Here is a 54,101-nt window from a genome sequence, read left to right on the forward strand (position 1 = left end):
TCCCTTTGCCCAATCCCTCTGCTTCGTCAGCAGAACCCCCAGAAATCCCCGGTGTCCGAGTTATTGATGAAACCATTTTATATTTAAACACTCCATACAATCACACTGAAAAAAGTAAGTCGGCACAATAAAACCAAACTAGGTAAAGAAAGATGAACTAGGCTAAAGAGAAAATTTATTATGATGTCGTTTGACCACAATTGCCCAACAACAACTCTTAGAAAGATTTTTACTTTTTCCTTATGAATTATTTGAGCGAGTCCTTAAAGATTTGCTACCTCAATTCCAAACTGAATTGGCAATAAAACCAAAGTCTTCAAGAAACTTTCTCTCCGCTTTTCTCAAGGGAATATGTATTAACAATTCTGTACTTTATTGCCCTATAAAGATGCATTATAGCTTTGCTAAGTTTAAAGATGATTTTCTCCAGAATAGAGCGTTTAGGATGTGTAATTCTTTCGTGTTCCTCAAAATACGTTGACATTTCATCCATGTTTGACTGTCCCTTTTGAATTTTAATCAGTTCCGTTTTGTTATTGAAAAAGGAAATACCTGTCATCTCACTCCATCTCACTGGCAGCCCTGCTTTATAGGCAGCTAGACCTATGGCATTACCTTCGCCTTCATAAATTCCATTTAGCTCGAAATATTTGGCCAGGATTTCCCATGTTTCTAAAAATTCAATTTCTTTTCCTGTTGACTTAGTGACAGAAAACAAATACTCATGGACAAAGGTAACATTTTGACATTCTGGATCTAAATTTAAAAATTGTGCTGCTTTCTTAATTACTTCAATTTCTCGATGAAATTTCTTGTTAGTTGTTGTCGAAGCTTTGGCAAATTTTTTCGGCATATCCATACAAGCCCTAGCACTTATCCCTGGTTCTAAGAGCCATTCTATATCTTCTGAGATTGGTGCCAAGATTCGCATATCTGAATCGATGAATATACATGAATTAAATAGAGATAAAGCCTTAGCAACAGCAAATCTTTTATCGTGGTAACACTTAACGCCCTGCTGCTGATGCTGAAACGCTAAAACTTGAGAATATTTGCTAAACTCTTGCGGGTTATCTGTGAAAATTATCAAAGCAGTGTTAGGTGCATATAGTTCTAGGTCTTTTGCTAATAAACCAGCTAACGCCCGATACACTTTACCTAATGCTAAAGTGCAAAAGCAGAATTGTTGTTGACTCATATTGTTAGGATCTGAGGGTAATAATTTGAAAATATGTAAGTACTCAATTAGCTAATACAGCTAATTGCAAATTAGTGAGGTACGGTATTTTGGTCTAAAAACCAGATTAAAAACCTTTTTTAACCGAACCCTATTCACTGTCTTCTACTTTCTTCAAGAGTCTGATTTGAAAAAAATCTCATGAGGTAAAAAGAACCGCCAGAGAAAACCAGGAGGAAGTACGGCACTCGATTCAGCATCTATAGGTAAATATTGAGAACGGTAGGTTTCAATAGCCTGCTTTTTTTTAGATTGCACTTGATGAATTGCGATCCGATGAGCGCCTACCAATTCATCAAACTTCAGGCTGCGAAACAATAAAGATTTCCAAAGCAACCAAATAGCATATTGCCACAGTTCTACTGTCACTTCTGCTTTAGTAATGGCAGCTTTAACTAGTTGATAAGTCATTTCATGATCTGTACTGCGATCATGTTTGTGAGTGACGTACACCTCTTGTGGTTGAAAAGTACGCAATAATTCTGCCATTTCTTCAATAGTTTGGTGTTGTTCAGTTTCTGTCATTTTGTATAGTGCGCCGTCACATTTCTCAAGGAAGTGAATATCTTTTGATTCCACCCCTAAAATCTTCAAAGCTGCTAGCGCTTCTTGTCTACGAATTTCGATAATTTCATCCCGGGTAATCTTGGCATTACCTCGATGAGAACCTCCTCCATCTGTAACAAAAACAACTTTAATTGGTATGCCTTGTTCTCGCTTGAGTGCAATCATACCGCCACAACCTAGTGCTTCATCATCTTGGTGAGGAGAAAACACAATTACCGATTTTTGGTTAAGATTTAGTGGTTTACTACCTTGATACAGAAGCCAGTAGAACTGTAGTTTAATCAGTAGTTCTTGAAATCGGTACTTCAACAACCACCACTTATTGTGGAGACCGAACTTCAAGCGGTGGAGAATATATCTTATTTTCATAGCACCAGATATGATTTGAAATTACTATCTGAGGATTTATTACCCAAATAGGATTAATATTTATTTAATCGCAGACATCAACATGGGATTGAGTCTCCATCATTGTCAAACAGAAAACCCAAATCCTTACTATGAAGGAATTTTAGAATTTTTTCGGCTCTCATTCAACTGCACACGGCTATATCTAGCATTTGGAATTTAATGACAAAGATTAATTTGTATTTGATTTAGACCTTTATCTTATTTGGATATTTAATAAACTATATGTCATTAATGATTTGTGTGTCAATTATACAAGAAACTAGAGCTACTGATTTCTAAAACAGTAGTTAGCATTCTGTAGATTGCCTTTGGGAGTTAGAGTTCGATGGATATGACGCACAAATTCATCGAAATCGTAACAAGGTGGAATCAATAATCTTTCCTGTCAATTAAACGTGTTAGCCCTAAGTGTAACTACTGACTTGGCTATATAGAACCCATTTGACATCTTTTAATGTTTTAGGACTTACGCAAGAAACTTGTTAAACTCCTATTCCTCCGTGTACTCTGCGTCGCGCCAGTTGCTTCTCCCAGGTGCGTAGCAGTTCATAACCTACAACACTTGCAATTTTATCGAGTGTAGCCCAAGAGTGAAATACCCCATCCAATTAAAGCGCTACCAAAGACTAGCCATGCAGCATTGATGCGAAAGCCAATGGCTAAAATGGCTGAGACGATCGCGATCGCTAAACCGATAAAATCTACAAATGGGGCTTGTGGTAATATTAAAGTCGCTACTCCCAGTTGCAGGGCAGTAACAACCATTAGCGCCACAGCACTAACATTCACAGCATCCAAAAATGCTCTAGTCCAAGAAGAAGCCCGTAAACGTGGGATTAAGGGATTCAGGGCAGCAACAAAAACAAAAGAAGGTAGAAAAATTCCGATTGTGGCAACAATTGCGCCAGGTATACCAGCAATGATATAACCAATAAAGGTGGCAGTAGACAGTACTGGACCAGGAGTAAATTGACCAATTGCGATCGCATCTAATAACTGCTGTTGTGTCAGCCAGCCATATTCTTGAACTAATCCCCCTTGGAGAAAAGCCACCAAAAGGTAGCCACCACCAAACAAGACACTACCGACTTTCAAAAAAAACCAACCCAACTGCCATAAAGAAACGTTGGTTGCTGTAGATGCAGTAGCTATGGATGCAGCAACAGCTGCTGATGCCTTCAAAGTCGCACCTGTGCTGAGACTAGCAATCAAAAAGTTAGCTTTATCTCCTGGTTTGTCGTTTTTCTCACCAGAATGTAACCAAACCATACCCAGCAATCCCCCAATTAATAGGGCAATTACTTCATTTAATTTTAATAATAATATCAGTAGTACCACAGCCAAGGCAATCACTAGCAATTGGCGACTTTTCACAGCCTTTTTTGCCAAACCCCAAAGGGCATTGATGATGATTGCTAAAACAGCCGGTTTAATGCCATAAAGTAAGGGAGCGACTTGGGGTAGAGTACCGTAGGTAACATAAACCCAAGCAAACCCACCAGTAATTAGAACCGCAGGTAACACAAAACAGACACCTGACACAATCAGCCCTAGCCATCCGGCATAGATGTATCCGATGTGGATAGCCATTTCTGTGGAATTTGGGCCAGGAATTAGGTTAGTTGCGCCCAGCAAATCCATAAAATGCTCCCTTGTCAACCACTGACGGCGCTTAACCACTTCATCTTCAATCATGGCGATATGGGCAACCGGTCCGCCAAAACCGATAACACCCAGTTTAAAAAACAGTTTGGCGAGTTCCCTCAAACGACTTGGTGCTGAGTTAATCATTTTTGCTAGGCAATATTTTTCATCCAGTTCTAGACTATTGTTAAAAGATTAAGGCTAGCCTTTCAAGGTGGGTAAAAATTTGGCTCAAAAAACTCCTCTTTAACTTGAAAACGCTAAAGATTATTGAATCGCAATCTAAAACTTGCATGAATGCTGACAAAACCGAGATTGGAATTTAACTGGTGCGCTCCGGTATCTGGTGACGGATTCTATTTGGGTTTGCCCCTTTGGGAACGTCCTCCCAGTCTGGAGTATACTGTTGAGATTTTTAAAACAGCAGAAAGATTTGGCTTTGGGCAAGTTCTAATTGGTATGGGTTTCAACCACCACGTTATGGAAGCTTGGACTTTAGCAACAGCAGTTTTAGCCCTTACTATTAATGCTGGGGCGATGGTAGCTGTGCGTCCAGGTTTCTATTCAGCCCCAATATTGGCAAAGATGGCTGTTACTTTAGATCACATCAGTAAAGGTCGCCTTTCGCTTAATATTGTCACAGGTGGACGACCAACGGAACAGGCGATGTATGGTGATTATTTAGATCATGATAGCCGCTATCGTCGCACCCGTGAATTTATGCAAATTTGCCGCCAGTTATGGTCAACGACTAATCCCTTTGACTATGAGGGAGAATTTTATCAACTCCATCAAACTCGGTTAGAAACTTTACCTCTGCAACCGTCTGGGCCGCTATTTTATTTCGGTGGTGCGAGTGAAATGGCTCAACAAGTAGGTGCAGAATTTGCAGATGTTTATCTGATGTGGGGGGAAGCACAGCAACAACTTGCTGACCGAATAAACCGGATGCAGCAATTAGTGACTAATTGCGGACGGAAAAAAGCGGTGCGTTTTGGATTAAGGATTAATATTATCGCTCGACCAAGTGAAATCGAAGCCAGGAAAACAGCAAGAGAAATGCTAGCAAAAGTTTCTCCACAAGTATTAGCTAAAGCACGAGCCACCGAATTTCCTAATCCTAAGCGAGAAAGTATCGGTCAAAGCCGACAGTGGGAATTACGGGGAAATGCTGATGAAGATTGGTATATTGAACCACTGCTTTGGGCTGGTATTTCAGTGGTGCGGAGCGGTGCGGGAATGGCAATTGTTGGTAGCTATCAACAAGTAGCGGAGCGTCTTTTAAATTATATAGATTTGGGAATCACAGTTTTTATTTTGTCTGGGTATCCCCATTTAGAAGAGTGCGAAAATGTGGGGCGAAATGTTTTACCATTAGTTAGAGAAGCTTATCTTCAGAGAAGTTGTAAATCACCTTTTGTTTATCTGTGCCAAGGATATTGAACCCAAAGTTTTGCAGCGACACATCCTTACCGCTTATAGGCGTATTTTTACTTAAATTTTCTCTTCAACCGCATATTTCGTGTTGACGCATTAATTAAAATTTTATCAATAAGGAGTCAGGAGTCGAATTATTCTTCAACAACAATAGACATCTCCAGAAATTAATTAAATATGCATCACCCAGAACCCTTGTAGAGACGTAGCAGTGCTACGTCAAAACAATTCTTTTTCGGAGATGTCTAATAATTCAGGAGTTAAACCACGTCTATCTTGAAACCTGTAGTTCTTTTGTGATGAAAAAGATTTGCCCTCATCCCCCAACCCCTTCTCCCAGATATGGGAGAAGGGGAGCTAAACTTTCAAAGTCCCTCTCTCAGATATGGGAGAGGGATTTAGGGTGAGGGCAAAAACTACGGTTCTCAACTTGGATGAGCTTTAGGAAGTTATTTTGCAACTTTTAAAGTTTTGAGGCTAGTGTCATTGCAACCACTGATAAATCCTCCCATTGCTTGGATTTCTTGCAGATAGTCAAGGACGGGTTTGGTGATGACTTCTCCCGGCATTAACACGGGAATTCCTGGGGGATAGGGACAGATGATTTCGGCACAAATGCGATCGCTCGTCTTTGCTAAAGGTAGTATTTCACTAGCCGCAAAAAAAGCTTCACGGGGAGAAAAATCTAAAGTATAACTCCCCATACTCAATTGATTTTCCCAAACTTTGCTCTTAAAAGTCAAGTTGGTTCGACGATATTCTTGGGCAAGGGTGGTAAAACCTTGCACTAATTGCTGAATATCAGCTGGGGTGTTGCCCAAACTAATAATAAAGGTGAGATGTTGCAGTGAGGCGAATTCAGCAGTAACACCTAATTTTTCATCGAGAATTTCCTCTGCCTCAAATCCGGTTAAGCCTAAACCAGAAACAGTGACAGTTAGACGTGTTTCGTCTAAAGCCTGAAAGCTGGGAGATTCCCCCAACCCTACGGATAGTAAAGATAAGCCAGGAATTTGGCTGATTCTGGTTCTAGCTTCATTAGCAAGTTGTAAAGTGCGAGACATCAGCATTTTTCCGTGGAGTGCCATTTGCTGACGGGCTGCATCTAAAGAAGCTAAAAGTAAATAACTAGGACTGGTAGATTGTAGAAGTTGCAAACCTTTACTGATGCGATCGCCATCTATCCTTTTACCTTGAACGTGCAGCATCGATGCTTGTGTCATCGCACCGAGTACTTTGTGGATAGATTGTACAGTTAAATCGGCACCTGCGGCTAAAGCTGGAGTGGGTAATTGTGGATGAAAGGCAAAGTGTGCGCCGTGGGCTTCATCTACAAGTAGAGGGATATTATATTGATGGGTAATGTTGGCGATCGCACTCAAATCTCCACAAACGCCGTAATATGTGGGATAAACTATCAACACTGCTTTGGCATCGGGATGTTGTTGGAGTGCAGATTCTACAGCATTGGGCGTGATGCTGTGGGCAATATCTAAAACTGCGTCATATTCAGGATTGATAAAAATTGGGATTGCACCAGAGAGAATTAAACCTGCGATCGCAGAAGAATGCACATTCCGAGGCAAAATAATTTTATCGCCCATGCCACAGGTAGCGAGAATTGCCGCTTCAATACCGCAGGTAGAACCATTGACAAGGAACCATGTTTGGGAAGCGCCAAACGCTTCAGCCGCTAGTTGTTGTGCTTCTCGAATAACGCCTTGGGGTGCAAAGAGATTATCTAAATCTGCTAATTCAGTTAAATCAGCGCGAAAGACATCTTTGCCAAGTAAATCAGCTAAAGGTTGAGAAATTCCCTCACCTAGTTTATGTCCTGGGGTGTAAAAAGGCGCATGAGGTCTTGCTGCATTGGCTTTTAAGGCATTTAATAGAGGTGTTTGGTTTTGATTTAGCATTCTTGAAAAAACGAACTGTTAACGCTAATAAATCCTCTGCACTTTGATTAATGCATTTTTTAAGTTAAATGAACAAAATTAAACGCTTTTTATTGCACGCTCTCTCACCCATTGTTTTAACAGAGGAATTTCAAAATCATATCCTCCATTAATTTCGTGTAAAATATGATAACGCAACAAGCGGGTTAATACCTTTTCAGTAGTTATAGGTAATAAAATATCTGTCTTGGTAACTTGTAATAATAATTCTTGACCAATTACCCTTTCTTCTGGTGTAGTTCCTGTAAATTCTGTCCAAATATTTGTAAAATAAGGCTGACCAGAAGTAAATGCGTCATTAATAGAAGCTTGCAAGAGTTCAGCAGTAATAAAGTCAGTATGGTTAAAGTTAGCTTGATTCACCATTGATGCGCCCAATAATTGTAGGCAGTAAGGGTGACAATTGGTAAGTTTTAATACTTCCTTTACAATATCTGTAGCGTAACGTAGTGTAAAAGCTGGATCTGGATTAAGCAGTAATTCCTCGGCTTCGTTAGGTTCAAGATAAAGCATTTCTATCGGGACAACGCTGATAAAATAGCTACTCCAATTCGGGCCTAATTCCTCTAAAATTTGCACCCCAGAAAAGAGAAAACCGAGTTGTTCATAATGTTGAATTAAGTGGCGCAGTTCGTCAAATAAACGTATAGTTATCTGACCGTTTTCGATGGCGGTACCGATTTTTTCAAATTCATCAAGGTTGAGAAGGATACGCCGTTCTCCGATTTGGGCAAATGCTTCATCCAACCAATCTTCTAAGGTGGTATAGGGACTAGCTTGAAAATCGGTGCGTTTAGGAATGTTTGGTAATTGAACGCCTTGACTTTTGCAGTCTTTATGAATTGCACGGACTAAGCCAAAGCAAAAGTCAGATTCGCTGGTGGTAATAGCGGAACTTTGCATATCCACAAATACGGCGAGAATATCACTGGGAAGCAGGCGGGGAAAGTTATACAAAAAGGAAGTTTTACCACAGCGACGGGGGCCATGCAGCACAAGGGTAGGTCGGTCACGGTCTAAAACTCGACGGACAATTTCATTGGCAAATCTCTGACGACCTTTAAATAAGTTTTTTTGGTCAAGTCGCACCGGATTTCCATATTGGAACGGGTTGATTAGTTCGCCTTGAGAGAGTTTGCTTTGTTCATTTTGTTCCAGTTCAATAACCCTTTGCCAATGTTCCAGTACAGGTGTCCAGCGTTTGATGGCTTCGTCTTTAAGTCCGAGAGAGGGTAATTGGGATTGCAATCGAACAAGCTTGTCATTGATTTTTTCTAATCCTCGTTCTCGTATGGGTATATTTTGATTTTCGAGTGCAGATTGAATATCTTGAATAATAATTTGCAAGCGAGGAAGAAGGATAAAGAGTTCAAGTTTAACCTTTGGTAAAGGTGTTTCTGGAGTGGGGGTATCGCTGTCAGAATCGAGGTGATAGAAGGGGGAAATCAGGAAGGGTAATATGGGATGGTCTGAGTTGGCAGTAAAAATTAGTTCTGGAATACTTTGAATTTGCTTAAGTTGGTCGGCGACAATTTGTGGTAAGGCATTTTGCAGGGTTATTTTAAATCCTGGGAAGGAAAAAGTTTGGGTATATTGAAAGATTGTTAAGGCTTGTTGAGGATTGTTAGCAAAAGCGGAAATGAGAAGTTGATCGTGATTAGGTAATGCTAAGGGTAGCCAAAGAAGTTCACTGGTATAAGGAGGTAAGCTGTGAAGTAATTGCAATGGTTGAGGACGAAGACGATTAATAATTAATGTGAAAAAACTGAAAGGAGCAAAGAAAAAATAGTCAATAATTCTGTAATAGCTAACTAAGGTTACAGGGATAATTAATACTGAATGCCATCCTAATTTTTGAGCAGAAAGAGCTATTAAAATCACTGTAATGCTGATCAAAACTATGTTATTTGCTGGTGCAAGAGCAAAAGCTATTAAACTTGCAACAATCGAAAACCAAGTAAGCGGTAAAGTAGCAACTCCCGCCACGACTCCCACCACAACTACCAGCACGACTCCCGCCACAACTTCCGCTACGAAGAGCACCACGAAGACCGCCACGAGTCCCGCCACGAAGACCGCCACAAAGTCCATCACGGCGGTCGCCGCGACGACTGCCGCGACGACTGCCGCGACGACTGCCGCGACGACCGCATTATCACTATTTTTTATATTTTCTGTTGTTGCAAATAGGAAAAAGCCTGTGATTCCACTTACTAACAACAGAAACAACCAGTTTTGAGTTGCTAACCATACTTTTAACATCACACTGATTGTTCCTCCCACCACCATCACATTACGAGCAAGGGAAAGAGATTCTTTTTTTAACAGTTGAGCTATTAACCAAACAGTTAATGATATAAATACTCCAAAAATTGCAAGATATATCCACGGTTGAAATAAATTATGGAAAAATTCAATAGCTTCCATTAAGCCCTTTAACCAGCTATCAGGCTGATTTAATACAACTATCAACCACAACAAAGGGATAACTAGTCCTAAAGGTAAAAATAAAACTCCTGTCGTATAAGCAATTAACATTACACAAGGTAACTGTAACCAATCTAATAATTGATTACGCTCAATCAGTCTGAAAATAAGAGGGATATTAAAAATAAATAATAGTAATAAGTACTGACTAAAAAATCGTAAGTTTCCATTGAACAAAATATTAAAAAAACTTGTATCCGGTCTGCGTCCATCTTTTTCTTCTTGAGGCAACCATTCATTCATTCGTTGTTGAAGCCTTGAAGGACAAAACATTGCCCCCCAAAATAGTTCCCAAATTTCTCGCAAAAACAGCAACATTTGTTATATTTAATATCTGATTTTTTGGCTAATTGCTTTATCTTTGACCTTTCACAAACTCTGCAAAAACACTGCTAAATAAACCCCGATTCTTCCGTAATAACCCATGACGGTGAAGCCTATCTACAATTGCCAGATCAGCAATAGGTAAGTTACCCCCTCTCAATTCATAACGTAATGCTAAACGTTCAACTTCAGTTAAATCTTTCCAAAGTTCTTCAAAACGAGGCTTTGCTTGAAAATTAAACTCATTTTTAGCTATTTCTTGATTCCTATTTTGCCACAACATCGCCCCCGCCATCTGCACATAATAGGGCAACCCTCCTGCTAACTCATCCACCCATTGTAATACCGCAGAATTAAGCAGAAATTCTTTCTGTCCTTTCTGGATGATGCTTTGCCAAGCTTCCTCCTCTAATGCCCCTAAAATAGTTGTACTGAAAATATTGGCAAAGGGAGAACCCAGACTCAAAGTTTCGTAAACTTCATTAAGAGGGCGTTTGCTGGCAATTACCATTGTTAATAAACCCGCAGAAGCCTTAGAACGCCAATCTTCTCCCCAATCCTGAAACAATTCCAATCTATCTTTTTTACTAGCAATAGCTTCAAACTCATCCAATAAAATAATTAAACGATACCCTTCATCTACTAACACCTGTAAGCCATCTTCTACTGCAAAGCCATCTTCATTATCTTCCTTTGACCAAGGAAAATTCCCTGTTAGTTTGTGAATCCCTCGCCTTAAGCCTTCAATAATCCCCTCTGGAGTATGAAAATTCCCATTCGTTAAATCTAAGAAAACAACTAAAGGCTTTTGTTCTGGCGAACAAAGTTCGCTGATTTTTTCTCTGATATATCGCAATAGAGAGGTTTTGCCATTGCGCCGCAAGCCTACCAAATTGACACATTGAGGACTAATCGCACCAATGCGGTTTTTAATCTCTAAAATCTCTTTTCTCCGTCCGTAAAAACGTTGTGGAGGAACAGGAAGACCATATTCAAATGGATTATCACCTTTGGGCTTTGGCTGATGAAATTGTTTATTAAGTAAGGCAATTTCGGGAAACTGTTTGACAATAACTTGAGCCGAAACTGCTCGCCCACCTAAATCGTTACTCTCATCACGGGAAAGATGTACAATTCCACAAACTTTACCTGTTAGTAAATTTAGCAAAGGCGATCCACTAAAGCCTGAGATAACTTGCCCTTGCTTTAACTTATAGAGAATAATATCCTGTTTAAAACTTATTCCTTCATATTTAAAACTTGCTGAATCTCCCAGCGAATAATCAACTTCGCTATTCTTGGGATAACCGAAAATATATAAATCATCGTTGGTATTGGGTTTTGTGTCATCCAATTCAACACAGGGATGATTCAAACAATCCTCATACAGTTGTAAAAGGGCTAAATCAAGGGGATATTTGCATAATTGCGTAACTTTAGCTGTGTAATTCTGGTTTTCTGCTTTCCAGAATACTTGCACAGGGTTATCTTTCGCAGATTCGACTACATGGGCGCAGGTGAGAATCCAATTCGGTGCAACAAAAAAACCTGTTCCCTGACTACTGGCAACATTTAAACGCACTGTACAGCGTTGTAAATCGTCTTCGTTACCCATTAATTGCTCTCACGTAGCATCTTTGTAAAAAGATTACCACAACTGTAAGACAATCAACTATTATTTACCCCATTCCATCGTAATTTCCAGGTTAGCTGTGCCTGTTCCTTTCACAATTAAAGCGGTTAGTTGTCCTGACTCAACTCCAATTTGTAAACCTAATTTGACACTAAATTTATCTGGTTTGACTGTCTCGCTAATATCTTTTAATGTAACTGCGACATCTTCAGCAATGGATTTAATAATTTCTGTCGCTTGTTTAAAGACTCTGGTTTCATCAGAAACAGGTTGTTCCCCTATAGGCGTAACCTCTACTTTAATTATTTTGCCGTCAGAAAGTTCAAAGGAAATAATTTTGGTTTTATCTGCCATACTTCATTCTTTTCTGTTAATTTTTCGTGTAAGGAGCTTCCTAAATAATGATAAGAAGGTATATGGTATTCTTACATTTTTCGGGCGCGATTAAATTGAGAAAAATTTGTATTGCACGCAGAGGCGCAAAGGACACAGAGAAAGAAGAGACTCGTTACGCAGAATGCTATGCTTGCGTTAAAATCCTTAAGTCCTGTGTAGCTGAGTAGATGAGACCTTATCATCAAATTCCGATTTTTGAGTGTGGTGAACCCCTGGTGGAGATTCCTTTAGAATTGTTTGCGGTGGAATCTCCCCATCCTTATGAAAAATTAGGTGCTAGTTATGGCGATCGCTCTCCTTATTATCTCCGTCAAAGCGTTATTGAAAGTTTGATCCAAGCGCAAACTTATCTTGATATTCTGCATCCTAACTGGTATATCCAAATCTTTGATGCCTATCGCCCGATCGCAGTTCAGCAGTTTATGGTAGATTACAGCTTTGCCCAAGCAGTAAGGGATAGGGGACTGAGTGAGGTGGAGTTATCACCAAACCAACGCCAAGAGATTTGGGAAGCAGTTTATGCAATTTGGGCTGTACCGAGTTGGGATGAAAAAACTCCCCCTCCTCACAGTACTGGTGCGGCGGTGGATGTGACTCTGGTAGATGATGCTGGGCAAATAGTTAATATGGGTTCGCCCATTGATGAAATGTCAGAGCGATCGCATCCCGATTATTATGCCAATAGCGATCGCGAACAACCACAAAAATATCATGCTCACCGTCAGCTATTGCGAGATGTCATGTTAAAAGCCGGTTTTCAACGCAATCCTAGAGAATGGTGGCATTTTTCGGTTGGCGATCAAATGTGGGCTTGGTTGAATAATCAATCCAATCCAGCCAATATATTCACAGCATGCTATGGCCGTCTTGCATAGATTGTCCCCCCCTGCCCCCTGCTCCCTGCTCCCTGCTCCCTGCTCCCTGCTCCCTGCTCCCTTGCCTCTTCTTCAAGCATCTTGAGGATTTAATTCTCTTAACTCATCGGTAGTGTAAGTACCAATGGGAGTCCAAACTAGATAGGGAAGAAGTAACAGCGCCGCCATTAGAGAAATTGGTAAAACGCAGATTACCAGGACAACGGCTAAAATCAAACCCATTATTCCAAGAATTTCCCCAGTTTTGAGACTGCGAAACCTCAGCATTAGAGGTATGTAGGCGACGGTGATAATTTCCACCAGAATGTACAAAGCCATTATTAGCCAAGTAATGAGGCTTCCGGGATTTTTTTGCCAGACAATAGTAGCTGAAGCCGCACCGGAAATAAAAATCACAGTCCAGATGAACGGAATCAACGGTTCAAAAACTAGCCAGCGAGGGCGACTTAAATGTGCGAACCATTTAACATCACGCGGCGTAATTAAGAAACTACCAAGGGCGATGAAGAAAGTTACAGCCCCAATTATTATCCAAGATGGAATCATAATGCACTCAAATTTTGTGTGTTTTGTCAAGTCATACACTGCAAGTTTGACAATTTAAGACATAGCTCGAATCATTCGCTGGTGCGAATCTTAGACATCTTGAGGATTGAGATTGATCATCTGCCAAGTGGTATAAGTACCAATGGGACTCCAAAGTATATAAGGAACTAGTAACAATGCTGCCCAACCAGAAAAACTTAAGACTGCAAGTATCAATAAAGCACTAATTATCAAACCTGTACCACCAAGGATTGTGCCCACTTTCAGACTACGAAGCCTAAACATTACGGGCGTATAAGCTATGGTGACAATTTCTAAAAGCAAGTATAAACCCATGATTAACCAGGTTGAGGTGCTTCCTGGCTCTTTTTCCCAGACAATATAAGCTGACCAAGCACCGCAAATAAATATTACAGTCCAGATAATTGGAATTGCACCCTCAAAAGTTAGCCATCTCGGTCGTTGTAAGCGCTTGAACCATTGGCGATCGCTAGGCGTAATCAAGTTAGCTGCTAAAGCAACTAAAAAAGCCACCCCCCCAATCACCATCCAAGATTTAATCATGCCCGTTAGTCCTTTGCGATCGCTGTCTATGGCAAAATATCACTATTTATAGTGTGATTTTGCCAATTGTGTTGCTAATTATTCATCATCCCTGAGTTTGAAACCTTCACATCGTTTGGCAGGATTTTAAATTATGGGCATTGGGAATTGGGCACTTGTACTGCCCTTCTCTACGAGACGCTACGCGTAGCTTGCTTCCACGAAGTGGTACGACTACGCTCAGGAACCGCGACTTGTGCCGAGCGAAGCCGAGGTAAGCCGAAGTATTGGGTATTGGGATAAGTCTTTAATACTCATAGGGTGGGCATCCTGCCCGCCCTGAATATGGAACGGGTGCGGACACCCATCTCCCAAGAAAATTTGGGATGTTTTTTTATTTGGAAGTTCGTTATGCGATCGCACATAATTTTAAAAGAATAGTTGCGTCAAAAAACAACCTGTCAAACTTTGCCCGATCGCCTAATTTTATTTCTCAGGCTCTGATTTTTCCGTTGAGCATTTTCATGATTCTATAACTTGCCAAAAGTAGTCTGCAAGAAGGTTTTTAGTGCTTAATTTTTATTAGCAATAATTATAGTTCTTGCAGATATACCGACATCAGTATTTTTACGAGAAATTGGGACTATACTTTCAATTTCACAAAGAAATTAATCAAAACAATCTTTTTAAGAAAACTTCTTAAACCTATCCGTTTTAATATTGCTGATTTCCGAGAACGAACTTAAGGTTGAAGAGTGTTATTCACTCCAGGGAAAAACCATGAACTTATCTCTCAGCACCTTATCAATTAGCGCAGTATTTACTATTCTTTCGGCTGTAGGTATCAGTCAAGCACCAGCTTCTGCTATCGTTAGTTCAACACCAGCTTCCTCAGTTAACTTACTGACTAATGGCAGCTTTGAAGATACAACTTTAGCTGGTACTTCTCAAGCTCAACTAACAAGCGGTTGGGGAACTTATTCTCAGATCAACGGTTGGTCTGCAACTCCAAACGGTAAAATCGAAGTTCAACGTGGTGTTGCTGGTACTCCTTATGCTGGTTCAAACCTAATAGAATTGGATAGTGACAACTATGATAAGACCAAGTTTTCTGCAAATAACCCCTTGGGTTTATACCAAGACGTTGCAACTGTAGCAGGTAAAGCCTACACTCTATCTTTTGCCTACTCTGCTCGTCCGGGTACAGCCGCAGTAGAGAATGTTTTTGATGTTTTGGTTGGTGACACCAGCAATGTTGGCAACATTTTCAAAACGACTATTTATGATGGTGCTGGTGGTGCAGATACTGCTTGGTCAATCTTTACTACGACTTTCACAGCTAACAATGCACTATCACGAATACAGTTTAACTATCAGGGGTCTTTAGATACTTTCGGAGCCTATATTGATGATGTAAAACTGGTAAATGCTAGCGCAGCTGCTGTTCCAGAGCCCAGTGCAATGGCAGGAATATTTGTAGTTGGTTTAGGATTAGTTAGTTTGAAAAAGCGCAAAGCTTTTAAAAAATCACTAGCATCTTAAAAAAGAGTGCATTAAGGAAGGTAGATTAAATAACTTGCAATTCTAACACCAGAGCGATCGCTTACCAACAGCAAAAACCCCACGCTTAGTGCTGGAGCGCTAAAAGTTCTCTTGTGATGGGACAAAAATACTTTGAAAGAGGCAAGAAGAGCAAACCAGGAGGGGATTCGACCCTTCCTGGTTTCTGACTTTTCCCGTTACAGCAGATTTCAGGTAAATAAAGTACATATATAAAACCCAAAACCTTGTAGAGACGTAGCAGTGCTACATCTCTACGTGTATTCGATTAGAGCGCAATCTGTTGTAAGTCTTGAAAAGCTTGCAGATTTTAAACTGAAAAACGAACAGGAAAGCTAGGATACTTGGGAGCAGCGAAATCTGAATCAAATTACTTTCTTACCGATCTCGCTGATATTCTTCTAACAATTGTGGAATGTGATCATACCCATCTACACCGATAACTGCAATGATTTTCGGGCGGTGTTGCTGTAAGAACTTTTGGAAATTTTCTACCCCTATTTGTCCTTGTAAAATTGTCAGTAACCCTGCTGGTTGCCGCCACTCACGAGAAGCAATTTGCTCCAAAAGATACATTCCCAAGGAGCCAGTGTAAACAGTTTTTTCGGAATTTTGCAGATGATAATAAGCTTCTGCCAAATAAGCTAAGTTACGCCCTTGCAAATACAAATCACCGGAAACTTGGGCTGTTTTAAAACCATCTTCAAGATATTTAATTGCCGTTTGGTGTTGTCCAATTACTAGATAGGCAATTCCTAAGCTACTGACACATAAGGCTTTACTTTGAATATCGCCTAATTTTTCTGATAATTTTAAACCTTGTTCCAAATAATTAATTGCAGCTTGGTATGTTTCGGGTTCTAGGTTTTCTAGTTCCTGAGCCTGCATGACTTCGCTGTAACCTAAATTTACTAGCGCGTTTGCTTCTCCTGTTCTATCGCCTGCTTGCCGACTCAGCATTAATGCTCGTTGACTGTAGTTGATTGCTTCAGCATAATTTTGCTGTTGTACGTAGGTGCGGCTGAGGTGGTTGAGATTGGCAATTTCACAGGTGCGATCGCCTGCATTTCTGGCTATCTCTAGCGCCTGCTGATGAAAATCAAGCGATCGCTGGTATTGTCCCAAAGCACGCTGAGAATAGCCTAAAAGTGTTAGAATCCGCGCCTTTTCTTGGGTTCCCTCTCCTCGTCGCAGTGGTTCATCCAGATAATCTAGGGCATCTCGCAAATAAGTACCAGTGAAAGAGGCAAAAATCCCACCGTAAAAGGGAAAATAGGGACGCTGGGCAAAGGTTCGCAAAATCTGGAGCATAATTTGAGAACAGGCATCGCTGTATACTGTCCCGATGCCGCTAAAACCACTTGCTAACTGACTCCAAATTACTGCAAAGGTCAAGAACGTGGAAATAGACAACTTTGGCCCGGCTTTAACATCGTAAGCTTGTTGGTCAAACCAGTTAATTAGTCCCCGTTGCAAGAACTGTAAAATCAATGCCATTTCCACCCAATCTCTGAGGGTGATGCCCCGTTGCTGTTGGGCAAACTCAATTGCCGATTCTTCCCTGGCCAGGGTACGAAGCAGTCCTTTGGGAAACTCACTATTGAGTTGTTTAGCCCAACTTGCCCAAGGGCCACGTTCTCCTGGGACGCCGCCAAATCCCAAAGATTCTTTTTGCTCGTACATCCAACTGAGCAAGTTGTCTTGCAATCGCTGCCAAGAAGCTAAACCACGGGTAATACCTTCAGAAAATTCTTCTAAATCAGAATCTAGTTGAGCAAATTGCTGTAATGCTTTTGACAACTGCTGTAGCTGTTGTGAATTTAGCGGATACTTCTGATTGGGGTCAGTAACCCGGATAAATGCCGCCAGACGCTCGTTAGCAGTGGCTGTGGTAATTTCTGTAACGGCGGAGGCGATCGCAACTGTTGCTTTATTTTGTTCTTGCCAGCGTTGCCATTGACTTTGAATGGTTTTAATAGCTCTCAAACTCCGAGTAGCCTTGGCTTTCTTGAGTTCGTCTTTTTCGCTATCTACTTGGCTTTGGATGGCATTTAGGCGATCGCTCAAAGCTAGCTCAAAGACTTCCCCTGTCCCGGAAGTGATTCCTTTAAGCAGCAGTTGATACACCTGTTCTACAGAGCTAATTTTGCCCTTGAGGGTGGTTTCGACAATTTCATCGATTAAGGCAAGATAGCGATCGCTTAATGGCAGAGAGTCTGGCACTTTGGCTACTAGGAGAATGTCACGTCAATTCTAATTCTAGTCTTCTTAGACATCTGGTGGAATTAAATATGCATTATCCAGAACCGTTGTAGAGACTAAGGCAGCTAGAAAATTTGAAGAAAGTTTTTAATAAATTAAAAAATAAAAAAGGTAAATCCTAGTATTGTTTACCTTTGGGAATTGACCCTTCAATTCCCTCAACATACCAATCCATCGCCAGTTGTTCCCGATCACCCAACACCTTACCCTTTGAGACTCGCACCACCCCTTTTTGGTCTTTCACCGGGCCATTAAAAGGATGTGCAGTACCCTGAATAAACTCATCGCGCTTCCCATTCACCAGCTGTTGTACATCAGCCGGAATCGCCTGATTCATCGGGGAAATATCTACCATCCCTTCACCAATGCCATCCCAAACATCTTGAGACTTCCAAATATTACTCATTACAGCCAAAGCTTTATCTGTATAGAATTTGCCCCATTTGTTAATAGTTGATGTCAGGTGGGCTTTTTGACCAAACTTACTCATATCAGTGTTGTAGCCAAAAGCATAGATCCCTTTTTCCTCAGCCAGTTGAACAACTGCATTAGAGTCAGTATGCTGCGTCAGTACATCCGCACCTAAATTGAGCAAAGCTTGAGCTGCTTCTCTTTCTTTACCTGAATCGTACCAACTTTGTACCCAAAGTACCTTAACTTTTGCTTGGGGATTTGTTAGCCGTACTCCTTGAGTGAATGCATTGATTCCCCGAATTACTTCTGGAATTGGGTATGCGCCGATAAAACCAACTACATTTGTTTTTGTCATCTTGCCAGCAATCATGCCCGTTAAGTAACGCGGTTCTTCAAATCGTCCCAGATAAGTGCCAACATTGGCAGCACGTTTGTATCCTGTACACTGTTCAAAGACAACCTCACTAAAGTCCTTGGCAACTTTAATTGTTGGGTTCATATACCCGAAGGAAGTTGTAAAAATCAACTTATTACCATCTAATGCTAGTTGGCGAATCACCCTTTCAGCATCAGCCCTTTCGTTGACATTTTCGACAAAGGTAGTTTTTACCTTATCTTGAAGATTGGCTTCCATATCTCTGCGGCCTAAATCATGGGCATAAGTCCAGCCAAAATCACCCACAGCACCAACATAAACAAATCCCACCTTTAAAGGTTCATTTACCGCCACGGGGGATGCTGAGGGATACACCTCACCCTGCGATTTGGACTTTTTACCTTGAACACAACTAGTTAAGACAAAGCTAGATCCTGCTAAAGTGACATACTTTAGAAAATTCCGACGATCCATATTTTATCGATGGGGTTTAGTTGGTGAAAAAGATTTTTCTGATTTCTAGCAACGACAGACACACTATTGACTTAATTTTAGCTCTTGTTTTTTGCCGTCAACTTACTTATGAAAGGGAGTGGGGAGTAGGGAGTGGGCAAAGATTAGCTTATATCTTGCACCAGGCGACTAGAAGTCGCGGCTACACAGGCAAAACCCGCCTGCGCGGGTTGAAAACCTTGATTTGACCGAAAACGACTCATGATACAAGCCCCTAAATTTATTTATGGAGAAGCAAAAAAATGTATGTATAACGAGTGGCACAGCGCAAGAAATACGAAGTCCGTTTACAGAGCAACTAAATTTATTTATGGGGATCAAAAATTATTGAATTTTGAATTTTGAATTCGGAGCGTTCGCGGAGCGTCTCGTAGAGAAGCGACGTGACCTTAGGGAACTCCAAGAAATAAATTATCCAATTTCACTCCTTCAAAACGGCTTTTTCTCCCCAGCTAAGAAGCCCCCTGCTCCTCTGCCTTAAAAGCGATGGGATATTTATTTATCTGGAAGTCCCTTGTCCCTTAGTCCGCGTAGGCGGACTTCGTTTGTATCGCCGCGATTTCTAATCGCTAGGGCTAGGTGCAAGATGTGAGTTAGGCTTTTAAGTCGGAAGTTGGCGGTACAGATGTATGCTCCTAGAGCCGATTCATCGGTAATATTATTAGGACTTACGCATTGACAGGAAAGAGTAAATGTGGCTGATTTGAAAAACCACATTTGTCGTCGGGGCAATTCATGAATTGCCCCGACCGTCCGGCTCTACAACAATCAAAGAATGATTCATCAAAACCGGAAACGACGTATTTACATTGATACACAACATAATTCTTTTGTACAGTGCGTAAGTCCTAATTATGTCCAACTTAATTTTTTATTTTTTCTTTGACTTTCCGTAGCGATCGCCCGAATAGTCCTACATCAACCCTTTTTGGGGACTTTTTTGTATTTAGCCTTTAGGATAATACATCAAAAATGATCGTTAGAATACTTTTCTGTTCAAGTAAAAACTATATATTTTGCACATCTAGCACAGTAGGAAACGCCAAGGGGAAGACTAGGCAAAAGGTAAAAGGTACAAGGTAAAAAGTAAAAGTTAAATTTACTTCTTCATGTTTGCTTTCTTTCTATCCTTGTGACACAAGCATTTAGCCTGCTGCCCCTTGGCGTTTTAATTTTTCCTTTCTCCGCCGTAGCAAGTTCACAACAGCTACGACGGAGTTTTGCTTTCTTTGTTTCTTCGGTCTAGACTTGGTTGTTTTAAACTTCCTTGTTATTCAATTTATTAACCTTCATTTAATGATTTGTCAAGATATTTCTGAAAATATTTGAGATGGCTATTAGCTATTCTTGCGCCCCAGCTTTTTGCAGACTCCGCACTACATTTTTATAACCATTAAATTCTGCAATCATCAAAGCAGTATAACCACCCCGATTTTTCAAATTCATATCTGCCCCAGCTTGGAGTAATACCTGCACAATTTCGCTATAACCTGCTGAGGCTGCCCACATTAATGATGTTGCCTTCGCTGAGTCTTGAAAATTCACATCTGCCCCCTTTGTCAGCAGCAAATGTATGATCTCTATGTGCTTGCGTTCGGTTGCCTTGATCAAAGCAGTTTTGCCATCATCTCCCGCAGTGTTGGCATCAGCACCATAGTCTAGCAACACTTTTACAGTTTGGGTGTGTCCTTGTGATCCAGCTAACGTCAAAGGTACTTCACCAAGATTTTTCTCGTTAACATCTCCCCCAGAATGCAGCAATGCCTCGACAATTTGGCTATGTCCCTGCAATGCGGCTACAAGCAGTGGTGTATCACCTAGGCGGTTCCTAATTTGGACATTTGCACCCCTGTTAAGTAATACTTGCACGACATCAATGTAGCCTTCTACAACGGCAAGATGTAGGGCAGTTTCCCCATCTTGATCTTGAAGATTAATTTGGGCACCTCGCTCTAGTAAAGCTGCGACGATCGCACTATGTCCAGATGCAGCAGCTGCCGATAATGCAGTTCCACCATCGGCGTTTTTCACATTCACATCAGCCCCTGCTGCTAGCAATGCTTCCACAACCTCCAGATGTCCCAAGTCTGCCGCTAATGTTAAGAGTGTCTCACCCTCCTCATCTGGGATATTGACATCGACACAAGTTTGGAGAATTGCTTCTATAACTTCTATTTTTCCCTGCTTAACGGCGAGTTTCAATGCAGTATCATCATCTTGATCGGCGATATTAACTTGGGCACCAGCAGCCAATAAAACTCGCACTACATCAATATGACCTTTGAGGACTGCTGCCATTAAAGCTGTGCTGCCATCTTCATTAGTGGCATTGACATCAGCACCTCTGGATAGTAAAAGCTGCACAATGTCAAGTTGTTTGGCACTAGCTGCCAACATCAAAGCCGTCAAACCATAGAGTTTTCTGGGTAAGTTAATATTTGCCCCAGCATCTAGAAGCGATCGCCCAATTTCGGTATAGCCTAAATTAGCAGCAAACATTAACGCTGTGGTACCCTGGCGATCGCACGCGTCCACCTTCGCACCAGCAGCCAGTAGCACACACAGCCCCTTGATATCACCGCTTTTAGCAGCTTTTAGCAGCAAAGTATCGTTGTTTTCAGTCATGGATGAGATCCCACACAGGGGGTTTTGTTCGTCTACCCTTAAAACTCAGTCTGAGATTGTTTATCCACTTTTGCAAGAGGGCAAAGGAAAATAGTCGGGGGATATGGGGAAGTGTCTTTTAATTTGTGCAACTTTAAGCACAGAGAATAGAGTTATGCTAATTTTTATGAAGATTTCATAATTAGGGGAGAACACAATGAGTCTGGAACTTTCTGCGTCGGCAAAATATTGGTTGAGCTTCTTCCATCCGGTGCTAATGTGGGTGCTGTTAGCAGTCTCAATTTATGCTGCCTATTTAGGGCTAAAAGTACAGAGTACCAGAAATGCTCAGGGGGAAGAAAAGAAGGAACTGATTAAAGGTAGATATAACGTCAGACACTACCAAATTGGGTCTATACTCCTAGCTTTGATGGTAGCAGGTGCGATCGGTGGGATGGCTGTCACTTACATCAATAATGGTAAGTTGTTTGTCCAGCCTCACTTGTTAGCAGGACTAGGTATGACAGGTCTAATAGCATTTTCTGCGGCTTTATCCCCTTATATGCAGAAAGGGGCAAATTGGGCGCGTGCAACTCACATTTTGATAAATTTCACCCTTTTGGGACTTTTTGCTTGGCAGGCTGTGACTGGGGTGCAAATTGTCCAAAAAATTCTCACTAAAGCATAATCTGTAGGTTATTTGTCAGTTAACAGTTATCAGCCTGTTAACTGACTATTGACTCACCGCTTTTGCTTAGAATTAGCCGGAAAGGGGATTCCCAAAGATTTATGAAAATCTTGCTGAACTTTGCGAGTTAAGCGGCGGGACACTTGGCGGACGATTTGGTTAAGTACGCGATCGCCTGTAGATTGAACTAGAGATTTGGGTAATCGCTGAATAAACCGGGGAAAGTGAATATAAACGATCAAATCCAATTCCCATTCAACTCTTGTAACCTTGCCAATGCTAGTAGAAACATCGGCTTCTATTAACTGTAGAGATGCCCGATAGTCTACGTCATAACCAGGCGGTTGGTAGTCAGGAATGGGGATTGTACGGATACGGTAAATCCCCTCATCTGGGGGCAACAATTCCAAACCAATTTTCGGTTCTACTTCATAACCAAAGGAACCAAAACGACCAATTGTTAAAGCATAGCCATTTTCCCCAAGTGATTGTACCTTCATGGGTTCAGCGCAGCGCGAAAACCATGAGGCGTGAGCATTGAGATACTCAGCAACCTGATCTACTGGGGCAGCCATTTCCATAAAATCTTGATAACGACCGTAAAATTTTGTCAGCGCCGCTACATCGGTTTCTGTTAACGTGTGTTCAGCTTCTTCTTGGCTGGACGCTACAGGTAAAACTGCTTCTGTTATTTCCCAGGATTTATATTCGCCTTTTCTTGAAAGCATAAATGCATTACTGTATACATTGGCGTTCGTCTATATTAATGATTCCCAACACGCTTGGGTCATTTAGTACTAATATCCGATTTTTACCGAAACCTCATTAATCTACCATTACCTCCATAGAATTACTAAAATAAAGAACTGAACAAGCACACAATAGTTTCCTAGGATAGCATTTCTTATGAAAGCATTTGTAGCAGGGGCAACAGGTGAAACAGGTCGCCGAATTGTGCAAGAATTGATCGCGCGAAATATTCCCGTCATAGCCCTGGTGCGGGATATAGATAAAGCTAAGGGTATTCTGTCTCCTGAAGCCCAATTAGTTGTAGGCGACGTGTTACAACCAGAAAGTTTGACTGCTGCGTTGGGAGATAGCACAGTTTTGTTGGTTGCGACTGGTGCAAAACCTAGCTTTGACCCCACTGGTCCCTATAAAGTGGATTTTGAAGGGACTAAAAATTTAGTAGATGCTGCCAAGGCAAAGGGAATTGAGCATCTTGTCTTAGTTTCTTCTTTGTGTACTTCGCAGCTTTTCCATCCACTCAACTTGTTTTGGCTAATTTTGTTGTGGAAAAAACAAGCTGAAGAGTATATTCAGAAAAGTGGTCTTACTTATACAATTGTGCGGCCTGGTGGGTTGAAGAATGAAGATAACCTCGACGCGATCGTGATGCAGGGTGCAGATACACTATTTGACGGTAGCATCCCCAGGCAGAAAGTCGCCCAAGTTGCTGTTGAGGCGCTGTTTGAAGCAGATGCACGCAATAAAATTGTCGAAATTGTTGCGAAACCCGAAGCAGCCTCAAAAAGCTTTCAGGAGCTATTTCAACAGTGCTGATATCCCATCGGCTCACATTTTCATGGAAAAGCGATGGCTACGCACTTTGTCAAGTAGTTTGCTTCATCTAAATTGACCGCCCTTGATTGCACTCCCGAAAGCGATCGCTCCATCCTACACCCAAAACGTAGGGTAAAGCGCATTGATCATACGGCGCTTTACCCTTACACTGATTCACCAGAGACAAGCGATCGCTCTCTTATTACCTTCATTTTTATAAACAGCGATATAATCGAAAATTATCCATCCGATGACGAGAGGCAAGATCAAAAATAAAATTTAAAGCCAAAAAGCCGCTCGATTTTTTTGTTATGCTTTTTTTTCTGCTTCAACTTCAATCATTACCATAGCTACATGAACATTACCTTCTTCATCTAGTGATACTTTCTCAATGTATTTTGTAGATATTACTTCGATAAATTGTTCCCTTTTTTCTTCTGGTACTCGTTCTATATAAGGCATCCAAGTTGTCCGAATCCATCCCTTAAACATTTCCTTTCCAGCATGAGTCATATCTTTGGGAATAAGTTCTATGCGATTTATTTTAAAGCCAGATTCCAATAACATTACTTCATACTCTTCTACTCCGAGAAAGCCGTAAGGAAACTCAAAATCTTTAAAATATGACTGCCATTCTGGAAATAACAGTATTTCATCTAAAACAGATATATATAAACTGACACCGCCTTTTCCCCCCATTTGAAGGAGTATTTTCCCATCAGGTCTGAGGCTTTTAAATAAACCTTCTACAACTGCTTTATGATTTTTAACCCAATGTAATACTGCATTTGAAAATACAACATCAAAACATTTTTCAAACAATAAATCACGAGGATCCATTACCTTAAATGAAAGGTTTTGATACTTATCTATTGGATACTGATTTGTTGCAAGCGTTATCATCGAACTAGAATTATCAATCCCAATGACTGATCCATTACATACCACATTCGATATTTCAACGGTTACTTTTCCATCACCACAACCTAAGTCAAGAACATCCTCTGATCCGTTAAGAGATAATTTTTCTATAAGTTCTCTCGCCCATTTTTGTTGGGCTTGAGAATGTTTTTCATAGTCTTAAGCATTCCAATTATATGTTTACATGGGTTCCTTTTTTTGAGCATAACGTGTATATACGACATCTACAATCGAAAAATAACAAAAGCTGATTTACAGAAGTATTAGCATAATAAGTAATGAAGAGCCGTAATTAATTTTGTCTGACTACTTACAAAATCACTTTTATTGTGGGAAGTACTCACTATTAAAAATATCTTCGGCAGAAAAAGGGCATTGTTCTGGAAAAATCTCAGGGGATAAACCTGTTTTTTGAATGGCTTGCCTTCTGGCTTTAATATAAACTGCACCTAAGCAGCTAAGAGAATAATTATAAAGTGTTTTTGAACGAAAAGAAAATTCTAGCTCATCACGGAAATTAGTTATTTCTATTTGCCAGCCCCGGTGACAATTTTCTTTTTGAGTTTCCCAATAACGATAAAGTAAAAGATGAATTAATAATTGTTTTAAGTAACTTTCTACTTTTCGTCTTTGTTCAATTCCCAAAGCTTCAATTTCTTCTGCTAAATGTTGCCAATCAATATTTTCAATATCTTTATTTTCTAATTGTTTAAGTGTTGTTTCTACCCATAAATAATGATCTTCTTCATAAAGGGTAGGCTCAACAGACTTTAATATTTCTGTTGTCATAGCTAATTGCTGGTGAAATCAACTATCTTATTATAACTTGGGAGTATCTCGCTTGCTATACTGATTCATGCCCTTTTTTCCTAATTACCAAAAAAATGAGGAAATGGGAATAATAACTAACAACCAGGTGTGAACTTTGTCAGAATGAGTTCGTCGATGATTTTTGTTAGCAAAGAAAGCGAATTTGAAGGAGATTAGATTCTGAAAGGCTTTGAATTCAGAGGTGTTGAAAAACTTATTGGGCCAATAGCCGCGCTTCTCGGCTTCGTGTATTTGTTGCAATGGTATATTGGAGACTTGCGATCGCCTTCCGATCCTGTCTTTACAGATCAACAGCCGCCTTTGGTTATGAAACAGGGCGACCCCTATATCCGCGCTTTAATGCGAACCATCTCGGCGAGTGAGGCTAGTGGCAACCGTCCCTATTCGCTATTATACGGTGGACAGCAAGTTAACGACCTTAGCCGACATCCTGAGATATGCGTCACAATTGTCACCGGTCCCAACACAGGTAATTGTTCCACTGCTGCTGGGAGATATCAAATTATCAACGTTACTTGGTATCGTTTAGCCCCCCGTTATCACCCAAGACCGATGCCGATGATGTTTTGGACTGCTTATAGTTTTGAAGCCAAATATCAAGATGTAGTAGTTTACCGTTGGTTGAGTGATTCTAAAGCTTGGGGAACTGATATTTCTCAACAGTTACGTCAGGGAAAGTTAAATGATGTTTTGCGGCGACTCTCTCCCACCTGGACAAGTCTCGGATATGGTATAGAAACTAATTCTGTTAGTAGCTCTTTAGCTAAGATTTACCAGAAAATGTTGCAAGAGGAATTAAGTGCCGCGAAGCAACCATCAACAGTAAACTTAGCCCCAACTCCCCAGATTCAGCCATCAAAGAAGCAGCAAAATAAGTTAACTAATCATTGAAAAAATCTCTGATATTTTGCACAAATTCTACAGTATTTTGAAAGTGAATATTATGTGCAGTATTCCTAATTACTTTTAGTTGTGCAATTTTACATATATTAGCTATTTCTGTATTTATATCTCTAAACTTTTCGTCATTTTCACCAGCTAGTAAAAGTAGAGGCGTTGTATTATCTTTGAGTTTTACCCACAAAGATGGTTGACTACCAGTGCCCATAAATTGGAGTGATTTTGTTAATTCAATCAGATGATTATGCAAACGATTTTCTAGCAGTCTTTCAAATTCTGGATGATTTTTTATAGAACCAAAAATTGGCTGACTATACCAATTTGACAGAAAAGTAGCAAAATCAGTTTGAATAATACTTCTGCTTAATTTTTTAGCTATCTGAGCATCACGTCTAACTCGTTCTAATCGCTCCGCTTCTGTTGCTAAACCTGGGGAAGCTGATTCTAATACAACTTTAATAAAACGTTCTGGAAAATGTAGAGTTAGGTATAAAGCCAATCTTCCGCCCATTGAATAACCAATTAAGTAGCATTTATCTATTTTTAATTCATCTAATAAATTGATTATTGCTTGGGCGGTTGCTTCTATTTTATAGAATTCATCACTTCCTAAAACTTGGGTTTTACCATGTCCTGGTAAATCAAGGGTGAGATAAGAAAAATCTTCACCTAGTAATTTTATGGCTTCATCAAATTCATTAATGTTTCCCATGAAGCCGTGTAAAAAAAGAATTAGAGGTTTGTTTATATTGAGGTTTAAATAATAGTTAAAATTATATTTTTTTAAATTCATTTTTAGATATATAAAGTCTCAGAGGATGTTTTAAAAGTCCTATTTTTGGGATTAAAACGTTCTAGATCCCCCTAAATCCCCCTTAAAAAGGGGGACTTTGATTCGTTTCCCCCTTTTTAAAGGGGGGTTAGGGGGGATCAATAACTGCCTAAAATTACAGGTAAATACTTTTCAAACAACCTCTAAGTCCAAAGAAAGTTAATTAGTTTCATAGGCTTTAGCATCGTTGGCATAATAAGGAATAATTGCATCATTTTTAGGAAAACTTTTATAAATAAAGTAGATAAGAAAGGGAAGAGATATAGCGATCAGAACAGCTCGTTGACTTAATAAAGGTTGTATTGAAGCTTGATAATCTTTTATCGAAATAAATGCACTTCTTTCGATTTCTGATGTGCTGAAATAGTCGATGGTATTTAAGATTACAACGGTAGTATTATGGAAAAAGTGAAAGAGTATTGATGTTATTAAGCATCGGGTTTTAAAATATAAAATTGATAAGATAATACCCGTGAGAAATAAAGGAATAATATCAAATCGGAAATGAAAAATTGCGAATAGCAAAGATGAAGTTAAAATTCCTACTTTTACTCCCCATTTTATTGACCATTTTGGCAAAATTATTCCCCGAAAAAGGAATTCTTCTATCAGAGGGGCTAAGAACATAACTGAAAAGCTCCAGAGGATCATTTCTGAAATATTAGTAAAACGTTTTTCATTAATATAACTTTCCACATATTTGGGTAGAATAAATGATAATTTGTATAATGTTAGAGTATTGAATCCATATTGAAAAGCAAATTGTATAGCAAAAATGATTACAATTAGCTTGAAATTAATATGGTTTTTATAGCCTATAATTTTATTAAAATCTAACCCTTCTTTTCTAGAGGTTGTTAAAAAAACTAATCCCCCAAAGATGTAAATAATTATATTTAATAGGTTGAGGATAGTTTGATTTTTTATCAAGTTAGAAAAATTCCAATTATTTAATAAACAAAATATTCCTAATATCGAAAATAATAGAACTGGTAAGGCAATTATCCAAGATAGCAATAGTTCTGGAATATTAATTTTATCAAATGGTTTATTTACCAAAGTTTCATCCTGTAAAGAGACAGGATTTCTCTTAGAGGGAATAAGTAATAAAATTGACAACCCGATCATACTTAATAACCCTAGCCATCCCCAATTAGACGAATAACCTTTACTTTTAATATAGAGACGACATCCTTTAATAAAAAATCCATACCCTACTAAGACAAACCCTAAGACTAAAAAAGATATTAATATACCAGAAATAGGAAATAAACTATTTAAATATTTCTTAGATAATCCAAGGGTAATCAATGGAATAAATTGTAAAGCAAGTCCCAGGAAAATTTGATTTATAGCTTTTTCTTTCTTATTATTTTCCATACATGATCCTCAAACAATAACTTTGCTAAAATAGGAGTCTGATAACTACGGGTAGCTTGCCAACCTAGGCATCGCCTTTTTGATCCTTGGCAAGATAGGTAATGCCAAAACATCCCCTTGTTAATACACGTAAAACACTTGTGTTAATTTTGCCATAAATAACCCTCTGCCTGAGTCAATACACTGAATCTCGCACGTCTACAAAATGTTTTGTCGTGCGAGTTAATTTTTTATTTTTCTAATTTTTAAGGTAAAAATCGATCTAAAGCAGCTTTTAATTGTTTAATTTCAACATCAATATTACCTTCTTGTGCGGCTCTAGCAATACACTCAGTTAAATGTTCATCCAAAACAATTCGCGCTACTCGATCCAATGCGCCCCGTACTGCGGCAATTTGCAGTAGAACATCAGGACAAGGTGTACTTTGCTGCACCATTGCCTTAATACCGCGAACATGGCCTTCTATACGCGATAATCGATTCACGATTCGCCGTAAAGACTCTTCGCTATGGAAGTGAGGATGAGCCGACTCTCCAGTTCCATGAGTATGATCTATATCCTCATGGTCTGTATCGTGATTGTGGGAATGTTCTGCTTGCTGGGATGTTGGCAAGGATTCCTTACCTAATCGGTTTGATGCATTCATGGATTATCAAAGGACTTGTAATACTAAGATCCTAGTTTAGTACTCGACCAACCCAAAATTTATGGGGATGAGGGAGATTGAGAATAACTACTATAAAAAATGCCCCATGCCCCATGCCCCATGCCCCATTCCTCTAACTTTACTACTGAGGATTGGCTTTTTCTTGGGGAATAATTTCTGTTACTACCCTACCGCTAGAACTTCCACCTTTGACGACAATATTTTCTGTTTGCAGATTACCAAGGGCTGTTTCACCCGCAAAATTTAACGGTGGGTCAATTTGTCGATAAGTCACATTTCCTTGAGCTTCAACTAACTTATTGTCAAGATACCAAGTTAGTGTATTAGATTTCAGAGACTGGCGACGCTGACCAATGGCGTTGACGTTACCTGTTAAATAAACCGTTTTTTGCGGTATTTTCATTTCACCTTGATTGGCGGTTACGGTAAGATTTTCGGCACGCTGGAACATCCGCACGGGGGAATTTGTCGTGACAGTTTCTGCGTTCATGTTCCAGGTCATAGAGTTACTAGCTATTTGCACTGGTGGGTCTAGTAATTCTAGTTGAGCATTCTTTTGAATAGTGGCAATTTTCGTTTTTAAGTTGACTTCAGCAGAATTTCCCTTGCCGCGATCGCTAATTTTATTATCTTTGTAGCGATCAATTTGGATGGGGCGATCGCCAATCAGTTTTTCTTCTTTAATATTCCAGATTAAATGCTCGGTTCTTATTTGCATCTGGGGATCAGTAGAATTCGCTACTACTCCTCCCGAAAATTCCATGCGCTGTTCGCGGGTTTTAACTCGCGCTTCTTGCGCCACTGCTTGTAGTTGTTTATGAGTACCATTAATTTGGTTGCGGACAATCAACAAATCTTCTTGAGGTCGCCACTCTAATTCATTGCCTTGCAAGACAATTCCATTGCTAGGATCTGTGGCAAATATCTTACCTTTAAGAAATAATTGCTTTCCATCTTGTTGAATGTCTGCTACATCTGCCTTGATTTGGTAAACCACTTTGCCATCTTGATATAGTTCACCATAAGGACTTTCAGCCTGACCAATTTCTTTTTCTTTGGTGTATTTTGCCCGTGTAGCCCTGACTTTCCAAATTGGTCGTCCCACTTCATCTGCTTGTTCTAAGGTGACACCAAAGAAAGTCAAATTGCTATCTTGATTAGATGATCCCCCGGTATTTTGTTGGGAAGCTGTGGGGGATTTCCCCCCACAGGCAACTAAACCAAATACCAAGAAAAAGGTCAAAGGTAAAAGAAGAAAGGAGGGAGTAGAGGAGAAAATTTGAATTTTTCTTACCCCCTCTCTCCCTCTTTTATGAAATTGATACGCCATTATTCTTGGATTTCTAGGTGTCCATCACTAGTTCTGGAATCTTCCAAAAAACCGATCCCAGATAACGGTCGATATGGATAGCTTTGGCGAGGGGTTTTTTGAATATCCTCTTTGATGGCTTCTAAATCAATGTAGCGATCGCTGACATTAATTAAGCTGTCGCTGGTCATGGAACGCAAGCTCACCACTTCTACCCGCACGCCACGATAGCTGACTGAATTGACCGCATAAGCCAGATCCCCATCACCGCTAACTAAAACTGCGGTATCATAAGAATCTACTAGCGCCATCATGTCTACAGCTATTTCTACATCCAGGTTAGCTTTTTTAGAGCCATCTGGTAGCTGTACCAAATCCTTCGCTATGACTCGATAGCCATTGCGACGCATCCACAGCAGAAACCCTTGTTGTTTCTCGTTTGTCCGGTCTACACCCGTGTAGAAAAAAGAACGCAGTAGTCTAGAACCTCCAGTTAATCGATACAACAGCTTGGTGTAGTCGATTTCAATCCCTAGTTGCAGTGCAGCGTAAAATAGATTTGAGCCATCGATGAATATGGCGACCCTACCCCGGTTCTCCAAAACTTGTTCTGGCGTAAAGATTGAATCGTTTTCCAAATTATGCAACATTGTTGTGATACCTCAATTTTTATCCCTGTTATTTTTGATACAAAATACCAACTTTTAGATGCTAGTCACAGCGGCTTATGATAATGTTCCGTGGCTAATTAAGTTGAGCCACGATAAATTTTTTGAGAGAATAAGAAATTGAACAAAATCAGAGTTTGATAAGGACTAATCGTTTTTTTTGGGTTCTATTCGCTGAAAAACAGGTTGGGGTGTACCCAAAGGTTGTTTACTAGATAGTATTCCCCATGTAGCATGGATGGTAAAAGGAGCGGTAACTGAACTTTGTTTTTGATCGTTAAAGTTTATTCCGAAGCCCAGTTGCTGATAAATATCGCTACTGATGTTCGGAATAATTGGGGAAAGCAGATAAGCTGCTAGTCTAACTGATTCTAGAACTGCGTAAAGAACCTTTTCCACCGACTCCTGCTGTCCCTGTTTATATAATGACCAAGGAGCTTGTTCATCAATAAATTTATTACTGGCTTGCGCCAGTGAAAGGATAGCCTCACAAGCTTGACTGAAAGCTAGCTCCTGGTATGCTTGTCTCACCTGTTCCCCTAAAAGTAAACCAATTGCTTTCAAAGGATTTTCGTCAGGAATTCCTTCATTGCCGATTGATGGGACATTATTCTGGGCGCAGTATTTCTTCACCATGCTCAAAGTGCGATTGAGCAAATTGCCTAAATCATTTGCCAAATCTGCATTCAGAACATTAATGAACCTAACTTCATTAAAATCTCCATCCTTGCCAAATTCGATTTCCTTAAGGAAGTAATAACGAACGGCATCACTACCATAGCGCTTAACTAACGCCACAGGATCAAGGGTGTTACCCAGACTTTTACCCATCTTTAGACCATCTTTGGTCAAAAAGCCATGCCCAAATACTCGTTCTGGTAATGGTAAACCAGCCGACAACAACATTGCAGGCCAATAAACTGCATGGAAGCGGAGAATATCTTTACCAATTAGGTGCAGGTTGATTGGCCACCATGTTTCTAAAGCATTTGCTAAAGTGGGTTCTGCATCTGGTTCTAGTAATGCTGTGACATAACCTAGCAGCGCGTCAAACCAGACATAAAGGGTGTGCTTGGGATCAACTGGTACAGGAAAACCCCAATCTAGATTCACCCGCGAAATGGAAAAGTCTTGCAGCCCTTGATTGACAAAGCTGAGGACTTCATTACGCCGACTTTCTGGTTGAATAAAATCCGGTTTAGATTGATAAAATTCTGTCAGATGATTCTGATATTTGGATAAGCGGAAAAAATAGTTTTGTTCGTCTCGCCACTCCACTTCTTTGTTAGTATGAATCGGGCAACGGTGTCCTTCTAACAGATCCCGTTCTTCTTTGAATTCTTCGCAGGATACGCAGTACCAGCCTTGTTGTTGTCCCTGGTAAATATCACCAGATTTCCAGACTCGCTCAAAGAATTCTTTGACGATCGCTTCATGACGAGGTGCAGTAGTCCGACTAAAGCGATCGTATTGAATGTCTAGTAAGTCCCACAAATTAACGAAACTAGGCACAATTTCATCACAAAACTCTTGTGGTGCTTTGCCTAAACTTTCTGCCGTTCGCTCAATTTTTTGCCCATGCTCATCTGTACCTGTAATCAGTAATACCTGATGCCCTAGCAGCCTGTGAAATCGCGCCACTACATCTGCTGCGATCGTTGTATAAGCACTGCCTATATGTGGGACATCGTTTACATAATATAACGGTGTTGTCAGTGCAAATGTCAATTCTTTTTTATTCACTAGATTCATGCAAAATAAAAATTAAGTTATTAAAACGTTTTACATCTTAGCTTTTGTTGGCAAAACCAGGCAATTGTACAATAATATTCCCGTTTTTTCGAACAATGTCTTAATATTAGCAAATTTATCAGGTCAAGAATTGTTTTGTAATATGCAGCAATTCAACTCATTTTTGCTTAAAAGATGGAAATTAGCTAATCATAATTTTTTTGAATAGTTACTATTAGATAATATTGTGATCAAGAACACATAACCGAGAAGTCAGAAAATATAGCTGCTTTTCACGGTATCTGGAAAACCTCTCTCTAAGTCTCTCTCCTAAAAGGAGAGAGACTTTGAATTTTCCCCCTTCCCTACGTTCGCGTAGCGGCACGAAGTGCGGGAAGGGGGTTAGGGGGTTAGGTCAATCGTTAGCTTTTCCACATAACCGAGAAGTCAGAAAATATAGCTGCTTTTGGAGATTAGATATTTCTATCTTAAGACGGTCATGGCTATAGTAAAGAAATGTAAAAATTAATTTAAGATAACCTGCCATATTCACCAGAAAAATATATTGATAAAGTATGAGTCGAAATAGCCCCCTAGAGATTTCTCGCGCTTTGGTGGCGGCACTCTCAACGCAAATGTTTCGTTATTATGAGGATCGCATTCCCCAGGATGCCAGCGTGTTGGTAGTTAGCAATCACCACAGCTTTATGGATGCACTAATTTTAATGGCGGCGTTATCGAATCCGATTCGCTTTGCTTGTCATCACTATATGGGACAAGTGCCAGTCATGCGGGAGATTGTCACCGGACAATTGGGGTGTTTTCCTCTGGAAGAAAATCAAAACCGCCTGCAAAGCTTTTTTTCGCAGTCGCAAGTGCTATTGCAGTCCAAGCAGATGGTGGGAGTATTTCCAGAAGGGACTGAACCAATGGTGAAATTTAGTCAGCCAAATCAGGTGGGTGAGTTTCATCGGGGATTTGCTCACTTGGCGTTGCGGGCGAATGTGCAGGATTTAGCTATTTTACCCATCGCGATCGCCTCCTTAGAAGAGGTAAACACCAATGGCTTACCCTTAAGGCTTTTGAGTTTATTTGACCCTTCAGAACCTTTATTTAACCAAAGTGGTTGGCATCCTGTAGTAATTTATCGTCGGGTTGCGGTGTTAATCGGTCGCCCTTATTGGATTACGCCTCAACATCATCAAAAATATCACGGCAAACAAACCAGAACTGTTGTGGCTGAACTGACAGAACACTGTCATGGTGAAATTAGCAGCTTACTGCGTCAAGGTTGCTATTAGAACCATTGGATTTTGGATTGTTGGAACAATCCAAGAATCCAAAAATTTTATACCATTAACTAATGACCATTGACTAATGACCAATGACCAATGACTATCTCTGAAGTTGAGCTAAATCCTTGTTTCCTGACTCCTGAACGAGTACAGCCAGAGTATCCGCTATTGGTATATTTGCCAGGAATGGATGGAACTGGTCAGCTATTGCGATCGCAAACCGTTGGATTAGAAGCTGGCTTTGATGTCCGCAGTTTAGCGATCCCCAGAAAAGACCTTAACACTTGGGATATGCTAACTAAGAGTGTATTGGACTTGATCGACGCCGAATTACAAAAAAGCTCTCAGAGGCCAGTTTACCTGTGTGGTGAGTCCTTTGGTGGCTGCTTGGCGATGAAAGTGGCGAGCCAAGCGCCGCATTTATTTAAGCGAATTATTCTAATTAACCCAGCTTCATCCTTTCATCTTCGTCCTTGGTTGAGTTGGGCATCGCAACTCACTTACTTAGTGCCATCAGGATTGTATGATGTTGGCGCACTGGGGTTGCTGCCGTTTTTAGCATCTTTGCCCCGCATTTCTCGGAGCGATCGCCACGATCTGCTGAAAACTATGCGTTCTGTCCCATCAGAAACTGTTCTTTGGCGGTTGTCTTTACTGCGAGAGTTTCATATTGATGACGAACAGTTAAGCCGCTTGACTCAACCAGTTTTGTTGATTGCCGGTGGTAGCGATCGCCTTTTGCCTTCTGTAACTGAAGTAAAGCGCATAGGGAACATTTTACCAAATAACAAGATTGTGGTGTTGCCCCATTGTGGACACGCTTGCTTGCTAGAGCAAGATACTAATCTCTATGAAATTCTTAAGGATAATGACTTTTTAGCTTGAGCCGACAGAAGCCCCACGTCTGTCACTTCGTGCAGCGTGGGATGAATGGCGGGGTGATGACGAATGACCCACAACCAATTCAATCCGCTATTCCTTGACAGGGCAGGAGGTCGATGATAGCGAAGCGTTAGCGGGTACCCCCGCGTCGGAATCACCATTTTTAAGTTTAAGGGAATCGATAAAATCCTCAATCACATGAGTCATGGTTTTATCATTCTGAGCCGAGTAAGGATAGGGTTATAGTTTTACTCCCCAACGCTAGCTCTTAAGGGGCTGGGGATTATATCATGTCCCTATAAATAGTTATGATTCTCACAGTCATTGCACCCCACCCCCAACCCTACATTGTTATTCCTACCCCTGCCAAGTCGCTCAAAATAAAACTTTATACTTAAGAAATAAAAGGGGAATAAGTTTCAACAGGAGGGAGAGCAATGGCTCCCAGTCCCACCATCATGCAAGCTGTGGAACAACTGGGCTACCGTGTCACCGTTGGTGATGTGGCAACTCAGGCAGGATTGAACGTCGCTGAAGCTAATCAAAGCTTGTTAGCCCTAGCATCTGATGCTGGGGGACATTTGCAGGTAGCGGATTCAGGTGATATAGTTTACCTTTTTCCGCAAAATTTTCGAGCAATTTTGCGTAATAAATACTTCCGGTTACGATTGCAAGAATGGTGGAAAAAGGTCTGGAGTGTTCTGTTTTACCTGATTCGCATTTCTTTCGGAATTTTCTTAACTGTTTCTATCGTATTGATAACTGTTACCATCTACATTATCATTACCTATGCCAATTCAGACCGTAACGGCAACAATCGGGGCAGTAATTCCGGCGGTGGGGGGTTTTTCTTTTTTCCCAATTTATTTTGGTATCTTAGCCCAAATTATGATACTCGCTACCAGGAACGGCGACGTGAAAGCCGGGAAGAAAGCAATCTGAATTTCTTTGAAGCTGTGTTTTCGTTTTTGTTTGGCGATGGTAATCCTAATGCCAACTTAGAAGAACGTCGTTGGCAAGAAATTGCTACGGTGATTCGGAGTAACCGTGGCGCAGTGGTAGCAGAACAGATTACCCCATATTTGGATGACATTGGTGAGGGATATACAAGAGAGTACGAAGATTATATGCTGCCAGTTCTGACGCGATTTAATGGGCAACCGGGGGTAAGTCCAGAAGGACAAATTGTTTATTACTTCCCAGAGTTGCAGGTGAGTGCAGTTAAAAAGCGCCGTCATGCAATATCAGATCACTTGGAGGAATTTCCCTGGCGTTTTAGTGCCGCAACATCAGGGCAAATCACGCTGAGTGCTGGATTGGGTGTACTCAATTTCGTTGGTGCTTTAGTATTGGGAAGTTTGTTGAGAGATGGCACTGTTGCCGCCCAAGTTGGTGGACTGGTAGCTTTTGTCCAAGGAATTTATTGGCTGCTATTGGCTTATGGAGCAGGTTTTTTAGGTATACCGTTATTGCGTTATTTCTGGATTGGGTGGCGTAATCGTAAAATTGTCGATCGCAACCGCGATCGCATTTCCAGAGCCAGAATATTAACAAGTCCTGATGCACCTTTGCAACAAAAAATTGACTATGCTCAACAATTTGCAACAGAAAAAGTCATTAGCAAGGAAGATTTAGTGTATTCTAGCGAAACTGACTTACTAGACCAGGAAGTTGAGCGTTCTGCACAAATTGACGCTGAATGGCAAAAACGCTTAGAAAGGGGGAGTGGGGAATAGAAGGCAGGGGGCAGGGGGCAGGGGGCAGGGGGCAGGGGGCAGGGGGACAAGGGAAATATGAATGCCCAATCCCCAATACTTCGGCTTCTCTACGAGACGCTACGCGAACGCTCAGTACAAGTCCCCAATCCTCAATCCCCAATGCCCAATCCCTGATTACTTCGCCTGAATTGGTGTTAGGGCTACACCTTGATAATAATGACCCAAAATTTGCAGGTGGTTCACTCCTTGCCGAGCCAGATTGTACGCTCCCCACTGACTCATACCTAAAGCATGACCGTAGCCCAGCCCTTGCAGTACAAAACTACCATCGCCTCCCTTGGTGACGGTAAAGCGGGTACTTTTTAACTTGAGGGCTGTTCGCACTTCTTCGCCCTGTAGCACTTTTGTGCCCCTGTTGCCGACAATTTTCAAGACTTTAACACTGCGGAAAGGTGAGTATGTCTCTGGAATCATATCCTTGACATTGCCCACCTCAGGAAATTTAGCGCTAATTTCACTGGGCGAGAAGGTTTTCACCCAATTACACTCGCTGATATTTTGATCGTAGTCTTGAACAGCTCGGAGGTAAGGCTCGTTGCTTCCCCAAACATCTTCCACGTTTTCGGTGTGTCCCCCAGAACAAGCATGAAAAACTGAGAGAATAATCCGGTTTTTGTAAGTTAGTACCTGCCCTAGTGTGGAATCGACTGCGGCGTAAGTAGAAGGGGCTTCACTGATCACACCTTTGTAAATTTGCCAGCGATCGGGGGTATTGCCTAAATCGTAAACGGGATTATTCCGTTGTTTTTCCCGTTCGTAGAGGGCATAAGTACGGGCTGCGATCGCTTGAGCTTTCAGCGCTTCTTGAGGCCAACTAGTATCCATTTCGCCACCAAGAACGCTGTAGAGATACTCTTGGTCATCAACCCAATTAACAGCCGTTAAGCCTTTGTCTGTGGGTACAACTAGAGTTCTACCCCGATACCAGCGATCGCCAATATAAACGAATCCTTTACCAGTTGGCTCAATCCAAAATAAACCAGACTGCCATTTATCTAAAGCCACTCCACCAGGAACGGCTTGAGCATAATATGCACTCATCGCTGGCAACTGTCCGAGAGTCCGGCCAGTACTATCCTTGACAATCCCAGTGGTGGAACTGCCCACTTTTACCTGATTAACGCCCCTCTCAATTGCCACACGCAGAATTACAGACGCTTGGGCTGGGGCAACCAAAGCTATCCACAAAAGGATACTTACCCACCAATGACGTACTTTAATCTGGGAAAATAAAGAGCCTAAGTAAAGTTGGAATTTCATGCTGATCATCTAATCACACTAGTATCTAATTGACGCTCTGAACTATGGCGTCTACTACTTTAAGATGAGACACTTCTCCAACGCAGGAGGTTGCCACCTCCTACTAATTATGCATTTTGCTTTAGCTATCAGGTAGAAATTAGGAGGCAGGAAGAGAATTCCTCACTTCTACCCAATGCCCAATACCCAATACCCAATACCCAATACCCAATACCCAATACCCAATGCCCAATACCCAATACCTCCTTGCTGCTTCGCTCTACGATGCCAATACCTTTTGAGAATTGCTCACTTCATTAGCGATAATTCCAATTAAATTCAACTTACTCAAAATTTCTGTAGCTTGAGTCAGTTCAGTTCGCGTCACTTTACCCATGCGCTCTACCATCACAATCCCATTGCAAAAAGATGCCACAATCCTGGCATCAACCGTACCTAAAATAGCTGGAGCATCTATCAGTACTAAGTCATAACTTTGCTCAAATAACTCTATTAGTTCTTTCATCCGTTCAGAACTGAGTAACTTCACCGTGTCATCTGGTTCCGGCCCAGCAGTCAAAATATCAATTGAAGGGTGAATGGGCTGGATATAATCTTGAAAATGAGTAGTTGTCTCATCAACTAATAACAGAGATAGTCCCCAATCATTGGATAGTTCCAGGATTTTGTGCAGGCTAGGATTATGCAAATTAGCATCAATAACTAATACTCGTCGATGCATCCGAGTAGCACTAGCCACAAGCCCTAATATTAAGGTTGTCTTCCCTTCTCCTGGTAGTGCTGAAGTAAACATCAGCGACTTGAAAGGCAAGGGATATTTTAAGATTTGAATATTTTGGTAGATCATGTCCAAGGTTTCATGGACGGGCAATTTAGTAGTGACTTCTATTACAGAGTCATCTGAACTTCGCCGTCCATTCCAAGGCAGTCCCAGTCGCCGCTTTTTGACATCACGCGACGGTAGTTTTGGGACTGATCCCAGTATACGTAGGTTCGTCAGTTTCTTTAAATCTTCCGCACAATAAATAGCATCATTAAACTTTTCCCAAATCAGGGCTGCTAAGATACCTAAAATCGGCCCAATTACGGCTCCTCCAACCAAAAGGAATAATCTGTTGTTCCCCATAAAAGTACCCAGAGTCGGCTCTGCTAAAACTTGCCAGTTATATCCTTCCTGAGCAATTTTCAGTCCCAATGACTGTTGTGCCTGAAGCAGTTGTTCAAGGGTTTTATGACTAGTTTCTACCTTTGGCAGTAGACGGTTGTACTCTGCTATCAAGCTTGGGTATTTGTTTACTTCAGAGCGGAGTTTCTGTTCTGACTCGGCTAGATTCTTCTCATTAGCAGTTAGTCCTAAGACGGTTGTCTGCACGAGAATAAACTCATCTACTAGCGTGGGATCAACCCCTACCATTTGCCCTTTTAATAGCGGTTGTCCCTCACTGCTACTAGTAATAGCTTTCACCTCTTCTCGTAATAACGAAAGTTGATTTTGGCGTTGCTGTTTTAGTTTTTGTACTGATGGGTAGTCGTCTGTATAGCGCAGCCGCTCTTTCGCCAAAGCCAGTTCCGTCTTTTGAATTTCACTCAATAAGGCTTGGTAGCGGCTTGACTGATTTAAACGAGAAGAAATTAGTGTATTTTGGTGGGATGAAGACGCTATTTGTTGCTCTAGGTTATCGTAGCGAGCGTTTGCATCTTGAAGGTTGGCACGAGTCGTTTGTAGTTGTTGTTGAATATCGGCTAGAGATTCTAGCAAGATTTTACTTTGAACTTCGGGATCGAGAAATTTATGTTTCTTGCGAAACTGTTCCAAATTTTTATCAGCTTTACTCACCTCTTTTTTGATCTCAGGTAGGCGAGCGTTTACAAAAGCCAGTCCCTGATTAAGACGTTCTTTTTGTTGCTGTTTGTTGTAGTTTAGATAGACTTTTTCTAGAGCTTGAAGTACTCTTTGTGCTTTAACTGGATCGTCATCATTAAAAGCAACTTCAAATACTTGATTAAGAACTTTATTAGCTCCTATGTCTCCCTTTTCTCGATTCACTTCCAGAGGTGCTTTTTTGCTCTGTTCTTTTTGACCATTGATATCTTCTAAGGTAATATTAGGATAATCAGAACGAAGTAAATCTACGGCTTTCTGGAGCAGCTTAGAACTCAGCATGAGTTTCATCTGAGTAGTGTCATCAATAACTTGAGAATTGGAATCAGTAACCTGAGTATCTGCCCCGACTGGGATATTATTTGACTGTGCCCCTTCCGATAAATTGGAACTCACCAATATCTGCATATTGCTCTGGTAAGTAGGTTTGGCAATGATCGCCAGGAGGCTAGCAGCTGACATAACTACACAGGAAACTCCCAAGATCAGAAAGCGTCGGCGAAGCAAAATAGTAGATAGTTGTCTGATGTCAACTGCGCCTTGTGCTGAAGTAGTAACCTGTTGCTCTTGATTCAGACTAGTCTTAGCCACTATCAAACTCCTCTAATATCGAAATACTATATTTATTTGGAAGATTTATGAGAACTGTGAAATGATTTTTCCACACCTAATAGCTACAACAACATACTTAATTATTCTTCCAACGATGACAAACTCATTTGGCACAATATTATGCCAACTGGCGCTTTCATGTTCATGAATTCATGCATATAAATTCTTAATCAGTGTTGGAAGAATAAATTTTTCATAAATATTTTATTTAAAGAATAAAAATCTTGACGGAAAATTAATTATTTTTCCTAAGTATTTTAGTAAAAAATTCTCTGATTCACAATATTACTGTATATTCATGTTATTTTAATGACTTATAATCTAAGAAACACACTGGGGAAAATATTTAAACTATACTATAAAACCACTATTTGATTTTTAAAAAGATACGTAGGGGAGCCAGTGCGTTGCAGAGGTTCCCTGCGTCGAATGATTTAGGACGGCTATAGAGCCTGGTTAATTTTAGATTTTAGATTAGGGACTGACAAGAAATCAATTATCCATCTTGTGGGGTGGGCATCCTGCCCGCCCTGAATATGGGATGGCTGCGGACACCCATGCCACAAGAAAATTTGGGATGTTTTTTTATTTGTCAGTCCCTTAGAAGGGTTCAATAGGAAATCTAAAATCCAAAATCTAAACGCCTACCTTAGTTAACTCTACTTCCCGTCGTCTAGGTACTTCATGAATCATGAAATCGTAGGCCATATCAGTACGGGGAAAAATAGCACGGGCTTCCTTGAGAAGATCCTTCAACTCCAAGGTATTTCCGGGAGCATAGCGGGGACTAAAATGACTCATAATCAGCCGACGCGCCCCAGCAGCTAAAGCGGTTTGCGCTGCCATTGTGGTTGTAGAATGCAATCGCTGAAAAGCCATATCTGCATCTTGATGAGCAAAGGTGGCTTCGTGAATTAATACATCTGCATCATGAGCTAATTCCACTGCACCATCACAATAAATTGTGTCTGTACAATAGGCAATCTTTCGACCAATTTCTGTCGGTCCGCATAATTGAGTGCCATCAATCACCCGTCCGTCGTCAAGGGTAACAGTTTCACCGCGCTTGAGTTGACCGTAAATCCGACCAGGAGGAATTTGCAACTCCTTGGCTTTTTCGATATCAAAGCGTCCTGTGCGGTCTTTTTCGGCTACGCGGTAGCCGAAAGCTGTAATGCGGTGATGCAAGTTACCGCAGCTAACGGTAAAGTCATTGTCTTCATAAATTACCCCTGGACGGATGGCGTGAACTTTGATCGGGTAAGAAAAGTGTGTGTAGGAGTAGCGTGAGGCGGATTGAATGTAATCATTTAAGCCAGGTGGTCCATAGATATCAATTCGTTCCACATTGCCAGCCAAGCCGCAAGTAGCAAGAAGTCCCATCAACCCAAAGATGTGATCGCCGTGCATGTGGGTGATAAAAATTCGGGAAAGTTGACTCATTTTGAGTTCACTCCGCATTATTTGATGCTGAGTACCTTCGCCACAGTCAAATAACCACAGTTCTGCCCTTTGGGGTAATCTCAGGGCGACGCTGGAAACATTGCGCGATCGCGTGGGTACACCGGAACTCGTCCCTAAGAATGTTATCTGCACAGTGTTCTTTAGTCTTCCTATTGCTCAATTTGCAGCTCTATTTTCTATAGTGGCACGGTTAATGAGTAAAATACTTAGGATTTTGGGGATTGGGGATTGGGCATAGTTAATAACCAATAGTTATTTTTACCCTAGCTGGCATGGACATACAAAAATCCTGTGGTGAAATCCTGTGGTGGGACTAAAAGCCGCTACAGGAAAAATTAAAATAATCAAATAATTTAGAAAAAACTTGTCAGATTTACAAATTAGACATCTCCAGAAATTAAATATGCGTCACCCAGAACCCTTCTAGAGACGTAGCAGTGCTACGTCAAAACAATTCTTTTTCACCAGATGTCTATTGATTGTTTGTTTATGCAATATTATCTACAAGCCGATCGCGAATTGTTTGGAGTTGGTTTTGAGTCTTAATTGGCTCTCGCGGTGCTGGTAATTCAGTATTTGGCCAGTTAGGTAAATCATTACAGGGACATAACAACGCGGGCATACCGACGTTTCGCACGGCTACTGGCATACTGCAACGGCCACAAGGTAGCATATCCCATGCTGGTGTCAACAGTTCAGCAATGGTTTCATGAGTACCCTCTAGGTAACAGTCACCTGAATGTGGTGAGATAATTTTCTGCCAGCATTCTTCAAATTCTTCACTATAGCGATCGCCATTTACCACCGACTGGGGCAAAAAACTTGCCTTACCGTTGCCCGTAATCACTTGCTTACCCAACTGAAACCAGTAGGCAAGGTATCCTCTAACTTCTTGTTTGGTTGCCATAAGACAATTTTAGATTTGAGATTTGAGATTTTGGATGAATTTGAATCAACAGTTAAGAATCTTGACTTCTGAATGTTCCAGCATCTTCTCTGTTTGGTAATGGCGAACCAAGGATGCTGAGATTGAGAACATGACCACCAGTAACTAAATAAACAGTTTCGCTGAGTGTACTTAGCTGGCGCACTAAAGAACCCAGGCGATCGCGGAATTTCCTCCCCAGAGGATAAGCTGGGATCACACCCCAACCCACCTCTTCTGCCACAAACAACATATCAGCAGCAACCAGTTCCACCGTCTCTAACAACTCTGTAACCATGTTTTCCCAGCTAAATTCGTCCTTTTCCAGGAGATTAGCAACCCAGGTTCCTAAAGAATCAACTAAAAGGCAGGTATAGGGTTTGGCATCGGCGAGGGTAGCAGACAGTTCCACAGGTACAGGTAAAGTTACCCAATCTTCGGGACGACGTTTTTGGTGTTTTAAAATGCGCTGATGCCACTCTTGGTCATCTGGGTTATCGGTGGCTGTTGCTACGTAAACAACCTGTTTTCCTGACTGGATAGCCAGAGTTTCCGCCCATTCACTTTTACCAGATCGTGCTGGACCTGTTACTAAGATGATTTTACCCAAAGTTGTTTCCTGAGTATTTTAACAATATGCCTATGGTTACAATTTATCACCGCAGTTTTTTACTTCATGGGTGAGATTTTTGGTTTCAAATAACTTTTAAGGGATAAAATTAGCACCAGCACCATTCAAAATTTATAATTCCTAATTCTGTTTTCAGTCGGGATTAAAATCCCAACGCCAAGGGGACTACCGTTATTATGCACCGGGTAAAAACCCTTTTGAATTACAAATTAGATTGATGCCACAACTGGCAACAGCCGAAAATCCCAACAACCCCATTCTTAATTATTAAATACTACTGGGGACAGCAAACTTTAGGATGTCTTTATGAACGCAGGCTTAAAACGCATTGAAGCAACTCTACACGATTTAGGGAATCGCGGCACTAGCTCTGCCGCCGAAACAGGTGATTCGACGACAAAACGGCCTTTCTCCTTTAGAATCAGCGTCGGAGCCAACGAACCCACAGAAAGTACAGAAACTCCATTCTCTGAGAATGGGGAACTCAATACACAAGGACAAACAGTTGACCTCAGTGTAGATACTGAAAGTGATTATTCTGATGAACAAAATTTCTTTCCTCACCATGACTCTGTGCAGACCTTTCAAGCAGAAGAGAATGGTAGTAGAACACCCAGCCTACCCAAGTTGAAAACTCCGAGCTTTAGTAGCCATCGCCACGGTGCAAATCCAGCATTGGCGATGAATCTATTACAAGAAATTCAGGAAACTGTTGCAGGTTGGCAAATAGAACTGCAAAATATTTTGAAGCAAATTCAGGATATTTACTTAGAAGGGCCAATTGTCAATGGCTGGTTAGAATCCAATCCCCAAGAACCAGAACCGGGAGGAACTGCCACACTGCGCCATGCAGAAGTTGACCGCCTGATGAACTACGTAGAAGAAATTTGCGCGAGTGGTGGGAAAGTATCTTATCAATCATCGATTACTGGCTACCGCCTCTGTGGTGTAGACGATGCTGGTAAAGTCTGGTCGCGTCCATGTCCAGCAGATCAGGTTCCCAATGTTAGCATGGCGATCGCTCGTTACCAAAAGTTACGTCAACTGTTAGGGCGCAAGCAATCCTTGGAAACCCGCCTGAGTCAACTAGCCCAAACCCTTGTAGTTTTACACAGTCATATTCAGCAAACGTGAAGTTTTAAAGATTATTTCCGAAGAAACTCGGTTGGTGGGTCAGTAACTTTTGGTTTAGATTAGCTCTCAGCAGCTGTGCGTTGGATTTAAGATTTTAATCTCAAATCGTTCGACTGAGCGTAGCGTTCCGCAGGAAAGTCCCAAATCTCAAATCCAAAATTCAATCTATGCCAGACACCCAAATCTCTGCCATCATCTGTACTCACAATCGAGATACCTATTTAGGGGCTGCAATTGATAGTCTTTTAGGGCAGGATTTTGCTGCTGACTTTGAAATTATCGTAATTGATAATGGATCTAGCGATCGCACTCGTGAAGTCGTAGAACAAAGGAGCCACAATCAGCGCCTGAAGTATGTCTTTGAACCCACCATTGGTTTATCTGTCGCCCGCAACACGGGGGCAAAGGTAGCGAGTGGTGATATTCTGGCTTATCTGGATGATGATGCCGTTGCCTGCGCGGGCTGGCTACAAGTTTTATATTTTGCCTATTACAATAACTCTAAGCTCGCGATCGCAGGTGGCAAAGTCACTCTTTTGTGGCCTCCAGGAATCCAACCACCACGGTGGCTATCTCCAGGGCTAGCTGCAAATCTGGGTGCATACGATTTGGGTGACAGTAACATCTACATTGAGCAACCTGGCTCAACACCCAGAGGCTTAAATTACTCCATCCGCCGCAGTTTCCTAGAAGAAATTGGTGGTTTTGATCCTCACCTTGGTCGAGTGGGGAAAAATTTGTTATCAAATGAAGAACTGCAAATGACCGAATTTGCTCTACAGCGTGGTTGGCAAGTTGCTTATCTTCCCGAAGCACTAGTCGCTCACAATGTAGCCCCAGAACGCCTCCAACGCTCCTGGTTTTTAAACCGAGGCTGGTGGCAGGGTATCAGTGAATGCTATCGAGAACAACTCGCTGGTAAAGCTGGAATCGCTCAATTGCAGCGAGGTAGCGAACGATTTGTGCGGGGCTTGTATAAAGCATTGCAATATTTTTCTGATCCAGCAGAACGGTTTGATAAACTTGTTTATGCTTACGGTCAGATTGGTTACTTAAATGCTGCTATTCAGGGTCTTTTATCTACATCAAATAAGAAATAAAGAAGAATGGAGAATTCAGAATGCTTTGCCGTTGCAAATTCAACCACCACCTGATTGTAGACCTTCAAATGTACGATTTGGAAATGGTTTAAAATCGGCAATCATATCCAGTCCATTCTGACTCCTAACTCTTAACTCCTAACTCCTAACTCCTAAATAAACTATGTCATCTAAAATACCAGTTTCAGTACTAATTCCCGCAAAAAATGAACAAGTAAATTTGCCTGCGTGCCTCGCTAGCCTGAGCAGAGCAGATGAAATATTTGTAGTAGATTCTGAAAGTACCGACAAAAGCATTGAAATTGCCAAAGCCCACGGTGTAAATGTCGTGCAATTCAACTTCAATGGACGCTGGCCAAAAAAGAAAAATTGGTCTTTAGATAATCTACCTTTTCGCAACGAATGGGTACTAATTGTAGATTGCGATGAGCGCATCACCCCCGAACTTTGGGAAGAAATTGACCAAGCAATTCAAAACAAAGAATATACAGGTTATTATCTCAACCGCCGCGTATTTTTCTTAGGAAAATGGATTCGCTATGGTGGTAAATATCCCGATTGGAATCTACGTTTATTTCAGCATCAAAAAGGTCGATACGAAAATCTAAATACAGAAGATATTCCCAATACTGGTGATAACGAAGTTCACGAACATGTGATTTTGCAGGGGAAAGTTGGGTATCTCAAAAATGATATGCTTCATGAAGACTTCCGTGACCTTTACCACTGGTTAGAACGGCATAACCGTTATTCCAACTGGGAAGCCAGTGTTTACTTTAATATTCTTACAGGTAAAAGTGATAGCGGTACTATTGGCGCTAATCTATTTGGTGATGCAGTGCAACGCAAGCGCTTTTTGAAAAAAGTGTGGGTACACCTGCCATTTAAACCCCTTTTGCGGTTCGTTTTGTTTTATATAATTCAACGCGGTTTTTTGGATGGCAAAGCAGGATATATTTATGCCCGCTTGTTAAGTCAATACGAATATCAAATTGGCGTTAAACTTTACGAATTACGCAACTGTGGTGGCCACTTAAATACTGCAACTACCCCAAAGGAAGAAGCAGGGGAGCAGGGGAGCAGAGGAGCAGAGGTAAAGCTATTGACCATTGATTCATAACTCTGGCAATTTTAGATTTTTAATTTTGGATTTTGGATTGAAGGAAAAATCTAAAATCTAAAATCTAAAATCGTTCGACTGAGCGCTCAGACCAAAATCTAAAATCTAAAATCTAAAATCTAAAATTGAATGACTAATGACCAACCTTTTGTAGATTTACGTAAATATGACCAATCTTGGTTTGACCGGGGTCGTCCAGGTTGGTATATTTTATTATGGTGGCTTGTACAAGCGATCGCCTTTCCCCTCACTCCTCAACCGTTAAATATTCTACGTTCGGCTCTGCTGCGACTATTTGGCGCTCGTATCGGCAAAGGCGTATTAATTCGACCCACCGCCCGCTTCACCTACCCTTGGAAAGTCACTATTGGCAACTACAGTTGGATTGGAGATAACGTAGTTTTATATAGCCTCGATCAAATCAGCATCGGTGAACACTGTGTAATTTCCCAAAAAAGTTACCTATGTACTGGTAGTCATGATATCCAAGACCCTGCCTTTGGGTTGAAAACAGCGAGTATCACTATTGAGAATGGTGCATGGGTAGCAGCAGATTGTTTTATTGGACCGGGAGTGCAAATCGGTGCTAATGCTGTGATTGGCGCTCGTAGTACTGTTTTTACTAATATGCCCTCTGGCCAGGTTTGTTGGGGAAGCCCATGTCGTCCCAAAACAGTTCGGATAAAATTTGATACCTCAGTCATTAGTCATTAGTGAATGCTCAATGCCCAAGCAAAATGGTAAGTAGCAATGATAGTATATTTTCATGGCTGCTCTAATCCTTGCTATTGATGAACAAAATATTGGATGAAACGCTGTCAATCAAAGCTGCTGAACGCATAAACAGCAGGGCTAGCACTCCCTTTGATAATGCTTACAAAGCAGCATTGTCCACTGAGGGAGCAAGATATATTCAGGGATTTTTAGCTTTTGTTGGGAAGCCATACAGACCGATTGAACACAGTTGGATTGAGCTAGGCGATGCCCCCGATGTCCGCATTATCGATCCCACATTACCGCACCTGAACAAAAATCCCCAAGAACTCTGGTATTTTGCAGCCCAAAGGCTGACGGTTAAAAAACTCAAAGCCATCATTGAAGAATCGAAAGAAGATTATCCAGAAGATGAACCATTGCCAATCTATGGTGATCCACCTTATGAATATTACGGTGATGTGATGTTGGGTGGTCAAGACTATTTGGCAGCATATCAAGCAGCAGAGGCTAAATGCAGAGAAATCAACGAACTCAACCCTGAGAGAAACTAACAAAAGTTAATTAAATAATTTGTAATGACGAATTACAAATTATTTAATACGATTTTCCATCACTGCCAAAGTATTCTCTATAACCACAAATTTTGTCTCCACGGACATCAAAGGAAACTGCTACCCGATTTTTGTAAGGCTGTCCAAACAAAGGTCCTTCATCTCGAAACTCAAAGACAGCCGTTGTTTCATTGCTAGTAACATGGTCTAGACTAGTCAGGTTCAAACCAGGACTGAAGGATTCAAAAACGTACTCGAAAAATTCTCTAGCTCGCTCTTTTCCCACATTCAAACCGTGGAATTTACCCATTGGAAACCAAAGGGTAAAATCTTCTGTGAGCATATCTAACAATGCTTCCCATTTTCCAGTTGCCATCCCATGTGTCAGATTCTCAAATGCCTGTCGAGCAACTTTTAAAGTGTTTTCTGAATCTTGTGTCATTCTCATCTCCGACTGAATATAAACTTATATCGTGCTACTTAAAACCTTGCCATAATTTTGACCACTGATGAGATATTCTACAGCATCAGGTATTGATTCTATGCCTTGAAACTGTCTTGGGTCAACGGCAACTTTGAGTTTGTCTGTGTAGAATATGTTAATCTCCCACACACTACACAGGTATTAAAATGAACAAAAACACCTCGCCAGGGCGCAAACATGTAGAAACTGAAGAATCACTTAACTCAGTTGTTAATTTTCCACAAGTGCCTTTTAACGTCAAAAACTTTATTATTGGTCAACACGGTACTGCACAGGTTCTATCTGTCAACGAAAGTACAGGTGAATCTACACAGCGAGTCGTCTTGAAAAAGGGTTGGAACGCACCTATAGGTCATTTCACTACCGATGTGGAAATTTTTGTGCTAACAGGCGCACTTTGCCAGGGTGGGTTTATATTACGCACTCTCAGTTACTCTTTCATCCCAGCTGGCATACCTACTGGCCCTTGGAAAACGGAAGATGACACCATTATCTTGTGGATGCCAAATGCTACCCCCACTTACATCGCAGAAGACTACGCAAGCCTTGAGCAAATCCCGGAAACTCCTGTATATCATGTGAATATGCAGACCCATGAACGGATGACTGAGTATATTCCCTTGCAAGAACTCCACGCCATGAAATGGGAAAGCACAACCTTTTTACCTCCTGGTTCAGTACGTAAAAGCCTGTATACCAATAAAAAAACCGGACGCGCCACGTGGATTCTAGGCTTAGTACCTATGTGGATTGAAGGCAATTTCTATGCTGGTCATCCTACTACTGAGGAGGCTTATGTCATCCGTGGAGATGTTCTTGGACATTGGTCTATGAACGATGACCCTTTTAATAGGCGCTATACAGCAATGTGCAAAGACGGCTACTACTGGCGACCAGCACATATTCCACACGGCCCCTTCTGGACAGAAAGTGGAGCATTACTTCTGTTTCGCACCAATGACCGTCTAGACTGTTATTGGATACTGCATAACCCAGATATTACTCAACAAGATCAGACGCGTCTGGAGGCTGCACTCGATCGCGATAAATCGGACTCTTGAAAGCAGATAAAGGTAAGTAATTAGATTATCCACGGGTATTCAACAATGACAGACGCGTTAGGATGGCGAAAGAAATTCGGGGTACTTGCGCCCAGCACAAACACCATCGTCGAACCAGATTTTCACACGATGGCGGTACGGGGCGTTACATCCCACATCTCCCGGATTCATATTCGAGACCAGGACTTGAGTAGTGACGAAAAGATGGCGCGTATTCTGGAGCAGATCGACAACGAAATTTTCTTCGCAGTTGATCGCGTGATGACGGCTGGTATCCACTACCTAATCATGGCCATGAGTGCCGAGACTTTTTGGGAAGGACTCAAGGGAAACAGAGCGTTCGTGAAACGGTTTGAGGATTATACTGGACTCAAAGTGGCTTCGGCTGGCTTGGCATGTCAGGCAGCTCTCGAAGCATTCAAAGTCAACAAGATCGCCGTCATCACCCCTTATCAGGCCGTAGGCGACGAAAGGTTATGCAACTTCTTCAGTGACATTGGGGTGGAGGTCGTCCGGCTGAAAGGACTCCGTTGCCCCACTGCAATAGCGATCGCTGAAGTCTCGGAAAATGCTCTTCGCAACTATCTTCAAGAACTCGATGGTGATGACGTAGATGCGATCGTGCAAATGGGTACCAATTTGAGTATGCTCCGGCTTGCTGACGAAGCGGAGCGGTGGCTCGGAAAGCCGGTCATTGCCATTAATGCGGCAATCTGGTGGTATGCCTTACGACATAACGACATCCACGATCAAGTGTACGGGTGTGGGAGACTCTTGAGAGAATTTTGAAAATGGCGAATGATGCTTCCCAGCCAGTTTGGAGATCATAAATTAAGCTGATAAAGCTTTGTCCCATTCTAATTGATGAGCTAAACCATACTTGATAAAATCTTCTTCTTTAGCTTGATCGCTTTTACCAAAAACACCTAAGCTGTAAGGATTATCTTGCATACGTTGTCTGACTTGCTCTTGCTCAAATCTGATCACTTCTTCTCTAGGTTTATCCGGTTTAAAAAAGTCTACAACCAAAACAGTTCTATCATAATTGGTGTAATTATGTGGACAGTGTGGATAACTGTGATCTAAAACCAGAAATTTTCCTTCATGCCAATAAAGCTGCTCATGGCATATTTTCATTGCCACATCTCCCTCTGGTACAATCAATCCTAGATAGCCACGATTTGTATGAGGGTTATAGTTAACGTGTAGCTTGATATCCAAACCGGGATGGAATGTACCAAAATACACGTTCCTGATGATTTCATCATCGAGCAAGTTAACTTTTTCTATTAATTTAGCCAAATTTGGAAAATATTTCTCTCTTAATACAAGTGCTTTTTGTGATGCATCATCTGACTCATAATCAGGATATTGTATTTGATGCGCCTGAATATATTTTTCAATAAACATACCTTGAAATAAAATCCCAAAAGCACTGTATTTATTATCACCTTTGGTTTTAATTGTTTTACTTTTAGGGCCAAGAATCTCGTAAGTTAATTTTAATTCGTCATCAGATGCCTCCTTAATAAAACGTGTAAACTCATCTCTAATCACTTGCCAGTTATCTTGAAAACTTTTGAGAAAAGTAAATTCCTTTGGGTCTATATGATACTCATTAAAACTTTCCATTGTCTTTTCTCCTGAAGATGATTTCATAAAAAACCGTATATAATGATGGGATTTGCTCTTCGTCCCGATTCGATGTTGAAATTCCTGACTAAACTCATTTTAGTGTGAGGTCTACTGTGTCTGAAACTCCCGTATTAGATCAAATTATCAAAAATGTGCGGGTAGTTCGTCCCCATCAGGATGCAATCGAACTACTTGATTTAGGCATTAAGGATGGAAAATTTGCTCAGATTGCCCCTAATATTAGCCCAGACACAGCTAAAGAGGTATTTGATGCCAAAAACCTGTTAGGCTTTCCTGGGGTTGTAGATGCCCACATGCACATCGGCATCTATCAACCCCTCGACAAAGATGCTGTGACTGAAACCAAAGCAGCTGCAATGGGAGGCATAACTACTAGCTTAAATTACATCCGTACAGGGCAGTATTATCTTAACAAAGGCGGCTCCTACCGCGATTTTTTTCCAGAGGTGTTGGCTTTATCCGCAGGTAATTTTTTTGTAGATTACAGCTATCACATCGCACCTATAGCTAGCCAACATATCGACGAAATACCTTTATTGTTTGAAGAATACGGTGTTTCTTCGTTTAAAATTTTCATGTTTTATGGCGGCTATGGCTTGCATGGTTTATCAGACCAGCAAAACCTCTTTTTGATGATTAATAAAGAGGAACGGTACGATTTCGCCCATTTTGAATTTATTATGCGCGGTCTAACTCGCTTGATGGAAAAACATCCAGAAGCGCGAGATACTATCAGCTTGAGTTTGCACTGTGAAGTTGCAGAAATTCTCAACGCCTACACCAAAATAGTTGAAAATGATTCTAGTTTGAGTGGATTACACGCTTATAGTGCGGCGCGTCCACCTCATTCCGAAGGTTTAGCAATTTGCATCGCTTCTTATTTAGCATCTGAAACTAACTGTGCAAATATCAATTTGTTACACCTGAGTTCGCGTAAAGCAATGGAAGCAGCTTTGACTATGCAAATTGCTTTTCCTCATATCAACTTTCGGCGAGAAGTTACCGTCGGACATTTGCTATTAGATGTCGATACTCCCAATACAATTTGGGCAAAAGTCAACCCTCCTATTCGCCCGCGTGCAGATGTGGAATATTTATGGCAAGCAGTACTCAATAATCAAGTAGATTGGATAGTTAGCGACCATGCTTGCTGTGCTGCTGAACAAAAAAGAAGTGCTAAAGACCCGAATAATATTTGGTTAGCAAAGTCTGGTTTTGGCGGTACTGAATATTTACTTTCTGGTGTATTTAGTGAAGGTAGCAAACGGGGGATGTCCTACAATCATATTGCTAAATTGCTATCTTGGAACCCATCGCGGCGCTTTGGTTTGTTAGAAAAAGGCGATATTGCCATTGGCTATGATGCTGATTTAGTATTAGTAGACCCCAATGAAAGCTTTGTAGTGCGTGCTGCTGAGTCGGAGTCACAACAAGGTTATACACCCTTTGAAGGAGTAGAGTTAACTGGAAGGGTAAAAAGTACCTTTTTACGTGGAAATTTAATTTTTAATAACGGACAGGTTTTGGGTTCACCTATTGGGCGGTATTTAAAAAGACCTTCAAGTAATCTACATGAAAACTGTGCTGCTTAAAAACCTGGCGTTGCATAAATGCGGGATGAATTAGCGGGAGAAACACATTGGAAATACGTTATAAATTGTGCAAAATCATCCTCTAATTCAGCAACGCCAAAAACCTATATATCTTGAGGTGCGTATGACAGGACTGTTGCAACTTGTGATAAATCTCTATCAACTCTAACAAAGAATAAACCGCCATCATCGGTGATATGCCTGGGAAGAGTACTAAAGCTAGGACAATACCAATAATGATCTTTTACGATTCGATAATCTCCTACATCACAATACCCCGTTAAGCAATACCCCTCTTCGTTGTATGGTTGTATCATTTGATATTTATTATCAAAATGCGGCAAGATGGTGAGCAACCAGACTCCACCTCCGTTAATATCTTTCCTTAGCCACTTCTTATTTGCTTGCACAAACTGAACTGTATCTGCCTTGCCCCAAGGTAGTAATTTACTATCCAATGCTGGGATGAAGTCACGTAGTCTAGCATCTGGATGATCGTTTAGTGCATATTTATACTTGAGAGAGCCGTTTTCCATCCAGAGGATTTCCGTTTCCTCATCACCCAGAACTTTCCAAGGGCCTACTCTCCAGGGCAAACGCATCTTATTTACTAATAAAAACTAAGAAAGATTGCAAAATGATATAGATAATTGCAAAAATTGATGTAACGATAAGCAAACTA

General features: G+C 41.0%; 46 protein-coding genes and 3 pseudogenes. 18 read left to right on the forward strand and 31 right to left on the reverse strand.

The window, feature by feature from the left end; all coding sequences use genetic code 11:
- Positions 1-316: 316 nt before the first annotated feature.
- The 3 genes from V7K50_RS01075 to chrA form a co-directional block, all read right to left on the reverse strand.
- Positions 317-1,198, reverse strand: a complete 882-nt coding sequence (locus tag V7K50_RS01075; protein ID WP_334956423.1) for a hypothetical protein — start codon at positions 1,196-1,198, stop codon at positions 317-319.
- A gap of 153 nt (positions 1,199-1,351) precedes the next feature.
- A complete protein-coding gene (locus V7K50_RS01080; RefSeq protein ID WP_334956425.1) occupies positions 1,352-2,173 on the reverse strand; it encodes a PIG-L deacetylase family protein in 822 nt (273 codons plus the stop codon).
- A 612-nt stretch (positions 2,174-2,785) separates the two neighbouring features.
- Positions 2,786-4,006, reverse strand: coding sequence for a chromate efflux transporter (chrA, locus tag V7K50_RS01085; RefSeq protein ID WP_334956427.1), 1,221 nt, complete (start codon positions 4,004-4,006; stop codon positions 2,786-2,788).
- A gap of 150 nt (positions 4,007-4,156) precedes the next feature.
- Between chrA and V7K50_RS01090 the strand changes: the two genes are divergently transcribed.
- Entirely contained in the window at positions 4,157-5,302 is a 1,146-nt protein-coding gene (locus V7K50_RS01090) for an LLM class flavin-dependent oxidoreductase (protein WP_334956429.1), read from the forward strand.
- A gap of 443 nt (positions 5,303-5,745) precedes the next feature.
- On the opposite strand, the gene V7K50_RS01095 is transcribed toward V7K50_RS01090, so the two are convergent.
- From V7K50_RS01095 to V7K50_RS01110, 4 genes are all read right to left on the reverse strand, one after another.
- Positions 5,746-7,212: an aminotransferase class I/II-fold pyridoxal phosphate-dependent enzyme gene (locus V7K50_RS01095; protein WP_334956431.1), complete on the reverse strand. Its 1,467-nt coding sequence runs from the start codon at positions 7,210-7,212 to the stop codon at positions 5,746-5,748.
- 78 nt (positions 7,213-7,290) lie between these two features.
- Complete coding sequence (locus V7K50_RS01100; RefSeq protein WP_334956433.1) at positions 7,291-10,056, reverse strand: AAA family ATPase; 2,766 nt, start codon at positions 10,054-10,056, stop codon at positions 7,291-7,293.
- Positions 10,057-10,093: 37 nt separating this feature from the next.
- The gene (locus tag V7K50_RS01105) at positions 10,094-11,677 is read right to left on the reverse strand and encodes a trypsin-like peptidase domain-containing protein (protein WP_334956435.1); all 1,584 of its coding nucleotides are present in this window, start codon (positions 11,675-11,677) and stop codon (positions 10,094-10,096) included.
- A gap of 60 nt (positions 11,678-11,737) precedes the next feature.
- Positions 11,738-12,049: a CU044_2847 family protein gene (locus V7K50_RS01110; protein WP_334767022.1), complete on the reverse strand. Its 312-nt coding sequence runs from the start codon at positions 12,047-12,049 to the stop codon at positions 11,738-11,740.
- Between the two features lie 209 nt (positions 12,050-12,258).
- Between V7K50_RS01110 and V7K50_RS01115 the strand changes: the two genes are divergently transcribed.
- Positions 12,259-12,966, forward strand: a complete 708-nt coding sequence (locus tag V7K50_RS01115) for a M15 family metallopeptidase (protein WP_334956437.1) — start codon at positions 12,259-12,261, stop codon at positions 12,964-12,966.
- A gap of 72 nt (positions 12,967-13,038) precedes the next feature.
- Here the strand turns inward: V7K50_RS01115 and V7K50_RS01120 are convergent, their stop codons facing one another.
- Both V7K50_RS01120 and V7K50_RS01125 read right to left on the reverse strand, forming a co-directional pair.
- Entirely contained in the window at positions 13,039-13,512 is a 474-nt protein-coding gene (locus tag V7K50_RS01120; protein ID WP_334956439.1) for a TspO/MBR family protein, read from the reverse strand.
- Between the two features lie 90 nt (positions 13,513-13,602).
- On the reverse strand, positions 13,603-14,076 hold the full coding sequence (locus tag V7K50_RS01125; RefSeq protein WP_334956440.1) for a TspO/MBR family protein: 474 nt from the start codon (positions 14,074-14,076) through the stop codon (positions 13,603-13,605).
- 759 nt (positions 14,077-14,835) lie between these two features.
- Here V7K50_RS01125 and V7K50_RS01130 point away from each other — a divergent pair.
- Positions 14,836-15,597: a PEP-CTERM sorting domain-containing protein gene (locus V7K50_RS01130; RefSeq protein WP_334956442.1), complete on the forward strand. Its 762-nt coding sequence runs from the start codon at positions 14,836-14,838 to the stop codon at positions 15,595-15,597.
- A gap of 396 nt (positions 15,598-15,993) precedes the next feature.
- On the opposite strand, the gene V7K50_RS01135 is transcribed toward V7K50_RS01130, so the two are convergent.
- Both V7K50_RS01135 and V7K50_RS01140 read right to left on the reverse strand, forming a co-directional pair.
- Positions 15,994-17,838 (reverse strand): tetratricopeptide repeat protein, encoded by a 1,845-nt coding sequence (locus V7K50_RS01135; protein WP_334956444.1) that lies wholly within the window; start codon positions 17,836-17,838, stop codon positions 15,994-15,996.
- A 157-nt stretch (positions 17,839-17,995) separates the two neighbouring features.
- Positions 17,996-19,141, reverse strand: coding sequence for a BMP family ABC transporter substrate-binding protein (locus V7K50_RS01140; RefSeq protein ID WP_334956446.1), 1,146 nt, complete (start codon positions 19,139-19,141; stop codon positions 17,996-17,998).
- 23 nt (positions 19,142-19,164) lie between these two features.
- Between V7K50_RS01140 and V7K50_RS01145 the strand changes: the two genes are divergently transcribed.
- Positions 19,165-19,368, forward strand: coding sequence for a hypothetical protein (locus V7K50_RS01145; protein WP_334956448.1), 204 nt, complete (start codon positions 19,165-19,167; stop codon positions 19,366-19,368).
- Between the two features lie 307 nt (positions 19,369-19,675).
- Here the strand turns inward: V7K50_RS01145 and V7K50_RS01150 are convergent, their stop codons facing one another.
- Together V7K50_RS01150 and V7K50_RS01155 are read right to left on the reverse strand one after the other, a co-directional pair.
- Positions 19,676-19,912 (reverse strand): hypothetical protein, encoded by a 237-nt coding sequence (locus V7K50_RS01150; protein ID WP_334956450.1) that lies wholly within the window; start codon positions 19,910-19,912, stop codon positions 19,676-19,678.
- Between the two features lie 609 nt (positions 19,913-20,521).
- Positions 20,522-21,805, reverse strand: a complete 1,284-nt coding sequence (locus V7K50_RS01155; RefSeq protein WP_334956452.1) for an ankyrin repeat domain-containing protein — start codon at positions 21,803-21,805, stop codon at positions 20,522-20,524.
- A 196-nt stretch (positions 21,806-22,001) separates the two neighbouring features.
- Here V7K50_RS01155 and V7K50_RS01160 point away from each other — a divergent pair, with 196 nt between their 5' ends.
- Positions 22,002-22,472, forward strand: coding sequence for a DUF4079 domain-containing protein (locus tag V7K50_RS01160; protein ID WP_334956454.1), 471 nt, complete (start codon positions 22,002-22,004; stop codon positions 22,470-22,472).
- Between the two features lie 53 nt (positions 22,473-22,525).
- Here V7K50_RS01160 and V7K50_RS01165 read toward each other — a convergent pair whose 3' ends face one another.
- Positions 22,526-23,200 carry a DUF1997 domain-containing protein gene (locus V7K50_RS01165; RefSeq protein WP_334956456.1) on the reverse strand — a complete coding sequence of 225 codons (675 nt, stop codon included), beginning with the start codon at positions 23,198-23,200 and terminating at the stop codon, positions 22,526-22,528.
- Positions 23,201-23,378: 178 nt separating this feature from the next.
- On the opposite strand from V7K50_RS01165, the gene V7K50_RS01170 reads away from it, so the two are divergent.
- A complete protein-coding gene (locus V7K50_RS01170; protein ID WP_334956458.1) occupies positions 23,379-24,035 on the forward strand; it encodes an NAD(P)H-binding protein in 657 nt (218 codons plus the stop codon).
- Positions 24,036-24,344: 309 nt separating this feature from the next.
- Here the strand turns inward: V7K50_RS01170 and V7K50_RS01175 are convergent.
- Positions 24,345-25,088 (reverse strand): annotated as a pseudogene (locus V7K50_RS01175) (class I SAM-dependent methyltransferase); the annotation flags it as partial.
- 192 nt (positions 25,089-25,280) lie between these two features.
- The gene (locus V7K50_RS01180; RefSeq protein WP_334956460.1) at positions 25,281-25,745 is read right to left on the reverse strand and encodes a DUF29 domain-containing protein; all 465 of its coding nucleotides are present in this window, start codon (positions 25,743-25,745) and stop codon (positions 25,281-25,283) included.
- Between the two features lie 267 nt (positions 25,746-26,012).
- On the opposite strand from V7K50_RS01180, the gene V7K50_RS01185 reads away from it, so the two are divergent.
- Entirely contained in the window at positions 26,013-26,678 is a 666-nt protein-coding gene (locus V7K50_RS01185; protein WP_334956462.1) for a glycoside hydrolase family 24 protein, read from the forward strand.
- Here V7K50_RS01185 and menH read toward each other — a convergent pair.
- From menH to metG, 6 genes are all read right to left on the reverse strand, one after another.
- On the reverse strand, positions 26,668-27,480 hold the full coding sequence (gene menH, locus V7K50_RS01190) for a 2-succinyl-6-hydroxy-2,4-cyclohexadiene-1-carboxylate synthase (RefSeq protein ID WP_334956464.1): 813 nt from the start codon (positions 27,478-27,480) through the stop codon (positions 26,668-26,670). The genes V7K50_RS01185 and menH overlap by 11 nt on opposite strands.
- Before the next feature lie 198 nt (positions 27,481-27,678).
- On the reverse strand, positions 27,679-28,899 hold the full coding sequence (locus V7K50_RS01195; protein WP_334956466.1) for a CPBP family intramembrane glutamic endopeptidase: 1,221 nt from the start codon (positions 28,897-28,899) through the stop codon (positions 27,679-27,681).
- A 245-nt stretch (positions 28,900-29,144) separates the two neighbouring features.
- The gene (locus V7K50_RS01200; protein ID WP_334956468.1) at positions 29,145-29,546 is read right to left on the reverse strand and encodes a metal-sensitive transcriptional regulator; all 402 of its coding nucleotides are present in this window, start codon (positions 29,544-29,546) and stop codon (positions 29,145-29,147) included.
- A gap of 142 nt (positions 29,547-29,688) precedes the next feature.
- Complete coding sequence (gene lptC, locus V7K50_RS01205) at positions 29,689-30,897, reverse strand: LPS export ABC transporter periplasmic protein LptC (RefSeq protein ID WP_334956470.1); 1,209 nt, start codon at positions 30,895-30,897, stop codon at positions 29,689-29,691.
- A complete protein-coding gene (locus V7K50_RS01210; protein WP_334956472.1) occupies positions 30,897-31,526 on the reverse strand; it encodes a LabA-like NYN domain-containing protein in 630 nt (209 codons plus the stop codon). Before V7K50_RS01210 ends, lptC begins: the two co-directional genes overlap by 1 nt.
- Positions 31,527-31,691: 165 nt before the next feature.
- The gene (gene metG, locus V7K50_RS01215) at positions 31,692-33,296 is read right to left on the reverse strand and encodes a methionine--tRNA ligase (protein WP_334956474.1); all 1,605 of its coding nucleotides are present in this window, start codon (positions 33,294-33,296) and stop codon (positions 31,692-31,694) included.
- A gap of 554 nt (positions 33,297-33,850) precedes the next feature.
- Between metG and V7K50_RS01220 the strand changes: the two genes are divergently transcribed.
- The 3 genes from V7K50_RS01220 (at position 33,851) to V7K50_RS01230 (ending at position 37,188) form a co-directional block, all read left to right on the forward strand.
- On the forward strand, positions 33,851-34,576 hold the full coding sequence (locus tag V7K50_RS01220) for a lysophospholipid acyltransferase family protein (RefSeq protein WP_334956476.1): 726 nt from the start codon (positions 33,851-33,853) through the stop codon (positions 34,574-34,576).
- Positions 34,577-34,666: 90 nt separating this feature from the next.
- The gene (locus V7K50_RS01225) at positions 34,667-35,455 is read left to right on the forward strand and encodes an alpha/beta fold hydrolase (protein ID WP_334956478.1); all 789 of its coding nucleotides are present in this window, start codon (positions 34,667-34,669) and stop codon (positions 35,453-35,455) included.
- Positions 35,456-35,889: 434 nt separating this feature from the next.
- The gene (locus tag V7K50_RS01230) at positions 35,890-37,188 is read left to right on the forward strand and encodes a hypothetical protein (RefSeq protein WP_334956480.1); all 1,299 of its coding nucleotides are present in this window, start codon (positions 35,890-35,892) and stop codon (positions 37,186-37,188) included.
- A gap of 156 nt (positions 37,189-37,344) precedes the next feature.
- Here V7K50_RS01230 and V7K50_RS01235 read toward each other — a convergent pair whose 3' ends face one another.
- The 5 genes from V7K50_RS01235 to cobU form a co-directional block, all read right to left on the reverse strand.
- Positions 37,345-38,490 carry a SpoIID/LytB domain-containing protein gene (locus V7K50_RS01235; RefSeq protein WP_334956481.1) on the reverse strand — a complete coding sequence of 382 codons (1,146 nt, stop codon included), beginning with the start codon at positions 38,488-38,490 and terminating at the stop codon, positions 37,345-37,347.
- A gap of 259 nt (positions 38,491-38,749) precedes the next feature.
- On the reverse strand, positions 38,750-40,963 hold the full coding sequence (locus tag V7K50_RS01240; protein WP_334956483.1) for a GumC family protein: 2,214 nt from the start codon (positions 40,961-40,963) through the stop codon (positions 38,750-38,752).
- 657 nt (positions 40,964-41,620) lie between these two features.
- Positions 41,621-42,580, reverse strand: coding sequence for a ribonuclease Z (locus V7K50_RS01245; protein ID WP_334956485.1), 960 nt, complete (start codon positions 42,578-42,580; stop codon positions 41,621-41,623).
- Between the two features lie 355 nt (positions 42,581-42,935).
- The gene (locus V7K50_RS01250; RefSeq protein WP_334956487.1) at positions 42,936-43,355 is read right to left on the reverse strand and encodes a hypothetical protein; all 420 of its coding nucleotides are present in this window, start codon (positions 43,353-43,355) and stop codon (positions 42,936-42,938) included.
- Between the two features lie 52 nt (positions 43,356-43,407).
- On the reverse strand, positions 43,408-43,983 hold the full coding sequence (cobU, locus tag V7K50_RS01255; protein ID WP_334956489.1) for a bifunctional adenosylcobinamide kinase/adenosylcobinamide-phosphate guanylyltransferase: 576 nt from the start codon (positions 43,981-43,983) through the stop codon (positions 43,408-43,410).
- A 327-nt stretch (positions 43,984-44,310) separates the two neighbouring features.
- On the opposite strand from cobU, the gene V7K50_RS01260 reads away from it, so the two are divergent.
- The 5 genes from V7K50_RS01260 to V7K50_RS01280 all read left to right on the forward strand — a co-directional run bounded on the left by V7K50_RS01260 (position 44,311) and on the right by V7K50_RS01280 (position 48,626).
- Positions 44,311-45,138: a hypothetical protein gene (locus tag V7K50_RS01260; protein ID WP_334956492.1), complete on the forward strand. Its 828-nt coding sequence runs from the start codon at positions 44,311-44,313 to the stop codon at positions 45,136-45,138.
- A gap of 167 nt (positions 45,139-45,305) precedes the next feature.
- Positions 45,306-46,238 carry a glycosyltransferase family 2 protein gene (locus V7K50_RS01265; protein ID WP_334956494.1) on the forward strand — a complete coding sequence of 311 codons (933 nt, stop codon included), beginning with the start codon at positions 45,306-45,308 and terminating at the stop codon, positions 46,236-46,238.
- A 163-nt stretch (positions 46,239-46,401) separates the two neighbouring features.
- Positions 46,402-47,358: a glycosyltransferase family 2 protein gene (locus V7K50_RS01270; RefSeq protein WP_334956496.1), complete on the forward strand. Its 957-nt coding sequence runs from the start codon at positions 46,402-46,404 to the stop codon at positions 47,356-47,358.
- A gap of 129 nt (positions 47,359-47,487) precedes the next feature.
- On the forward strand, positions 47,488-48,072 hold the full coding sequence (hpsU, locus tag V7K50_RS01275) for a hormogonium polysaccharide biosynthesis acetyltransferase HpsU (protein WP_334956498.1): 585 nt from the start codon (positions 47,488-47,490) through the stop codon (positions 48,070-48,072).
- A 77-nt stretch (positions 48,073-48,149) separates the two neighbouring features.
- Positions 48,150-48,626: a hypothetical protein gene (locus V7K50_RS01280; RefSeq protein ID WP_334956500.1), complete on the forward strand. Its 477-nt coding sequence runs from the start codon at positions 48,150-48,152 to the stop codon at positions 48,624-48,626.
- A 43-nt stretch (positions 48,627-48,669) separates the two neighbouring features.
- Here V7K50_RS01280 and V7K50_RS01285 read toward each other — a convergent pair whose 3' ends face one another.
- Complete coding sequence (locus V7K50_RS01285; protein ID WP_334800675.1) at positions 48,670-49,068, reverse strand: nuclear transport factor 2 family protein; 399 nt, start codon at positions 49,066-49,068, stop codon at positions 48,670-48,672.
- Positions 49,069-49,092: 24 nt separating this feature from the next.
- Positions 49,093-49,230: pseudogene (locus V7K50_RS01290) on the reverse strand (alcohol dehydrogenase); the annotation flags it as partial.
- A 26-nt stretch (positions 49,231-49,256) separates the two neighbouring features.
- Here V7K50_RS01290 and V7K50_RS01295 point away from each other — a divergent pair.
- Positions 49,257-50,171, forward strand: a complete 915-nt coding sequence (locus tag V7K50_RS01295) for a DUF4437 domain-containing protein (RefSeq protein WP_334956502.1) — start codon at positions 49,257-49,259, stop codon at positions 50,169-50,171.
- A 45-nt stretch (positions 50,172-50,216) separates the two neighbouring features.
- On the forward strand, positions 50,217-50,960 hold the full coding sequence (locus V7K50_RS01300) for a maleate cis-trans isomerase family protein (RefSeq protein WP_334956504.1): 744 nt from the start codon (positions 50,217-50,219) through the stop codon (positions 50,958-50,960).
- A gap of 42 nt (positions 50,961-51,002) precedes the next feature.
- Here the strand turns inward: V7K50_RS01300 and V7K50_RS01305 are convergent, their stop codons facing one another.
- Positions 51,003-51,803 (reverse strand): aspartyl/asparaginyl beta-hydroxylase domain-containing protein, encoded by an 801-nt coding sequence (locus tag V7K50_RS01305; protein ID WP_334956508.1) that lies wholly within the window; start codon positions 51,801-51,803, stop codon positions 51,003-51,005.
- 116 nt (positions 51,804-51,919) lie between these two features.
- Here V7K50_RS01305 and V7K50_RS01310 point away from each other — a divergent pair, with 116 nt between their 5' ends.
- Positions 51,920-53,419, forward strand: a complete 1,500-nt coding sequence (locus V7K50_RS01310; RefSeq protein ID WP_334956506.1) for an amidohydrolase family protein — start codon at positions 51,920-51,922, stop codon at positions 53,417-53,419.
- Between the two features lie 104 nt (positions 53,420-53,523).
- On the opposite strand, the pseudogene V7K50_RS01315 reads toward V7K50_RS01310, so the two are convergent.
- A pseudogene (locus V7K50_RS01315) lies at positions 53,524-54,006 on the reverse strand (DUF4437 domain-containing protein); the annotation flags it as partial.
- Positions 54,007-54,101 lie beyond the last annotated feature (95 nt).

Source organism: Nostoc sp., assembly GCF_036917135.1.
Taxonomy (GTDB): domain Bacteria; phylum Cyanobacteriota; class Cyanobacteriia; order Cyanobacteriales; family Nostocaceae; genus Nostoc.

Coding starts and splice junctions, on each gene's coding strand:
- V7K50_RS01075 (WP_334956423.1), bottom strand. CDS start 1,198: ATGAGTCAACAACAATTCTGCTTTTGCACTTTAGCATTAGGTAAAGTG.
- V7K50_RS01080 (WP_334956425.1), bottom strand. CDS start 2,173: ATGAAAATAAGATATATTCTCCACCGCTTGAAGTTCGGTCTCCACAAT.
- chrA (WP_334956427.1), bottom strand. CDS start 4,006: ATGATTAACTCAGCACCAAGTCGTTTGAGGGAACTCGCCAAACTGTTT.
- V7K50_RS01090 (WP_334956429.1), top strand. CDS start 4,157: ATGCTGACAAAACCGAGATTGGAATTTAACTGGTGCGCTCCGGTATCT.
- V7K50_RS01095 (WP_334956431.1), bottom strand. CDS start 7,212: ATGCTAAATCAAAACCAAACACCTCTATTAAATGCCTTAAAAGCCAAT.
- V7K50_RS01100 (WP_334956433.1), bottom strand. CDS start 10,056: ATGTTGCTGTTTTTGCGAGAAATTTGGGAACTATTTTGGGGGGCAATG.
- V7K50_RS01105 (WP_334956435.1), bottom strand. CDS start 11,677: ATGGGTAACGAAGACGATTTACAACGCTGTACAGTGCGTTTAAATGTT.
- V7K50_RS01110 (WP_334767022.1), bottom strand. CDS start 12,049: ATGGCAGATAAAACCAAAATTATTTCCTTTGAACTTTCTGACGGCAAA.
- V7K50_RS01115 (WP_334956437.1), top strand. CDS start 12,259: ATGAGACCTTATCATCAAATTCCGATTTTTGAGTGTGGTGAACCCCTG.
- V7K50_RS01120 (WP_334956439.1), bottom strand. CDS start 13,512: ATGATTCCATCTTGGATAATAATTGGGGCTGTAACTTTCTTCATCGCC.
- V7K50_RS01125 (WP_334956440.1), bottom strand. CDS start 14,076: ATGATTAAATCTTGGATGGTGATTGGGGGGGTGGCTTTTTTAGTTGCT.
- V7K50_RS01130 (WP_334956442.1), top strand. CDS start 14,836: ATGAACTTATCTCTCAGCACCTTATCAATTAGCGCAGTATTTACTATT.
- V7K50_RS01140 (WP_334956446.1), bottom strand. CDS start 19,141: ATGGATCGTCGGAATTTTCTAAAGTATGTCACTTTAGCAGGATCTAGC.
- V7K50_RS01155 (WP_334956452.1), bottom strand. CDS start 21,805: ATGACTGAAAACAACGATACTTTGCTGCTAAAAGCTGCTAAAAGCGGT.
- V7K50_RS01160 (WP_334956454.1), top strand. CDS start 22,002: ATGAGTCTGGAACTTTCTGCGTCGGCAAAATATTGGTTGAGCTTCTTC.
- V7K50_RS01165 (WP_334956456.1), bottom strand. CDS start 23,200: ATGCTTTCAAGAAAAGGCGAATATAAATCCTGGGAAATAACAGAAGCA.
- V7K50_RS01170 (WP_334956458.1), top strand. CDS start 23,379: ATGAAAGCATTTGTAGCAGGGGCAACAGGTGAAACAGGTCGCCGAATT.
- V7K50_RS01180 (WP_334956460.1), bottom strand. CDS start 25,745: ATGACAACAGAAATATTAAAGTCTGTTGAGCCTACCCTTTATGAAGAA.
- menH (WP_334956464.1), bottom strand. CDS start 27,480: ATGAATTTAAAAAAATATAATTTTAACTATTATTTAAACCTCAATATA.
- V7K50_RS01195 (WP_334956466.1), bottom strand. CDS start 28,899: ATGGAAAATAATAAGAAAGAAAAAGCTATAAATCAAATTTTCCTGGGA.
- V7K50_RS01200 (WP_334956468.1), bottom strand. CDS start 29,546: ATGAATGCATCAAACCGATTAGGTAAGGAATCCTTGCCAACATCCCAG.
- lptC (WP_334956470.1), bottom strand. CDS start 30,897: ATGGCGTATCAATTTCATAAAAGAGGGAGAGAGGGGGTAAGAAAAATT.
- V7K50_RS01210 (WP_334956472.1), bottom strand. CDS start 31,526: ATGTTGCATAATTTGGAAAACGATTCAATCTTTACGCCAGAACAAGTT.
- metG (WP_334956474.1), bottom strand. CDS start 33,296: ATGAATCTAGTGAATAAAAAAGAATTGACATTTGCACTGACAACACCG.
- V7K50_RS01220 (WP_334956476.1), top strand. CDS start 33,851: ATGAGTCGAAATAGCCCCCTAGAGATTTCTCGCGCTTTGGTGGCGGCA.
- V7K50_RS01225 (WP_334956478.1), top strand. CDS start 34,667: ATGACTATCTCTGAAGTTGAGCTAAATCCTTGTTTCCTGACTCCTGAA.
- V7K50_RS01230 (WP_334956480.1), top strand. CDS start 35,890: ATGGCTCCCAGTCCCACCATCATGCAAGCTGTGGAACAACTGGGCTAC.
- V7K50_RS01235 (WP_334956481.1), bottom strand. CDS start 38,490: ATGAAATTCCAACTTTACTTAGGCTCTTTATTTTCCCAGATTAAAGTA.
- V7K50_RS01250 (WP_334956487.1), bottom strand. CDS start 43,355: ATGGCAACCAAACAAGAAGTTAGAGGATACCTTGCCTACTGGTTTCAG.
- V7K50_RS01260 (WP_334956492.1), top strand. CDS start 44,311: ATGAACGCAGGCTTAAAACGCATTGAAGCAACTCTACACGATTTAGGG.
- V7K50_RS01265 (WP_334956494.1), top strand. CDS start 45,306: ATGCCAGACACCCAAATCTCTGCCATCATCTGTACTCACAATCGAGAT.
- V7K50_RS01270 (WP_334956496.1), top strand. CDS start 46,402: ATGTCATCTAAAATACCAGTTTCAGTACTAATTCCCGCAAAAAATGAA.
- hpsU (WP_334956498.1), top strand. CDS start 47,488: ATGACTAATGACCAACCTTTTGTAGATTTACGTAAATATGACCAATCT.
- V7K50_RS01280 (WP_334956500.1), top strand. CDS start 48,150: ATGAACAAAATATTGGATGAAACGCTGTCAATCAAAGCTGCTGAACGC.
- V7K50_RS01285 (WP_334800675.1), bottom strand. CDS start 49,068: ATGACACAAGATTCAGAAAACACTTTAAAAGTTGCTCGACAGGCATTT.
- V7K50_RS01295 (WP_334956502.1), top strand. CDS start 49,257: ATGAACAAAAACACCTCGCCAGGGCGCAAACATGTAGAAACTGAAGAA.
- V7K50_RS01300 (WP_334956504.1), top strand. CDS start 50,217: ATGACAGACGCGTTAGGATGGCGAAAGAAATTCGGGGTACTTGCGCCC.
- V7K50_RS01305 (WP_334956508.1), bottom strand. CDS start 51,803: ATGGAAAGTTTTAATGAGTATCATATAGACCCAAAGGAATTTACTTTT.